Source organism: Streptomyces sp. NRRL F-5135 (assembly GCF_000719775.1).
Lineage (GTDB): Bacteria > Actinomycetota > Actinomycetes > Streptomycetales > Streptomycetaceae > Streptomyces > Streptomyces hebeiensis.
The window spans coordinates 57,672-115,342 of the sequence record NZ_JOHR01000030.1; the positions used below are offsets into that span (position 1 = coordinate 57,672).

The 57,671-nt window shown below is 74.1% G+C and carries 41 protein-coding genes, 2 pseudogenes and 1 riboswitch (1 of these 44 only partly in view); of the genes and pseudogenes, 27 read left to right on the top strand and 16 right to left on the bottom strand.

The genetic code is table 11. From position 1 onward, the window contains the following. A protein-coding gene (locus IG02_RS0133930) for an MFS transporter (RefSeq protein WP_051766103.1) crosses the window boundary here: on the bottom strand, positions 1-1,088 show its 5' portion. 76 nt of this gene lie to the left of the window's left edge; 1,088 of the gene's 1,164 nt are visible here — the first part of the coding sequence; it begins with the start codon at positions 1,086-1,088; its stop codon lies beyond the left edge, outside the window. 276 nt (positions 1,089-1,364) lie between these two features. On the opposite strand from IG02_RS0133930, the gene IG02_RS0133935 reads away from it, so the two are divergent. From IG02_RS0133935 to IG02_RS0133985, 11 genes and pseudogenes are all read left to right on the top strand, one after another. Then, positions 1,365-2,543 (top strand): ROK family transcriptional regulator, encoded by a 1,179-nt coding sequence (locus tag IG02_RS0133935; protein WP_030756987.1) that lies wholly within the window; start codon positions 1,365-1,367, stop codon positions 2,541-2,543. Positions 2,544-2,757: 214 nt separating this feature from the next. Next, positions 2,758-2,888, top strand: a riboswitch (FMN riboswitch). A gap of 186 nt (positions 2,889-3,074) precedes the next feature. Next, positions 3,075-4,121: pseudogene (gene ribD, locus IG02_RS0133940) on the top strand (bifunctional diaminohydroxyphosphoribosylaminopyrimidine deaminase/5-amino-6-(5-phosphoribosylamino)uracil reductase RibD); the annotation flags it as partial. Between the two features lie 219 nt (positions 4,122-4,340). Next, positions 4,341-4,949, top strand: coding sequence for a riboflavin synthase (locus IG02_RS0133945; protein WP_030756993.1), 609 nt, complete (start codon positions 4,341-4,343; stop codon positions 4,947-4,949). Next, positions 4,946-5,596, top strand: coding sequence for a nicotinamide mononucleotide transporter family protein (locus tag IG02_RS0133950; RefSeq protein ID WP_030756995.1), 651 nt, complete (start codon positions 4,946-4,948; stop codon positions 5,594-5,596). Before IG02_RS0133945 ends, IG02_RS0133950 begins: the two co-directional genes overlap by 4 nt. Continuing rightward, a complete protein-coding gene (locus IG02_RS0133955; RefSeq protein WP_030756998.1) occupies positions 5,593-6,903 on the top strand; it encodes a bifunctional 3,4-dihydroxy-2-butanone-4-phosphate synthase/GTP cyclohydrolase II in 1,311 nt (436 codons plus the stop codon). The genes IG02_RS0133950 and IG02_RS0133955 overlap by 4 nt, the downstream gene beginning before the upstream one ends. Before the next feature lie 85 nt (positions 6,904-6,988). Continuing rightward, positions 6,989-7,462, top strand: coding sequence for a 6,7-dimethyl-8-ribityllumazine synthase (gene ribH, locus IG02_RS0133960; protein ID WP_030757001.1), 474 nt, complete (start codon positions 6,989-6,991; stop codon positions 7,460-7,462). Positions 7,463-7,558: 96 nt separating this feature from the next. Next, positions 7,559-7,831, top strand: coding sequence for a phosphoribosyl-ATP diphosphatase (locus tag IG02_RS0133965; RefSeq protein ID WP_030757004.1), 273 nt, complete (start codon positions 7,559-7,561; stop codon positions 7,829-7,831). Positions 7,832-7,929: 98 nt separating this feature from the next. Then, on the top strand, positions 7,930-8,778 hold the full coding sequence (gene hisG / locus IG02_RS0133970) for an ATP phosphoribosyltransferase (RefSeq protein WP_030757007.1): 849 nt from the start codon (positions 7,930-7,932) through the stop codon (positions 8,776-8,778). A 145-nt stretch (positions 8,779-8,923) separates the two neighbouring features. Continuing rightward, a pseudogene (locus IG02_RS0133975) lies at positions 8,924-9,385 on the top strand (PH domain-containing protein); the annotation flags it as partial. Between the two features lie 444 nt (positions 9,386-9,829). After that, complete coding sequence (locus tag IG02_RS0133980; protein WP_078855047.1) at positions 9,830-11,326, top strand: hemolysin family protein; 1,497 nt, start codon at positions 9,830-9,832, stop codon at positions 11,324-11,326. After that, positions 11,323-12,426: a hemolysin family protein gene (locus IG02_RS0133985; protein ID WP_051766094.1), complete on the top strand. Its 1,104-nt coding sequence runs from the start codon at positions 11,323-11,325 to the stop codon at positions 12,424-12,426. Before IG02_RS0133980 ends, IG02_RS0133985 begins: the two co-directional genes overlap by 4 nt. A 234-nt stretch (positions 12,427-12,660) precedes the next feature. Here IG02_RS0133985 and IG02_RS0133990 read toward each other — a convergent pair whose 3' ends face one another. Together IG02_RS0133990 and IG02_RS0133995 are read right to left on the bottom strand one after the other, a co-directional pair. Continuing rightward, complete coding sequence (locus IG02_RS0133990; RefSeq protein WP_199814133.1) at positions 12,661-14,655, bottom strand: AAA family ATPase; 1,995 nt, start codon at positions 14,653-14,655, stop codon at positions 12,661-12,663. Positions 14,656-15,041: 386 nt separating this feature from the next. Next, on the bottom strand, positions 15,042-15,644 hold the full coding sequence (locus IG02_RS0133995) for a uridine kinase family protein (RefSeq protein WP_030757024.1): 603 nt from the start codon (positions 15,642-15,644) through the stop codon (positions 15,042-15,044). 186 nt (positions 15,645-15,830) lie between these two features. On the opposite strand from IG02_RS0133995, the gene IG02_RS0134000 reads away from it, so the two are divergent. Together IG02_RS0134000 and IG02_RS0134005 are read left to right on the top strand one after the other, a co-directional pair. Then, on the top strand, positions 15,831-17,237 hold the full coding sequence (locus IG02_RS0134000) for a peptidase C39 family protein (RefSeq protein ID WP_030757027.1): 1,407 nt from the start codon (positions 15,831-15,833) through the stop codon (positions 17,235-17,237). A 173-nt stretch (positions 17,238-17,410) separates the two neighbouring features. Continuing rightward, positions 17,411-18,226 carry a TetR/AcrR family transcriptional regulator gene (locus IG02_RS0134005; RefSeq protein ID WP_078855048.1) on the top strand — a complete coding sequence of 272 codons (816 nt, stop codon included), beginning with the start codon at positions 17,411-17,413 and terminating at the stop codon, positions 18,224-18,226. A 70-nt stretch (positions 18,227-18,296) separates the two neighbouring features. On the opposite strand, the gene IG02_RS0134010 is transcribed toward IG02_RS0134005, so the two are convergent. Continuing rightward, positions 18,297-19,568: a glycoside hydrolase family 18 protein gene (locus IG02_RS0134010; RefSeq protein ID WP_030757033.1), complete on the bottom strand. Its 1,272-nt coding sequence runs from the start codon at positions 19,566-19,568 to the stop codon at positions 18,297-18,299. A gap of 546 nt (positions 19,569-20,114) precedes the next feature. Between IG02_RS0134010 and IG02_RS0134015 the strand changes: the two genes are divergently transcribed. Then, entirely contained in the window at positions 20,115-21,287 is a 1,173-nt protein-coding gene (locus IG02_RS0134015) for an acyl-CoA dehydrogenase family protein (RefSeq protein WP_030757037.1), read from the top strand. Positions 21,288-21,389: 102 nt separating this feature from the next. Here the strand turns inward: IG02_RS0134015 and IG02_RS0134020 are convergent, their stop codons facing one another. After that, a complete protein-coding gene (locus tag IG02_RS0134020) occupies positions 21,390-21,833 on the bottom strand; it encodes a hypothetical protein (protein WP_051766096.1) in 444 nt (147 codons plus the stop codon). Between the two features lie 203 nt (positions 21,834-22,036). Between IG02_RS0134020 and IG02_RS0134025 the strand changes: the two genes are divergently transcribed. The 4 genes from IG02_RS0134025 to fxsA all read left to right on the top strand — a co-directional run bounded on the left by IG02_RS0134025 (position 22,037) and on the right by fxsA (position 26,424). Further along, positions 22,037-22,477 (top strand): Lrp/AsnC family transcriptional regulator, encoded by a 441-nt coding sequence (locus IG02_RS0134025; RefSeq protein ID WP_030757042.1) that lies wholly within the window; start codon positions 22,037-22,039, stop codon positions 22,475-22,477. A gap of 224 nt (positions 22,478-22,701) precedes the next feature. After that, complete coding sequence (locus IG02_RS0134030) at positions 22,702-24,324, top strand: amidohydrolase (protein WP_030757043.1); 1,623 nt, start codon at positions 22,702-22,704, stop codon at positions 24,322-24,324. Positions 24,325-24,920: 596 nt separating this feature from the next. After that, a complete protein-coding gene (locus IG02_RS0134035) occupies positions 24,921-25,697 on the top strand; it encodes a polyprenol monophosphomannose synthase (protein ID WP_030757044.1) in 777 nt (258 codons plus the stop codon). 106 nt (positions 25,698-25,803) lie between these two features. Further along, entirely contained in the window at positions 25,804-26,424 is a 621-nt protein-coding gene (fxsA, locus tag IG02_RS0134040) for an FxsA family membrane protein (protein ID WP_030757045.1), read from the top strand. Between the two features lie 116 nt (positions 26,425-26,540). Here fxsA and IG02_RS0134045 read toward each other — a convergent pair whose 3' ends face one another. The 4 genes from IG02_RS0134045 to IG02_RS0134060 form a co-directional block, all read right to left on the bottom strand. Continuing rightward, positions 26,541-26,915, bottom strand: coding sequence for an RNA polymerase-binding protein RbpA (locus IG02_RS0134045; protein WP_030757047.1), 375 nt, complete (start codon positions 26,913-26,915; stop codon positions 26,541-26,543). 254 nt (positions 26,916-27,169) lie between these two features. After that, entirely contained in the window at positions 27,170-28,516 is a 1,347-nt protein-coding gene (locus IG02_RS0134050) for an MFS transporter (protein ID WP_030757050.1), read from the bottom strand. Positions 28,517-28,658: 142 nt separating this feature from the next. Continuing rightward, complete coding sequence (locus tag IG02_RS0134055) at positions 28,659-29,426, bottom strand: glycerophosphodiester phosphodiesterase family protein (RefSeq protein ID WP_234315010.1); 768 nt, start codon at positions 29,424-29,426, stop codon at positions 28,659-28,661. Then, the gene (locus tag IG02_RS0134060; protein WP_051766098.1) at positions 29,423-30,100 is read right to left on the bottom strand and encodes a YczE/YyaS/YitT family protein; all 678 of its coding nucleotides are present in this window, start codon (positions 30,098-30,100) and stop codon (positions 29,423-29,425) included. Before IG02_RS0134060 ends, IG02_RS0134055 begins: the two co-directional genes overlap by 4 nt. 101 nt (positions 30,101-30,201) lie before the next feature. On the opposite strand from IG02_RS0134060, the gene IG02_RS0134065 reads away from it, so the two are divergent. Beyond that, positions 30,202-31,704, top strand: a complete 1,503-nt coding sequence (locus IG02_RS0134065) for a PLP-dependent aminotransferase family protein (protein ID WP_030757060.1) — start codon at positions 30,202-30,204, stop codon at positions 31,702-31,704. Positions 31,705-31,711: 7 nt separating this feature from the next. Here the strand turns inward: IG02_RS0134065 and IG02_RS0134070 are convergent, their stop codons facing one another. Together IG02_RS0134070 and IG02_RS0134075 are read right to left on the bottom strand one after the other, a co-directional pair. Next, on the bottom strand, positions 31,712-33,307 hold the full coding sequence (locus IG02_RS0134070) for a hypothetical protein (RefSeq protein ID WP_063756887.1): 1,596 nt from the start codon (positions 33,305-33,307) through the stop codon (positions 31,712-31,714). Positions 33,308-33,381: 74 nt separating this feature from the next. Next, positions 33,382-33,576 (bottom strand): hypothetical protein, encoded by a 195-nt coding sequence (locus tag IG02_RS0134075; RefSeq protein WP_030757066.1) that lies wholly within the window; start codon positions 33,574-33,576, stop codon positions 33,382-33,384. 214 nt (positions 33,577-33,790) lie between these two features. Between IG02_RS0134075 and IG02_RS0134080 the strand changes: the two genes are divergently transcribed. From IG02_RS0134080 to IG02_RS0134100, 5 genes are all read left to right on the top strand, one after another. Then, positions 33,791-34,183, top strand: a complete 393-nt coding sequence (locus tag IG02_RS0134080; RefSeq protein WP_030757069.1) for an ankyrin repeat domain-containing protein — start codon at positions 33,791-33,793, stop codon at positions 34,181-34,183. A 618-nt stretch (positions 34,184-34,801) separates the two neighbouring features. Further along, positions 34,802-36,223, top strand: a complete 1,422-nt coding sequence (locus IG02_RS0134085) for a hypothetical protein (protein ID WP_030757073.1) — start codon at positions 34,802-34,804, stop codon at positions 36,221-36,223. A 275-nt stretch (positions 36,224-36,498) separates the two neighbouring features. After that, complete coding sequence (locus tag IG02_RS0134090; RefSeq protein WP_030757076.1) at positions 36,499-37,617, top strand: glycosyltransferase family 4 protein; 1,119 nt, start codon at positions 36,499-36,501, stop codon at positions 37,615-37,617. Continuing rightward, positions 37,614-38,780 carry a glycosyltransferase gene (locus tag IG02_RS0134095; protein ID WP_037805068.1) on the top strand — a complete coding sequence of 389 codons (1,167 nt, stop codon included), beginning with the start codon at positions 37,614-37,616 and terminating at the stop codon, positions 38,778-38,780. Before IG02_RS0134090 ends, IG02_RS0134095 begins: the two co-directional genes overlap by 4 nt. A 402-nt stretch (positions 38,781-39,182) precedes the next feature. Next, the gene (locus tag IG02_RS0134100; RefSeq protein WP_030757082.1) at positions 39,183-42,830 is read left to right on the top strand and encodes a hydantoinase B/oxoprolinase family protein; all 3,648 of its coding nucleotides are present in this window, start codon (positions 39,183-39,185) and stop codon (positions 42,828-42,830) included. A gap of 82 nt (positions 42,831-42,912) precedes the next feature. Here the strand turns inward: IG02_RS0134100 and IG02_RS0134105 are convergent, their stop codons facing one another. The 4 genes from IG02_RS0134105 to IG02_RS0134120 all read right to left on the bottom strand — a co-directional run bounded on the left by IG02_RS0134105 (position 42,913) and on the right by IG02_RS0134120 (position 48,700). Next, a complete protein-coding gene (locus tag IG02_RS0134105) occupies positions 42,913-44,391 on the bottom strand; it encodes an ABC transporter substrate-binding protein (protein WP_030757084.1) in 1,479 nt (492 codons plus the stop codon). 7 nt (positions 44,392-44,398) lie between these two features. Next, positions 44,399-46,378 carry a hypothetical protein gene (locus tag IG02_RS0134110; RefSeq protein WP_030757087.1) on the bottom strand — a complete coding sequence of 660 codons (1,980 nt, stop codon included), beginning with the start codon at positions 46,376-46,378 and terminating at the stop codon, positions 44,399-44,401. Between the two features lie 286 nt (positions 46,379-46,664). Then, positions 46,665-48,125: an alkaline phosphatase D family protein gene (locus IG02_RS0134115; RefSeq protein WP_078855049.1), complete on the bottom strand. Its 1,461-nt coding sequence runs from the start codon at positions 48,123-48,125 to the stop codon at positions 46,665-46,667. Further along, the gene (locus IG02_RS0134120) at positions 48,122-48,700 is read right to left on the bottom strand and encodes a hypothetical protein (protein ID WP_030757092.1); all 579 of its coding nucleotides are present in this window, start codon (positions 48,698-48,700) and stop codon (positions 48,122-48,124) included. Before IG02_RS0134120 ends, IG02_RS0134115 begins: the two co-directional genes overlap by 4 nt. A gap of 226 nt (positions 48,701-48,926) precedes the next feature. On the opposite strand from IG02_RS0134120, the gene IG02_RS0134125 reads away from it, so the two are divergent. From IG02_RS0134125 to IG02_RS0134135, 3 genes are all read left to right on the top strand, one after another. Further along, positions 48,927-50,471: a hypothetical protein gene (locus IG02_RS0134125; RefSeq protein WP_030757095.1), complete on the top strand. Its 1,545-nt coding sequence runs from the start codon at positions 48,927-48,929 to the stop codon at positions 50,469-50,471. A 136-nt stretch (positions 50,472-50,607) separates the two neighbouring features. Next, positions 50,608-51,600 carry a hypothetical protein gene (locus IG02_RS0134130; protein ID WP_030757098.1) on the top strand — a complete coding sequence of 331 codons (993 nt, stop codon included), beginning with the start codon at positions 50,608-50,610 and terminating at the stop codon, positions 51,598-51,600. A gap of 156 nt (positions 51,601-51,756) precedes the next feature. Further along, positions 51,757-56,511 carry a hypothetical protein gene (locus IG02_RS0134135; protein WP_030757101.1) on the top strand — a complete coding sequence of 1,585 codons (4,755 nt, stop codon included), beginning with the start codon at positions 51,757-51,759 and terminating at the stop codon, positions 56,509-56,511. Positions 56,512-56,749: 238 nt separating this feature from the next. Here the strand turns inward: IG02_RS0134135 and IG02_RS0134140 are convergent, their stop codons facing one another. Further along, on the bottom strand, positions 56,750-57,250 hold the full coding sequence (locus IG02_RS0134140) for a hypothetical protein (RefSeq protein WP_420707819.1): 501 nt from the start codon (positions 57,248-57,250) through the stop codon (positions 56,750-56,752). Between the last annotated feature and the right edge of the window lie 421 nt (positions 57,251-57,671).

Below are 57,671 nucleotides of genomic sequence, written 5' to 3' on the forward strand. Positions count from 1 at the left end.
ACCCCGGCACCCACCATCAGCCCGCAGGCCAGCAGGGTCACCAGCCCGAAGGAGACCACCAGCGACGTCGCGTTCGCGACCGCGCCGATCGCCGAGGGCGCGATCAGGCCCGAGGTGTACGTGATGGTGGCGACGCCCGCGATGGCCTGGCTCGGATTCGGGCCCGCCCGGCCCGCCGCGGCGAACGCGAGCGGGACGACCACGGCCACCCCGAGCCCGATGAACCCGAAGCCCCCCAAGGCGACCGCGGGATGCGGCGCCGCGACCACCATCGCCCCGCCCGCCGTCGCCAGTGCCCCGCCCACGCGTACGGTGCGTACGGCGCCGAACCGGTCGACGACCCGGTCGCCCACGAGCCGCGCCACCGCCATGGTCAGCGCGAACGCCGTGGTCGAGGCCGCCGCGAGCCCGGCCGAGGTGTCCAGCACGTCCCGCAGGTAGACCGCCGACCAGTCCAGGCTCGCGCCCTCCGCGAAGACCGCGCAGAAGCCGACCGCGCCGATGAGCACCGCGGACTTCGGCGGCAGCGCGAACCGGGGCGGCGGTTCCTCGTCCCGCGCGCCGCGCACCTCCGGGACCGCCTGGCAGGCGGCCAGCCCGGCCGCCGTGAGCACGGCGGCCGCGAGCGCGTGGTGCAGGCGCGCGTCGCTGCCCAGGTGCGCGGCGAGCGTGCCGGCCGCGGAGCCGATCAGCGCGCCCGCGCTCCACATGCCGTGCAGGCCGGACATGATCGATTTGGCGAGCCGGTTCTCGACCTCCACCCCGATGGCGTTCATCACCACGTCCGACAGGCCCGAGGAAGCGCCGTACAGGAAGAGCGCCGCGCACAGCAGCACCAGATCGGGGGCGAGCGACGGCAGCGTCAGCGCGAGGGTCCACAGGGCGAGCAGGACACGCAGCGCCGTGCGCGCCCCGAAGCGGTGGCTGATCGCCCCGGCCAGCGGCATCGCCACCGAGGCCCCCAGCGCGGGGAAGGCGAGCGCCAGTCCGAGTTGCCCCGCACTGACGCCGGTGTGGTCCTGGATCCAGGGGATGCGGGTGGCGAAGCTGCCGGTCACCGAGCCGTGCACACAGAAAACGAGGGCGATCGCGACCCGGGCGCGCCCCCACCGCCGCTTGCCGTGGACCCCTCCGGCGGACCCGGCGGCCTTTCCGCCACGTCCATCGGGTCCACCGGGCTTTCCGGCGGACTCCCCAGCGACCTCTTCAGCCGGCATCGGCCCCGACCTTCCCCGAGAGACTGCCCCTACCGGCGGACACCCCGCCGGTGCCACCGCTGCCGCAGCCGTCAGCGGCGGCAGTAAACTATCAGGAACCCTTCCTGATAAATAGACGCCGCTCGGCCCTTCTGGAAGGATCCCGGCATGGCCGCATCCCCGAGCACCGCCCGGGCCATCAACGACCGGCTGGCCCTGCGCCTGCTCCGGGAAGGCCCGTTGACGGCAGGACAGCTGACCTCGCTCACCGGGCTCTCCCGCCCCACCGTCGCCGATCTGGTGGACCGGCTCCAGGGCTCGGGGCTGGTCAGGGTGGTGGGCGAGGCGGGGGGCCGGCGCCGGGGCCCCAACGCCCGGCTGTACGGGATCGTCGCCGACCGCGCGCACCTCGCCGCCCTCGACGTACGGACGGACGGCGTCGCCGTCGTCGTGGCCGACCTGCTGGGCGCCACCCTGGCCGAGGCCGCCTCTCCCGTCGGCGGCGACACCGCCACCGAGACGGCCGTGGAGCGGGTCGCGACCCTGCTGGAACGGACGGTCCGCGAAGCCGGCGCGAGCCGGCTGCACAGTGTGGGCATCGGCGCGCCCGGGCTGGTCGACCCGGTCACCGGCGAGCTGCGCGACACCTCGGGCCTGCCCGCCTGGCACCGCCGGCTCGTCGGGGCGCTCCAGGAGCGGCTGGCGGCGGCCGTCCTGGTGGAGAACGAGACCAATCTGGCCGCGCTCGCGGAGGCCCGGCTGGGAGCGGCGCACGGCCCGGACACGTTCGTCCTGCTCTGGCTCGGCCACGGCGTGGGGGCGGCCCTCGTGCTCGACGGGAAGCTGCGCCGAGGGGCCTCGGGCGGCGCGGGCGAGATCGGCTTCCTGCCCGTCCCCGGCACCTCGCGACTGCCCTCGGCGGTCGCCTGCGACGGCGGCTTTCACTCGCTGGCGGGCTCGGGGGCGGTGAGCGCGCTCGCGGAGCGGTACGGGGTCACGGCGGTGCCGGTGGCGGCCGAGCCGCCGTCCGCCGCGCTCGTCCGGGCGGCCGTCGCGGGGCGGGGGGCGGCCCCCGGCGAGTTCCTCGACGCCCTGGCCGACCGGCTGGTGCTCGGCGCGGCGGCGGTGAGCGCGGTGCTCGACCCCGGCCGGATCGTCCTGGGCGGTGAGATGGGCCAGGCGGGCGGGGCGGCCCTGGCGTCCCGTACCGAGACCCGGCTCGCCGCGCTGTCGCCGCTGCGCACGGAGGTCAGGGCGAGCGCGCTGGGCGGCGCGGCGGTCCTGCGGGGCGCGCTGCTGACGGCCCGTGAGGCGGCGCAGGACGCGCTGTTCGCCGGGGACGTGTGAGCGGCTTCACCACGGAGGGCCGATCCGGCCGCGGCGGCGGGGGACCACGGGGGCCGGGCCCCGCGCGTCGCCCGATCGGCCCCGAAGTCCGCTCCGGGCGCCGCCCCGCGGTGGGCCCGGCGCGGCCCCGGATCCCGCCGTTCTGTGAGACAGGACACATCCCTCCCACGGATGGCCGACGATCAGCCGTGGCAGACTGGTCCCGTACCAGAAGCAGCGCACTCCGGGGTCGGTGTAATTCCGAACCGGCGGTTACAGTCCGCGACCCGCCCGCATCCAGTGGGCGGTTGACCAGGTGAAATTCCTGGACCGACGGTGAAAGTCCGGATGGGAGGCAGTGCGCGGCGGGCCGTTGGCAGGTGCGTCGCCGTCGATGGTCGTCCTCGGACGATCCACGTCGTCGGTCCCGGCGTCCCGGCGTATGCGTTCCCGCTGATTCTGTCGTCATCGACAGGCCCCGGAGTCCGTGCCCGAAGAGGCAGGAGGACCCGGGTGGCCACCGAAGCGGACACCGTGACCGACGCCGACGCGATGCGTCGGGCCGTCGTGCTGGCCGCTCGCGGCCTGGGCCGTACGAGCCCCAACCCCGTCGTCGGATGCGTCGTCCTCGACAGCGCGGGACGGCCGGCCGGAGAGGGGTACCACCGGCGGGCCGGCGGGCCGCACGCCGAGATCCACGCCCTGCGGGCGGCGGGGGAACGGGCCCGTGGCGGCACCGCGTACGTCACCCTGGAACCCTGTGACCACACCGGCCGCACCGGCCCCTGCTCCCGCGCGCTCCTCGACGCGGGTGTGGCCCGGGTCGTCTACGCGGTCGCCGACCCGGACCCCCGGGCGGGCGGCGGCGCCCGCACCCTGCGCGCGGCCGGGGTCGCGGTGGAGCGGGGACTGCTCGCCGAGGAGGCCGAGGCCGGCAACGTCGCCTGGCTCACCTCCGTACGCCTGCGCCGCCCGCATGTGACCTGGAAGTACGCGGCCACCCTCGACGGCCGCTCGGCCGCCGCCGACGCCACCAGCCGCTGGATCACCTCCGCCGAGTCGCGCGCCGATGTGCACCGGCTGCGCGCCGAGGCCGACGCGGTCGTGGTCGGTGCCGGCACCGCCCGCGCCGACGACCCCCATCTCGCCGTACGGGGCGTCCCGGACGCCGCCCAGCCGCTGCGCGTCGTCGTGGACACCGAGGGCACCGCCGTGCGGCCCGGGGCCCGGATCCTGGACGGCGCATCGGCCACGCTCGTCGCGGTCGCCGAGGACGCCGATCTCCGGGCCGCCGGTCATCTGCCCGAGGTGGTACGACTGCCCCGCGCCGCCCGCGGTCTCGACGTGCCGGCCCTGCTGGCCGTCCTGGACGCGCGCGGCGTGCGCTCCGTGCTCCTCGAAGGAGGGCCGGCCCTGGCCGGCTCCTTCGTCGCGGCGGGAGCGGTCGACCGGGTCATCGGCTACCTGGCCCCCGTCCTGCTCGGCGCCGGCCCGGCGGCGCTCGCCGACGCGGGAATCGCCACCCTCGCCGACGCGTTGCGGCTCCGTATGACGGAGACCGTACGGATCGGCACCGACGTGAGGATCACCGCCGTGCCGGAGATCGCTGCCACGCGGCCCGCCACCCGGGAGTCCGCCGTCACGGCGTCCGGTGCCACGGAGCCCGCCACCCGGGAGTCCGCCGTCACCGAGCCTCTCGTCACCGAGCCCGCCGCCCTGCCCGAGTCCGCCGCCACGGAGTCCCCTGTCCCCGGCCAGGCCGCCGAGGCCGCCGCCGTCCGCGTTCCCGCCGACGGCCCCGCCACGAAGGAGCGTTGAGTGTTCACCGGAATCGTCGAAGAACTGGGTGAGGTCGCCGCCGTCGAGAACCTCGGCGACTCCTCCCGCTTCCGGCTGCGCGGCCCCCTCGTCACCGAGAACGCCAAGCACGGCGACTCCATCGCCGTCAACGGCGTCTGTCTGACGGTCGTCGACCTCGCGGACGGCGAGTTCACCGCCGACGTGATGGCCGAGACGCTGAACCGCTCCAGCCTCGGCGCGCTCGTGCCCGGCTCCCGGGTCAACCTGGAGCGGCCCACGGCCGTCGGCGGCCGGCTCGGCGGCCATATCGTCCAGGGCCACGTCGACGGCACCGGCACCATCGTCGGGCGCGAGCCGTCCGAGCACTGGGAGGTCGTCACCGTCTCCCTCCCCGCCGGGCTGAGCCGTTACGTCGTGGAGAAGGGCTCGATCACCGTCGACGGCGTCAGCCTCACGGTCGTCGAGGCCGGAGCCGAGCACTTCACCATCAGCCTCATCCCCACCACGCTCGCGCTGACCACCCTCGGCCTCAAGGGGCCGGGCGACCCGGTCAACCTGGAAGTCGACGTCATCGCGAAGTACGTCGAGCGGATGCTCGGCGACCGAGCCGGGGAGTCCTCCCGATGAGCGTCCTGTCCTGGCTGAACGGCGAGGCCTTCACGGCCGTCGGTCAGCACATCCTGTGGTCCGACATGATCGGCAACGTCATCGGCCTGGCGGCCCTGGCGCTCGGCTGGCGGCGCTCCATCCTGACCTGGCCCGCCCAGTTGCTGTCCGGGGCCATCCTGGTCGGCGCGTACGCCTCCGCCCAGCTCAGCGGGGGCGTCGGCAAGCAACTGCTCGTCATCGGCGTGGCCCTGTGGGGCTGGCGGCAGTGGCAGCGCGGCAGGCAGCAGGCCCAGGACGGCTCGATCGCCGTCCGCTTCGCGAGCGGGCGCGAGCGGGTGGTGCTGCTGGCCGGCACGGCCGTGGGCACCCTCGCCGTCGGCGGGCTGTTCGTCGCCGTCCCCGAACTGTCCTGGAACCCCTGGCCCGACGCGTACATCTTCGTCGGCACGCTCGCCGCGATGGTCGCCCAGGCCCGTGGGCTGGTCGAGTTCTGGTTCGCCTGGCTGCTGGTCGACATCGTCGGCGTACCGCTCGCCTTCAGCAGCGGACTGGCCTTCTCGGGCCTGGTGTACGTGGTCTACCTCGCCCTCGTCCTGTGGGGGATGCGCGACTGGTGGCTCCGGTCCCGCGCCGCCGCGGTGCCCCTGGAAGGAGCAGCAGCATGACGTCCCGACCGTCGCCCGCCCCGGCCTCCCACGCGGAGTATTCCGCCGGCACCGCGGGGGAACTCTCCCTCGACCCCGTGGAGCAGGCCGTACGCGACATCGCGGCGGGCCGCCCGGTCGTCGTCGTGGACGACGAGGACCGCGAGAACGAGGGCGACCTCGTCGTGGCCGCCGAGAAGGTGACCCCCGAGATCGTCGCTTTCATGATGAGCGAGTGCCGCGGCCTGATCTGCGCCCCCATGGAAGGCGCCGAGCTGGACCGGCTCGACCTGCCGCAGATGGTCGGCCGCAACACCGAGTCCCTGCGGACCGCCTTCACGGTCTCCGTCGACGCGGGCCCCGCCCACGGCGTCACCACCGGGATCTCCGCCGCCGACCGGGCCACCACGCTCCGGCTGCTCGCCTCGGGGGCGGCCGAGGCGAGCGACCTCGTCAGGCCCGGCCACGTCTTCCCGCTGCGCGCCAGGTCCGGCGGGGTGCTCGCGCGGAACGGGCACACCGAGGCCGCCGTCGACCTGGCCAGGCTCGCCGGGCTGCGCCCGGCCGGCGCGATCGTGGAGATCGCCGGCGAGGACGGCGTGATGCTGCGCCTGCCCGAACTGGTCCCGTTCGCCCGCAAGCACGGCCTGTCGATCATCTCCATCGAGGATCTGATCGCCTACCGCCGCGGCGCGGAGCCGACCGTGCGCCGCGAGGCCGAGGTCCGGCTGCCGACGGCCCACGGCGCGTTCACCGCCTACGGCTACCGCTCCACGGTCGACGGGGTCGAGCACGTCGCCCTCGTCCACGGGGACCTCGGCGACGGCGAGGACGTGCTGGTCCGCGTCCACTCCGAATGCCTCACCGGCGACATCTTCGCCTCCCAGCGCTGCGACTGCGGCCCGCAGCTGGAGGAGTCCATGCGGCGCGTCGCCGCCGCCGGGCGCGGAGTGGTGGTCTACCTGCGCGGCCACGAGGGCCGCGGCATCGGCCTGCTGTCCAAGCTGCGCGCGTACGAGCTCCAGGAACGCGGCCACGACACCCTCGACGCCAACCTCGAACTCGGGCTGCCCGCGGACGCCCGTGACTACGCGGCGGGCGCGCGGATCCTCAGCGACCTCGGGGTGCGCAGCCTGCGCCTGCTGACCAACAACCCCGACAAGACGGCCGCCCTCCTCCGGCACGGCCTGCGGGTCACCGGACGCGAGCCGATGCCCGTGCAGGCGGGCGAGCACAACCTCCGGTACCTGCGCACCAAGCGTGACCGGATGGGCCATGACCTGCCGTGGCTGGACACCGCCGAGGTGTCCGTCTGCGGCAACCAGTGACCCGGTCCGGCCGAACCGGTACCGGACGCCAAGAGCACCGCGCGAGCACCGCCGGGTACGGCGGAGAGAGTGGATGAGGTACGACGTGAGCGGCAAGGGCGCACCCGAGCTGACCGTACGGAACTGCGGAGACCTCCGGGTCGCCGTCATCGCGGCCCAGTGGCACGAGAAGATCATGGACGGACTCGTCGACGGCGCCCTGCGCGCCCTGGGCGATCTCGGCATCGACGACCCCGCCCTGGTGCGCGTGCCGGGCAGTTTCGAACTGCCGGTCGCCGCCCGGGCCCTCGCCGCGCGCGGCTACGACGCCGTCGTCGCCCTCGGCGTCGTCATCCGCGGCGGCACCCCGCACTTCGACTATGTGTGCCAGGGCGTCACCCAGGGCCTCACCCAGGTCTCCGTCGACACCGGCGTGCCCATCGGCTTCGGCGTGCTGACCTGCGACACCGAGGAGCAGGCCCTGGACCGCGCGGGCCTGCCGGGCTCGCACGAGGACAAGGGCCACGAGGCGGTCACCGCCGCCGTCGCCACCGTGGCAGCGCTGCGGGCCGTCGCCTGATCCGGGCGCTGCCGCGTGCCCCGCGCCGGCCCCCGGAGCCGGCGCGCGGGCCCTGGCGCAGGGGGCCTCGGCGAGCCGCGTAAAGTAGGCGACACCATGTCCAAGAAGACGTTCGAGGAGCTCTTCACCGAGCTCCAGCAGAAGGCCGCCGACGGCGATCCCGCCACGTCCCGCACCGCCGAACTGGTGGGCAAGGGCGTACACACCATCGGCAAGAAGGTCGTCGAAGAGGCGGCCGAGGTGTGGATGGCCGCCGAGTACGAGGGCAAGGACGCCACGGCCGAGGAGATCTCGCAGCTCCTCTACCACGTCCAGGTGATGATGGTCGCGCGCGGGATCTCCCTCGACGACGTGTACGCCCATCTCTGACGTACGCCCCGCCGTCCCCGGCCGCGCCACCGCACCCCACGCACCCGACGTACTCGTACACCCGCCCTCACCTGTCTCCGTACAAAGGAATGCCTTTCATGCTGCGCATCGCCGTTCCCAACAAGGGTTCACTGTCCGGCCCCGCGTCGGCGATGCTCCATGAGGCCGGCTACCAGCAGCGCAAGGAGTCCAAGGAACTCGTCCTGGTCGACCCGGAGAACGAGGTCGAGTTCTTCTACCTGCGCCCCCGTGACATCGCCATCTACGTGAGCTCCGGCAAGCTCGACATCGGCATCACCGGCCGCGACCTGCTGCGGGACTCCGGCGCCGACGCCGAGGAGATCCTGCCGCTCGGCTTCGCCCGCTCGACCTTCCGCTACGCCACCAAGCCCGGCACGGCCGGCGGCGTCGAGGACTTCGGCGGGATGACCGTCGCCACTTCGTACGAGGGGATCGTCGCGCAGCACCTCGCCGACCATGGCATCGACGCGTCCGTCGTCCACCTCGACGGGGCGGTCGAGACGGCCATCCAGCTCGGCGTGGCGCAGGTCATCGCCGATGTCGTGGAGACCGGCACGTCGTTGCGCAACGCGGGGCTGGAGGTGGTGGGCGAGCCCATCATGACGTCCGAGGCCGTCGTCGTCCGCCGGACCGGCGCGGACGCGGACGAGCCCAAGGTCCGTCAGTTCCTGCGCCGCCTCCAGGGCGTGCTCGTCGCGCGTACGTACGTGATGATGGACTACGACTGCCGCGCCGAGCACCTGGAGCGCGCCGTCGCCCTCACCCCGGGACTGGAGTCACCGACCGTGTCCCCGCTGCACGACAAGGGCTGGGTCGCCGTGCGCGCGATGGTCCCCGCCAAGGAGGCGCAGCGGATCATGGACGACCTCTACGATCTGGGGGCCCGGGCGATCCTGACCACCGCGATCCACGCCTGTCGACTCTGACCCGACGAGAACCGGCCACGGCCACCGGGCACGGTCCCGCCCGTCGTGCCGGCCGTCCCACGTCACCTCCGCCGCCCCCGATGTTCCGCCGTCCCGACCCGACTCCCGCACCCGCCGATCGCGGCATCAGCACGGAAGAGAAGTCATGTCTGCCCCCGCGCCCCAGCCGGCTCCCGCGCCCGCGCTTCCGGTCACCTTCCGGCCGGTCCGTACCCGGATCGTGCTGCTGACCGTCGGAGTGGTCATGTTCGCGGTCATAACGGCGGTCGCGTTGCTGCTGGAGAAGCTGAATCCGGGGGAGCGGCTGAGCTTCATCCTGACCGCCGCGCTCTTCCTCGGCGTCCTGGCGCTGCTCAGCCGGCCCAAGGTGGTCGCGGACGAGGCGGGGGTGACCGTGGTGAACATCACGCGCAGCCGCCGGCTCGACTGGGCGGAGATCCTGCGGGTCAATCTGCGGCCCGGCGATCCCTGGGTCTTCCTCGACCTCAGTGACGGCAGCAGTCTGCCGGCCCTCGGCATCCAGCCGGGGATCGGCAAGGCGCGGGCGATCCGGGACGCCAGGGCCCTGCGGGCGCTGACGGAGTCGCGGGGGTCGGGCACGGAGTCATCGGGCACCGAGTCATCCGCCCCGGAACCCTCGGACTCCCCGGGCTCTCCGGATACGCCGGGCTCCCCGGGCGCCTCCGGCGCCTGACCGCGTCACCGGACCGGCCCCGTCCCGTACCCCGTCCGGCCCCGGCCCCGGTCCGGTCCTCGTGGCTCGCCGGCGCCCGTCGGCGGGCGGGTGACCGGGCCCGGGCTCCCGGGCACCCCGCGTGGCCGGGCCCCGTACCCCGCCGTCCGCTCCCGCGAGGAGACGGACCACGGCACTGCCCGACGGGGCCTGTCTTGTTTACTCTGGTGTGCGGGAGGCGCCGAGTGCGCCCCCTCCCGCACATGACGGCCGGCTCACCGGCCCGCGGGAACCCCTGCGACCCGAGGAGTGACTCCCTCCAGCAATGGACGGATCGTCCGGTAGTACCTGCGCCGCCCCCTCCGAGGAGGCGGCGGCATGACCATCCCCCTCCTGCTGCTCGTGGCAGCTTTCCTTCTGATCCTCGCCAACGGCTTCTTCGTGGCCGCCGAGTTCGGCCTCGTCACCGTCGACCGGCCCGACGCCGAGCGCGCCGCGGCGTCCGGTGACCGGCGCGCCCGGACCGTCGTGGCCTCCCTGCGGGAGCTGTCCTTCCAGCTCTCCGGCACCCAACTGGGCATCACGATCACCTCGCTCGTCGTCGGCATGCTCGCCGAACCGGCCCTCGCGCGGCTGCTGGACGGGCCGCTTTCGGCCACCGGCCTGCCCGACGGTGCCGTCTCCGGCATCGCCGTCGTGATCGGCATGCTGCTCGCCTCGGCGATCCAGATGGTGATCGGCGAACTCGTACCGAAGAACTGGGCGGTCTCGAAGCCGCTCCAGGTCGCCCGGTTCGTGGCCGGCCCGCAGCATCTCTTCTCCACCGTCTTCCGCCCGGTGATCACCCTGCTCAACGCCGTCGCCAACCGGCTGGTGCGGCTGCTGGGCGTCGAGCCGACCGAGGAACTCGCCTCGGCCCGCACCCCCGGCGAGCTCGTCTCCCTGGCCCGGCACTCGGCGCGGGCCGGCGCGCTCGAACAGGACACGGCCGACCTGTTCGTCCGGACCCTCTCCCTCGGCCGGCTCACGGCGCAGCACGTGATGACCCCCCGGGTGAAGGTGAGCGCCCTCCAGACCGGAGCGACCGCGGCGGACGTCCTGAACCTGACCCGGGCCACCGGTCTGTCGCGCTTCCCGGTCTACCGGGACCGCATCGACGAGATCGTGGGCATGGTGCACCTCAAGGACGCGCTCGCGGTGCCGGTGGCGGAGCGGCTGCGCACCCCGGCCGGCCGGATCGCGGTTCCGGCGCTGCTGGTCCCCGAGACGCTGCCCGTACAGCAGCTGCTGGGGCGGCTGCGCAGCGAGCAGCCCATAGCCGTCGTGGTGGACGAGTACGGCGGCACGGCCGGGGTCGTGACCCTGGAGGACATCGTCGAGGAACTGGTCGGCGAGGTCCGTGACGAGCACGACGCGGAGGCCGACGGCCGGCCGGAACTGGCTCCCGGCGCGCCCGAGGACGGCCGGCCCGCCTGGGAGGCCGACGGCAGCTGCCGGGTCCTCACGCTGCGCCGGATCGGCCTGGCGGCGCCCGAGGGGCCGTACGAGACACTGGCGGGCCTGGTGGCCGACCTCCTCGGCCGTATCCCGGCCCCCGGCGACCGGGCCGAACTGCCCGGCTGGCGGCTGTACGTACGCCAGGTGGACCGCTACCGGGCGGAACGGGTCCGGCTGGTACGGACCGGTGACGTCCCGGTGGAGACCGTGGGGCGTACACCGGACCGGACCTCGGACCGGACCTCGGACCGGACCGCGGAGTGGACACCGGGGCAGACCTCGGAACAGGCGTCGGAGGGCGGCAGGCCCGGCGTGCCGCCGGGTTCACGGCACGCCGCGCCGGCCGAGTCCCTCCCGGTGGCGGAGGGCGCCCGATGAGCGCCCTCCAACTCGCCTTCGCTCTCCTGCTCGTGCTCGCCAACGGCTTCTTCGTCGGAGCCGAGTTCGCCCTCGTCTCCGTACGGCGCAGCCAGATCGAGCCGCACGCCGCCCTCGGTTCCGCACGCGCCAGACAGGCCCTGTACGGGCTGGAGAACCTGCCGCAGATGATGGCCGCCGCGCAGTTCGGCATCACCATCTGCTCGCTGACGCTCGGCGCCGTCGCCGAGCCCACGGTGGCGCGGCTGCTGGAACCGGTCTTCCACGCGGTGCACGTGCCCGAGGGGCTGATCCATCCGCTCGGCTATGTCATAGCCCTCGCGGTGGTGGTCTTCCTGCACCTGGTCATCGGGGAGATGGTCCCGAAGAACCTCGCCATGGCGGCGCCGGAGAAGACCGCGCTGTGGCTCAGCCCCGGCCTGGTCGGTTTCGCCCGGCTGTGCCGCCCGGTGACCGTCGGCCTCGGTGCCTGTGCCCGGGTGGTGCTGCGCGTCTTCCGGGTCGAGCCCAAGGACGAGGTGGAGGCGGTCTTCACCAGCGATCAGCTCAACCGGCTGGTCGAGGATTCCGGCCAGGCCGGGCTGCTGGAGCCGGAGGCGCAGGAGCGGCTGGAGGACGCGCTGGAGCTGGGCAGCCGCCCGGTCACCGACGTCCTGCTCACCCGCGCGTCCCTGGTGACGGTGGAGCCGACGGTCTCCCCGCGGGAGATCGAGGAGCTGACGGTACGCACCGGCTACTCGCGTTTCCCGGTGTGCGCGGAGGGCGGCGGGGCCTTCATGGGTTACCTGCACGTGAAGGACGTGCTGGACCTGGAGGCCGCCGAACGGGCCGTGCCGCAGCACGTGTGGCGGCCGATGGCGACGCTGCGGGCCGAACTCCCGCTGGACGACGCCCTGACCGTGATGCGCCGCGCGGCGACGCATCTGGCCCAGGTCGCGGACGCGTCGGGCCGGGTGCTCGGGCTGGTGGCGCTGGAGGACGTGCTGGAGATGCTGGTCGGTGAGGTCCGCGACCCGTCGCACCGCCTGACCGCCGCCCGGACGCCCCTGGTGGGCGAACAGCGCCGGCAGGACCGGTCGACCCAGGTCCTGGCCGGCTGAGCCGCCGCCCCGGGGGCCGGGCCGTCCCGGCCCCCGGGGCTCACTCCGGTTTCGGGGCCCGGCCCGTCTTCGGGGCCCGCCTCGTCTTCCGGGGGCCCGCCCTCGCTTCCGGGGGCCGGGACGGCTTGTCGTCGACGTCGCCGACCGCGACGAACTCGGCACCCGGCCTGGGACGTCTCACACCCGGCCCAGGGCCCCGGACCGCGTTCCGGCGGGCCGGTCGGCGCACCCCGCTCAGACCTCCGGCGGGGGGTCCGTCCGGCGTCCCCGGTCCGCCGGGCCCCGGCCCGACAGCACCTCGCCGTACGCCTGCATCAGGTCCGGCAGGCGCAGGGTCGCCAGGTCGTCGCGGGTCGGGACGCCTCGGTAGCCGGACAGGCGCAGGTCCCGGTACGCGCAGCTCTTCTCGTACAGCGTGCGGACGAAGCGGCCGTTGCCCAGCTCGTCGATCCAGCCCTGCTCCACCACGTGCCCGCTGATCGAGCGCAGTTCGTCCGCCGACTCCTCGTCCCAGACGTCCCCGTTCTCCGCCGCCAGGACACCGCCGATGGCCGTCAGTTCCGGCGGCCGGTAGCTCGGGAAGTCCACCCGGCTGGTGAAACGGGACGACAGGCCCGGGTTGGTGGCGAGCAGGCGGTCCATGCCCTCCGGGTATCCGGCCAGGATGACCACCAGGTGGTCGCGGTTGTCCTCGGCGCGTTTCAGCAGCACCTGGAGCGCCTCGTCGCCGTACGCGTCGCCCTTGCTGTAGCCGGAGTTGGACAGGCTGTACGCCTCGTCCACGAACAGCACCCCGCCGATCGCCGAGTCGATCAGCTCGTTCGCCTTCACCGCCGTCTGGCCGAGGAACTCGCCCACCAGGTCCGCCCGTTGGGCCTCCACCAGGTGATCGCCGTGCAGCAGGCCGAGCGCGTAGAAGATCCGGCCGAGAATCCGCGCGACCGTGGTCTTCCCGGTGCCCGACGGACCGGAGAAGACAAAGTGACGTTTCGGCGGCTGGACGGGCAGTCCTTCCCCGGCCCGCAGCCGCGCCATGTTCAGCTGTGCGGAGATCGCCTTGACCTGGCGCTTCACCGGCTCCAGGCCGACCATCCGCTCCAGCTCCGCCAGCGCCTCGGCGAGCAGCTCCGGATCCGTCGGGCCGTCCGGGAAGCGCGGGCCCAGGAGCGGCACCGGGACCCCCTGCTGCGGGGGTACGGGCGGTGGGGCCTTCTCCCGCACGTCCCGTACCTCCCGCCCGTCCCGCAGCTCCCGCGGATCGCGCGCGTCCCGCCCGGGCGCCGGCGGGTCCGGCACCACCGGCGCCGCGCCGCCGCCGAGCGGTGGCCCGCCCTCACCGCCCAGTAGAACATCGGACCCCGGGGGCCCCTCCAGATCGCCCTGCGCGTCCACCGCGTCCATCATGTCCTGGCCGAAGCCCCCCAGCGTCACCGATGCCAGGCCGGGATCGTCGGGGCCCTCGTAGCCGTCCGAGTCCGTGATCGCGGCGAGCCGGGCCGCCGTGTCCATGAAGGCGGGATCGAGCCGGTGCACCGCCCGGTACAGCGGCAGTGCCGCCGCGCTGCGCCCCGTCCCCTCGTGTGCCCGCGCCAGCCAGTAGCGCAGCTCCTTGCGCTGCGGCTGCTCGCTGCGGCAGCGCATCAGCGCGGTGGACAGCAGGGGCAGCGCCTGCCCGTACATCTCCAGCCGGACCCGCGCCATCCCGCCGAACAGTCCCGCCTCGATCCCCAGCAGCGGATCGTCGGCGAGCGGGTCCGTGTGGCGCACCAACTGCTCCCAGTCCTTGACCAGATAGGCGCGGCAGGCGTGCAGGAAGCGCACCTGCGGGTCGGCGTCCACGGGGGGCAGCCCCGCCAGCGCCCGGTCCAGCTCCGGCACGTGCCGGCCGTCCAGCCAGTGCGAGGCGTGCGCGAGCAGCAGGTCGCGCCCGCTCTCCAGCAACGGCTGGACCCACCAGCCCAGCCAGTACCAGGAGTTGAGCGTGCGCCGGTGACGGGAGCGCTGCTCGCCGAAGCGGTCCCGGTGGCGGTACATGTGCAGCAGGGCGGAGGTGGTGTCGACGCGCAGCGCGTGCAGCCCCAGCCAGCCGTCGGCCATTCCCGCGTCGAGCCGGACCGCGGTCCTGAACTCCTCCTCCGCCTGGGGGTAGGCCCCCATGGTGTAGGCGTCCACGCCGCGCACCCAGGCGAGGTCGGCGGGGGCTCCGGTGCCCTGCGTGCCGATTTCCATCAGGTCCCCCACAAACCGTGCCCCCGTGACGTCCCGCCGGGCGGGCGCCCACGGGCAGCGCGCTGAACCACCTTTTCGCGGACGGGAATTGACCGCACCCAGAGGCATCGTACCTGCGCGGAGCGTGTGCGAATAAGGGCACCGCAGGTAGTCGTGGCGGTGACCCAGGGTGAGCGTGTCAGGGGGGTCCGAGGTGCGGGTGGGGCGAAAAAGGCAGAACGAAGCCCCCGATCACGGGGGAACAACCGGGGGCTTCGCGTCCGCGGCGGCTCCGAAAAGCCGCACATTGAGAACGTAAGACCTGTCCCGCCCCGTGGTCAAGCCGAGTTGGCCACTCTCCCGGGTTGATTTCCGACTGGTCGGTATGGGGCACGCCCGCTGTCACGTTACGTGATGGCTTGGTCCGTACTTGCTGTTGTCAGGGGCCCCGGAAGAACCTCGTATCCCTCCCGGCGCTCCCGTATCAGCGCATCGGCGTACGGCAGGGACGGGTCCGTTGCGAAATGGCGCGTCTCCGCCGGTGTCCAGCCGTCCCAGAAGGCCGCCTGACCGGGGCCGTCACGCCGGCGCCCCCGCGCCCACGACTCCTCGGCGCCGCGGTCCATCCACAGCAGCCGGGCGAGACGGGGCCGCAGCGCCCGCCGTCCGGCGCCCACCCCCTCGATGACGACCAGGGGCGCCGGAGGCAGGGTCCGGGTCGCGCGGAAGCGGCGCAGCGTCCAGTCGTACGGCGTGTAGCGCGCGGTCGCGCCGCGCGCGAGCGGTTCGAGGACCTGCGCCGACAGCCGTCCGGTCCAGGCGAACAACTCTTCGTGCGTCGCGATGTCGTCCAGTCGCAGCACCGGCGCGCCGTCCAGCTCGGCCGCCAGCCGGGCCGCGAAGGTGGTCTTGCCCGAGCCCGCGTGACCGTCCACGCCGATCAGCCGGACCGGGCCGCAGGAGGGCGGCAGGGCGCGCAGTGCCGCGGCCGTCGCCGTCAGATCGTCCATGCGGTCCACGGTACGGGGCGCCGCCCGCAGGTCACGCCACTGGTCGAGACCAATATTGGTCCCCCGGCGCGCCGCCGATCTCTGGCCGCGGCCCCGAGCGAACCGGGATAGTGGCGACTGTCGGGCAGACGCTTCCCTTTCGCCGTTCCCTCCCGCTGTTTCCTTCGCCGTCGACCGGAGGTCCCCATGGCCAGTCCCACCTCGCGCAGAACCGTGCTCACCGCCGCGCTCGCGGTCGTCGCGGGCGCCGGCGCCGCCAACGCCGTTCCGGCGTACGCCGCCCCGTCCGCGGCCCGGCGGACGGCCGCTCCCCAGCGCCCCGCGGGGGCGGTTCCCGGCGGCGCGGAACGTGCCGCGCGCCCGGTGGACAACGCCTTCTGGGCCTCGTACTCCGACTGGCGCGCGGGCACGGCCAAGGGCACCCGGGCCGTCTCAGGCCCCCGCCCCGCGCTGGTGATCGGCACCCCGGCGGGCCGTACCGACTACACCGATCCGCACACCAGGAAGACGACCACCTGGGAGTACGCCACCTGGACCTCTCCCACGCACCGCTCCACGGTCCCCGCGACCGAGCTGATCGCCTCCTGGAACGCGCGGACCCCGGCCGGCACCTGGCTCCAGGCCGAACTGCGCGGCCGGTACTCCGACGGCACCGACACCCCCTGGTACGTCATGGGCCGCTGGACCTCCGGGGACGGTGACGGCGACATCCGGCGCACCTCCGTCGACGACCAGAGCGACGGGCGCAGCTCGGTGTGGACCGACACCCTCGCCGTGGACGACGCGGCGAGCGGGCTGCGCGTCACCTCCTACCGGCTGCGGCTCACGCTCTACCGCACCCCCGGCAGCGGGCTCACGCCCACGGTCCACCGGATCGGGGCCATGGCGTCGGACATCCCGGACCGGTTCACCGTCCCGGAGTCCGTCCCCGGCCTCGCCCACGAGCTGACCGTGCCGCGTTACTCGCAGGAGATCCACATCGGGCAGTACCCGCAGTACGACAACGGCGGGGAGGCGTGGTGCAGCCCCACCTCGTCCCAGATGATCATCGAGTACTGGGGACGCCGGCCCACCGCCGCCGATCTCGCCTGGGTCGATCCGGGCTACGCGGACCCGCAGGTCTGCCACGCGGCCCGGTTCACCTACGACCACCAGTACGGGGGCTGCGGCAACTGGCCCTTCAACGCCGCGTACGCCGCCACCTACCGGGACCTGAGCGCCGCCGTCACCCGGCTCGTCTCGCTGACCGAGGTGGAGACGCTCGTCGCCGCCGGCATCCCCGTGATCACCTCCCAGTCCTTCCTCAAGGAGGAGCTGACGGGCGCCGGTTACGGGACGGCGGGACACCTGATGACCGTGATCGGCTTCACCGCCGCGGGCGACGTGATCGCCAACGACCCCGCCTCGCCCGACAACCCGGCCGTGCGCCGGGTCTACCGGCGGCGCGAATGGGAGAACATCTGGCTGCGCACCAAGCGCTACAACTCCTCCGGCAAGGTGGCGTCCGGGACGGGCGGGGTCGCGTACGTGTACTGGCCCGCGTCGCCCGGCGCGGCCCAGCGGCGCGCCCTGCGGGCGGTGGGGCTGCTCTGATTCCCCGGCGCCGGCCGCGGTGCCGCGGTCCCGTGGCGCCGCGGCCGGTCCCGGGGTGGCGTCGTACGGCCGTTCAGGGCCCTTGGACGCCGCGCACGCTTCTGTGATCTTCGGTGATCTCTCTGCCATACTGCGTGGATCTTTGGCGGCTCCGTGAGACCCAGGACACGAATGTGAATGGCAGCCAGCAGCGCGGCGCTTCCCCACGATCTCAGGTGCGCCGTTCCGAACTCATCGCGACCGGGCGCAAGTTGTTCGCCAACACCTCGTACGACGCGCTGTCCATGGACGACATCGCCCGGCACGCCGGCGTGGCCAAGGGGCTCATCTACTACTACTTCAAGAACAAGCGCGGCTACTACCTGGCCATCGTCGAGGACTCCGTCGCCGAACTGGTCACCCTCGCCGCGGCCGGCGGATCCGAGCTGCCCCGTACGGAACGGGTCCGGCGCACGGTCGAGGCGTATCTGCGCTTCGCCCAGCACAACGAGGCCGCGTACCGCACGATCATCACGGGTGGCGTCGGCTTCGACACCCAGGTGCAGGAGATCCGCGACGCCGTCCGCACGGGGCTGGTCTCCACCATCGCCGAAGGCGCGTACGGGCACACCGACATCCCGCCGATCGCCCGGCTCGCCCTGCTCGGCTGGCTGAGCGGGGTCGAGTGGCTGACGCTGGAGTGGCTGGGGTACCAGGAGCTGACCCTGGAGATCCCGCGCGACCTGATGGTGCGGATGCTGCGCCACACGCTCAACACGATCGAGGAGTTCGCGCCCGAGTGCCCGGCCCCGCCGACGGACCCGGCCTTCCGCCCGTACACCGGGCGCGAGCCGGGCGAGGGACCGGGCGAAAGGCCGCTGCCGGGCGGTGCCGGGGGCACCTTACGCACGGATCCCGCCGCTCATACGCGCCCGGATCCCTCCACCGGCCCGGACCCGTCGTACGAGGTGCCGCGCCCTCGTGGTGACGCCGGGGACGGAGGCCGTTGAGACACCCCGTCCCCGACGAGCCGATCCGCCCGGGCCGCCGGCCCCGGCAGCGGCCGACCTGCCGGCCGGATCAGCCGATCGAACGGATCAGTTCACCGTCCCCGGTGTCCCCGCTCAGCTCCCAGAAGAAGGTGCCGCCCAGGCCCTGCCGCTCCTTGTACGCCATCTTCCCGGCGATGGTGGCGGGCGTGTCGTAGCTCCACCACTGGCCGTCGCAGAACGCGTACGCGGTGCCCGCGACCGTCCCGTTCGCCGGGCAGCGGTCCTTGAGGACCTTGTAGTCCTCGATGCCCGCCTCGTACGTCCCCGGCGCGGCACCCGTCGCGCTGCCGCCCGGCTCCGCCCGGGTCACCCCGCTCCAGCCGCGCCCGTAGAAGCCGATCCCGAGCAGCAGCTTGTCCGACGGGATGCCGAGACCCTTGAGCTTGCTGATCGCCGCGTCGGAGCTGAAGCCCTGCGTGGGTATGCCGTCGTAGGAGGTGAGCGGCGAGTGCGGGGCGGTCGGTCCCTGCGCGTTGAAGGCGCCGAAGAAGTCGTACGTCATCGGGTTGTACCAGTCGAAGTACTTCGCGGCGCCCGCGTAGTCCGCCGCGTCGATCTTCCCGCCGTCCGAGCCGTCGGCGGTGATGGCGGCCGTGACCAGGGCGTCCTCGCCGAACTCGGTCCGCAGCGCCGAGGCGAGGTTCCGGAACGCGTCGGGCCCGCTGGTGTCGCAGGTCAGCCCGCAGGCGTTCGGGTACTCCCAGTCGATGTCGATGCCGTCGAACACATCAGCCCAGCGCGGGTCCTCGACCAGGTCGTGGCAGGACTTGGCGAACGTGGCGGGATCCTTGGCCGCCTCGCCGAACCCGCCCGACCAGGACCAGCCGCCGAACGACCAGAGGATCTTCAGGTCCGGGTGGCGCTCCTTGAGCTTGCGCAGCTGGTTGAAGTTGCCCTTCAGCGGCTGGTCCCAGGCGTCGGCGGTGCCGTCCACGCTCTGGTCGGCGGTGTACGCCTTCTCGTAGTCGGCGAAGGAGTCGCCGACCGCGCAGTTTCCGCCGGTCACATTGCCGAACGCGTAGTTGATGTGCGTGAGCTTGTCGGCGGAACCGGAGGTCTCGATGTCCTTGACGTGGTAATCGCGGTCGTAGACACCCCAGTTGGTGAAGTATCCGACCACCTTGTCGCCCGCCGCGGTGGGGGACGCGGAGGCGGTGGCCCTGTCCGCGCCGGCGGAGGCGGCCGGTTCGCCGGCCGACGCGCCGCCTGCCCCGGAGAGCAGCGCGACGCCGAGGGCGGCGGTACACGCGGCGGCGGTCAGTGCCCGGAGCCGGGCACGGGGACGGTGGAGCCTGAGCATGGGCTCTCCTCGTGGGGGGAGGAAGGAACGAGTGGGGGGAGGGAACGGAGTGGGGGAAGGAACGGAGTGGGAGCCGACGCGGCGTCGGGCCGGTCGGCGTGACATGAACGCGAAAGATGTCGAGGGCGACGTTAGAAGGACTAGACCAGTGAGGTCAATGGTTCGGCGCCCGGACCATGGACCATGGACCGCGCGCCGAGGACGGCGGGACCGCGGCCGGCCGGTTCCGTACGGCCCTTTACGGCCCGGTACGCCCGGTGCGCGGGCCCCGCGGCCCCACGGCCCACGGGACCGGCGAACCTCTGCCAACCGGTGACGAGAGCTCGCCGATCGGGCATACTCAACGCGCCACAGTCGTTGATCGTCCGCTTCCGTGACCCGGAAGGCGGCCACCGGCCGGGCAGAACTGCCGTCCGGGCCCCGCCCGGGCGGGGATCCGGACGGCGGTGCCGCACACCCCTGCGGGGCCGCCGTGGTGCCTTCCGGCACGGCTGCCGGCCGTGCCGGCGGGAACCGTAGCGCCCAACAGGGAGGAGAGCCGCCGCCATGTCCGACCGCACCCCGCGCCCGGTGGAACGCCAGCTGCCCACCGAGGAGGCCGAGGACCTCCTCGCGCTCGTCCGCGACATAGCCCAACGGGAGATCCGTCCCACGGCGGCCGAGGAGGAGGACGCCGGCCGTTTCCCGCGCGAGCTGTTCACCCTCCTGTCCACCTCCGGCCTGCTCGGCCTGCCCTACGGCTCCGAGTACGGCGGCGGGGAGCAGCCGTACGAGGTCTACCTCCAGGTCCTCGAGGAACTCGCCGCCGCCCGGCTCACCGTCGGCCTCGGTGTCAGCGTCCACACGCTCGCCTGCCACGCCCTCGCCGGGTACGGCACGAAGGAACAGGCCGCCGACCACCTGCCCGCCATGCTCGGCGGCGGTCTGCTCGGCGCCTACTGCCTCTCCGAGCCGGCCTCCGGCTCGGACGCCGCCTCCCTGCGCACCAAGGCGGAACGGGACGGCGACGACTGGCTGATCACCGGCACCAAGGCGTGGATCACCCACGGCGGCGTCGCGGACTTCCTGACCGTCCTGGCCCGCACGGGCGCGGAGGGCGCGCGGGGCATCACGGCGTTCCTCGTCCCGGGCGACGCCCCGGGGCTGACCGCGGCGCCCCCGGAGCGGAAGATGGGCATGAAGGGCTCTCCCACGGCCCAACTCCACTTCGACGGCGTACGGGTGCCCGACAGCCGCCGCATCGGGGAGGAGGGCCAGGGCTTCGCCGTCGCGCTGTCCGCCCTCGACTCGGGCCGTCTCGGCATCGCCGCCTGCGCGGTCGGGGTGGCCGGGGCCGCGCTGGACGAGGCCGTCTCGTACGCCAGGGAGCGGCGGCAGTTCGGCCGGCCGGTCGCGGACTTCCAGGGCCTGCGCTTCCTGCTCGCCGACATGGCCACGCAGATCGAGGCGGGCCGCGCGCTCTACCTCGCCGCCGCACGGCTGCGCGACGCGGGGCGGCCCTTCTCCGAGCAGGCCGCCATGGCGAAGCTGTTCTGCACGGACATGGCGATGCGGGTGACCGTCGACGCCGTGCAGGTGCTCGGAGGGTACGGCTACACGATGGACTTCCCGGTGGAGCGGTACATGCGCGAGGCGAAGGTGCTCCAGATAGTGGAAGGCACCAACCAGATCCAGCGGTTGGTCATCGCCCGCCACCTGGCGGGCCCGGAATCACGCTGAACCACACCCGCCCGGCGCGTTCCTGACGGCACGACAGCCTTTGTCCGCTGTCCGTTCAGCGTCCGCGCCGGGTACCGGGAGACGCGCGAACCGCCGCCCGGATCAGGCGGCCTGCCGCTGTACGTCCTGCCGCCGCACGGGCTGCCGCCGCACGTCCTGCCGTTGTACGGCCTGGAGCTTGAACGGGCGCGAACCCGGCCCGCCGACGTGCGAGAAGGGCTGCGTCCGCCAGTTCAGGCCCTGGGGGAGCGTCAGCAGGAACGCGGTGTCCTGCTCCTGCGCCTCGAACGACTGGTCGGCCGCGCGTGCGTCCGCCGCGGAGCGGCCCGTGCCGGCGCAGACCGACAGCACGAACGGATTCCACGGCGTGGGGCACAGCGCGTGCTCCGGCAGGACGTCCTCGCCCGCCGGCAGCGCGATGGGCCGCGCGCAGTCCGGGCAGATCACCCGGTACATCTCGAACGTGTCATAGGAGTCGAACTCGTCGGGGTCCACCGGTTCGACGAGTTCCGGCTCGGTGTGTCCGGCGCGCTTCAGACTCTGCATGGAGACATTCCCCCTCGGATGGGCCGACCAGGCATGTGTGGTCTCGACCACAGCAAGCAATGCCCGTCGCGCGAGCCAGGTAACCGTGAGGTCACGGCCGACCGGCCGGTAACCTTGTGGTCTTCGTCACATGCGCCTTCTTCCCTCCGTCCGGAGCGCGGCCGGCTGTGCCGGATGAGCCGCGGGGCCATAGGTTGATCCGTATGGAGGAGCTGGATCGTCGGATCGTTGAACTGCTCGTCAAGGACGGCAGGACGAGCTACACCGACCTGGGCAAGGCCACGGGCCTGTCCACGTCGGCGGTGCATCAGCGCGTACGCCGCCTGGAGCAGCGGGGAGTCATCCGCGGCTACGCCGCGGTGGTCGACCCGGAGGCGGTCGGCCTGCCGCTGACCGCGTTCATCTCCGTCAAACCGTTCGACCCCAGTGCCCCCGACGACATCGCGGACCGGCTCGCGGAGATCGCGGAGATCGAGGCGTGCCACAGCGTGGCGGGCGACGAGAACTACATCCTCAAGGTGCGGGTGGGCACGCCGCTGGCGCTGGAGAACCTGCTGACGCGGATCCGGTCGCTGGCGGGGGTGTCGACGAGGACCACGGTGGTCCTGTCGACGCCGTACGAGAGCCGCCCGCCGTCGTTCTGACGCGATGAGCCCCGGAGCGCGCGGCCTCGCCCGCGCCTCCGCTCCCGCCCGCGCCTCCGCTCCCGACCGCTCTCGTCCCCCTGCGCGCGCCCGGCCCGTGCTCGCCCCGGCCCCGTGCGCCCCCGCCGGGACCCTGGCTCGGCGGCGGGCCCGGGAAGCGGGGAACGGGCCCGCCGAGGGGCCCCCGGCCTCCGCGGCCGCGTCCCACGCGGGAAACTGGCCCCATGACCCACCCCAACCGCACCGTGCTCCTGCGCGGCGGCGACGTGCACAGTCCCGCCGACCCCTTCGCCACCGCCATGGTCGTCGAGCGAGGACACATCGCCTGGGTCGGCTCCGAAGGCGCGGCCGATTCCTTCTCCTCCGGCGTCGACGAGGTCGTCGACCTGGAGGGCGCTCTCGTCACTCCCGCCTTCACCGACGCCCACGTGCACCTCACCACCACCGGCCTCGCCCTCACCGGCCTCGACCTGTCCGGCGCCGCGAGCCTGCCGGAGGCCCTCGCGCTCGTCCGGGCGCACCGCGTCGCCCGCCCCCGGGACCCGGTCCTGCTCGGACACGGCTGGGACGCCGGCCGCTGGCCCGAGGGGCGGCCGCCCTCCCGCGCCGAACTGGACGAGGCCGCCGGCGGGCGACCGCTCTATCTGCCGCGCGTCGACGTCCACTCCGCCGTGGTGACCACCGCCCTGCTCGACCTGGTCCCGGGTGTCACCGCCCTGACCGGCTACCACCCCGACGCGCCGCTCACCGGCGCCGCGCACCACGCCGTGCGCGCGGCGGCGTACGGCGCCGTCGGAGCGCCCCGCCGGGCCGAGGCGCAGCGCGCGGCCCGGCAGCACGCGGCGGCGCTCGGGATCGGCACGCTGCACGAGTGCGGCGGTCCCGACATCTCCGACGAGGAGGACTTCGTCGCGCTGCTGAAGCTGGCGCGGGAGGAGCCGGGGCCGCGCGTCCTCGGCTACTGGGCCGAGCCGGTGAGCGACGAGAAGGGTGCTCTGCGCGTCCGTGAGCTGGGCGCGACGGGCGCCGCGGGTGATCTCTTCGTGGACGGTTCGCTGGGCTCGCACACGGCGGCTCTGCGCGATCCCTACGCCGACGCCCCCCACTCCGGCACCCTCCATCTGGACGCGGCGGCGGTCGCGGCGCATGTGGCGGCCTGCACGGAGGCCGGACTCCAGGCCGGCTTCCACGCCATCGGGGACGCCGCGACCGACACGGTCGTCGCGGGCGTCCGCGCCGCCGCCGAGCGGCTGGGCCCGGCGCGGATCAGGGCCGCCCGGCACCGGGTGGAGCACGCCGAGATGCTCACCCCCGAGACCGTCGCCGCCTTCGCGGAGCTGGGGCTCACCGCCTCCGTCCAGCCCGCCTTCGACGCGGCCTGGGGCGGCGAGGACGGCATGTACGCGCGCCGGCTCGGCGCCGAGCGGGCCCGTACGCTCAATCCGTACGCCGCGCTCCTGCGCGCCGGTGTCCCGCTGGCCTTCGGTTCCGACAGTCCGGTCACGCCGCTCGACCCCTGGGGCACGGTCCGTGCCGCCGCCTTCCACCGCACGCCCGGGCACCGGGTGTCCGTGCGCGCCGCGTTCACGGCGCACACCCGGGGCGGCTGGCGGGCCGTCGGCCGCGACGACGCGGGCACCCTCGTGCCGGGCGCCCCGGCCGACTACGTGGTGTGGCGCACCGAGGAACTGGTGGTCCAGGCGCCCGACGACCGGGTGGCGCGCTGGTCCACGGACCCCCGCTCGGGCACGCCCGGTCTGCCGGATCTCACGCCCGGCCGGCCGCTGCCCGTGGCGCTGCGGACCGTGGTCGGAGGACAAACGGTGTTCGTGCGACCGAACGAGTGACGTACGGACATTTCGTACCGCCGACCGATGGCTCCCGGGCTCCGTCCCGACCTGCGGATCTTCCCCACTGACCTGCTGATTTGGGGAAACGTCGCAGATCAAACGGCTGTTGACAGTGAGCCGCCACCGGCGGGTAGGTTCGGCCGGGTCCACCACAGGACGTCCGTCCGGCAACCTCCGCGCAGTCCTCGAACGCCGCTGGGTCATGGGGCGGTGTGCCGCACCGGCGCACCGCCGCTGGGAGCCAGGTCCAGCGCCCGCGTCGCGGGGGCGAGGGCAGGTGTCAGCCGGCCGGCGGGTGCGACCCGGGCCGGGCCCCGGCGTTCAGTAGACAACGGCTTCCGGTCGACCCGCAGCCAGCGGGTCCCGGGCCGGCCCGAAGGACGCCGGGTCCCGTTCCGCAGCCGGTGCCGGCACGGGGCCCGTTCCGCGCGGGCCAAGATTTGGCCACGGCCGCGTCCAGGATCTCCCCTTCCGTGCCCCCATCTCCGGACATGGCCGCCCGTGCCGCCGTCACCAGCGGTGACCACGACAGGCGAGGTCCCGGGCGTGCTCGCTATGGTGGGACAACGGCGTACGGCTATTAAGGGGCAGTAGTGAACGACGGCGGTCAGCGGCGGTACGGTCCGCTCGGTACGGCCCTGGTGATCATCCCGACCTTCAACGAGGCCGAGAACCTCAGGGCGATCGTCTCCCGGGTGCGTGCCGCCGTGCCGGAGGCCGACATCCTGGTCGCCGACGACAACAGCCCCGACGGCACAGGCAAGATCGCCGACGAACTGGCCGAAGCGGACGACCAGGTCAGGGTGTTGCACCGCAAGGGCAAGGAAGGGCTCGGCGCGGCCTATCTCGCGGGTTTCCGCTGGGGCATCGAGCACGGCTACGGCGTGCTGGTCGAGATGGACGCCGACGGCTCCCACCAGCCGGAGGAACTGCCCCGGCTGCTGACGGCCCTCAAGGGCGCCGACCTCGTCCTCGGCTCGCGCTGGGTGCCGGGCGGGCGCGTCGTCAACTGGCCCAGGACACGGGAGTTGATCTCGCGCGGCGGCAGCACCTACTCCCGGGCCCTGCTCGGTGTGCCGATCCGTGACGTCACCGGCGGTTACCGGGCCTTCCGCGCGGAGACCCTGGAGAAGCTGGGCCTGGACGCCGTCGCCTCACAGGGGTACTGCTTCCAGGTCGACCTCGCCCGGCGCGCGGTCGAGGCCGGCTGCCACGTGGTCGAGGTGCCCATCACCTTCGTCGAGCGGGAGCTGGGCGATTCCAAGATGAGCCGGGACATCCTCGTCGAGGCGCTGTGGCGGGTCACGGCGTGGGGCGTCGAGGCCCGGGCGAACCGACTCCTCGGCCGCAAACCCGCGGGCCCGTCCTGACCGGTCGGCCCGGCGCCGGTCGCACCCGGCGCCGACAGGGCCCGTCCGGTCGGTCCCGCGGACGGGGCCTACGCCGTTCTGACAGCGCACCAGGCACACTTGGACCATGACGACCGAGCAATCGCCCCGGACCTCCCCGCCGCGCAGCCGCGCCCGTACCTGGATCCCGCTGGGCATCGCGGCCTGGCTGGTGCTGGAGATCTGGCTGCTGATCGTCGTGGGGGACCGTGCGGGCGGCCTGGCCGTTCTCGCGCTCCTCGTGGGCGCCGGGGTGCTGGGCGCGGCGGTCGTCAAACGGGCCGGACGCCGGGCCTTCCGCAATCTGACCGAGACCCTGCAACGCGAGCAGCGCCGCCAGAGCCGTCCGGAGGAGGTCTCCGCTCCGGCGGCCGACGCGGAGGGCAGCCGGAGCAAGGGCAACGGTTTCCTGATGCTCGGCGGCCTGCTGATCATGGTTCCGGGGCTGATCACCGACCTGTTGGGCCTCCTGCTGCTGATACCGCCGGTCAGGACCGCGCTCGGCCGGTACGCGGAGAAGTCGCTGGAGCGCCGGATGAGCCGGGTGGCGCCGCCCGGCAGCCTCGGTGACACCTTCCAGCAGGCCCGGATGCGCCGGCCGGACGGGAAGGTCGTCCAGGGTGAGGTCATCCGCCATGACGAGCCCGAGGGCTCCCGTCCCGAGGACGAGCGAGGCGGACAGGGCCCGCGTCCGCCGCTGACTCCCTGACGTGCTGCCATCGGCGTACGACACGGCCGCGGGCCGCGACACCGATCGTGTCGCGGCCCGCGGCTGTGCTGTGACGCTTGTCTCGCTTGTCGCTCTTCCTTGCGCGGTCCTGCCGGTCAGGCGGACTTCCGGCTGTCCCGCGGATGCACGGCGATGTTCATGGCACCGGAGCGCAGGACCGCCAGCCTCTCGGCCAGCACCTCCTCCAACTCCTCGCGGGTGCGCCGCTCCATGAGCATGTCCCAGTGTGTACGCGCCGGCTTGCCCTTCTTCTCCTCGGGGCCTTCCCCGTCCACCAGGAGTGCCTGGGCGCCACACGCCTTGCACTCCCACTCCGGCGGAATTTCCGCCTCTACCGAGAACGGCATCTCGAATCGATGACCGTTCTGGCATGCGTACTCCACCGCCTGGCGCGGGGCCAGATCGATGCCGCGGTCCGTCTCGTAGCTGGTAACCACAAGTCGCGTGCCGCGGAGAGCTCGCTCACTCATGAATCGTGCCTCCCGGGCTTGTCGCCCACAGGACAGGTGTCGCTGTCGTCGTCATCCGGTCAACGTCCGGTCGGCGGTAAAGATTCCCGTTCCGGGTCATGCGTCGCCCGTCGTGCCGCCCTTGTTGTACCCACCGGCGCCCGGTTTGTCACATCTAACAGGAGATGTCACCCAGTGTTTTCATCTCCATACGTCGCAGTAACGGTCCGCCTGGCAGGCCAAACGCGTACACTACCGCCCTTCGCCTGCCGCGTCTAAATCCGGTCCGGCACCGGATTCCCCGCGGCCGCGACCGCCGCCCTGACCGGGACGCGCACCAGCAGGCCGAGTCCCAGGGCGAAGAAGACCACCAGGGAGATGATGGCATCCCGGTAGCTGCCGGTGAGCTGATAGGCCAGACCGAACACCAGCGGGCCCAGCCAGCTCAGCCCCCGGTCGCTCATCTCGTACGCCGAGAAGTACTCCGCCTCCTTGCCCCGGGGTACCAGGTGGGAGAACAGCGAGCGCGACAGGGCCTGGCTGCCGCCGAGCACCATCCCGATCGCGGCCGCCAGCACGAAGAACGCGGCCGGGCTGTGCGCGGGCAGGAAGTAACCCGCCGCCAGGATCAGCGTCCAGACGACCAGGGAGCCCTCGATCGTCCGCTTGGCGCCGTACCGCGCGGCGAGCCGGCCCATCCCGAGCGCGCCCGCCACCGCCAGGATCTGCACCAGCAGCACGGCGACGATCAGTGTCGTCTGGTCCAGGCCCAGTTCCTCGGAACCGTAGATCGACGCCTGCGAGATCACCGTCTGCACCCCGTCGTTGTAGACGAGGTAGGCCAGCAGGAAGGCCAGCGTCAGGGGATGGCGGCGCATGTCCCGCAGGGTGTTCACCAGTTGGCGCCAGCCGGTGCCCACCGCGCCCTCGCCGGCGCGCGGCGCCCGGCGGTCGCGCAGCCGTCGCAGCGGTACGACCGTGAAGGCGCCCCACCAGACGCCGGCCGACGCCAGGCAGATCCGTACCGCCGTCGACTCGCTCACCCCGAACGTGTCATGTCCGGTGTACAGCACCAGATTCACGACCAGGACCAGCGCGCCCGAGGTGTAGCCGAAGGCCCAGCCGCGGGACGAGACGCGGTCGCGTTCCCCGGGGGTGGCGATCTGCGGCAGGAACGCGTTGTAGAGCACCATCGAGACCGACAGCGACGCGTTCGCCACGATCAGCAGCAGCGCCCCCAGCAGATAGCGGTCGCCGTCCAGGAAGAACATGCCCGCCGTGGCCGCCGCCCCCAGGTACGCGGCGGCCGCCAGCAGTGGCTTCTTCCGTCCCGTACGGTCCGCCGCCGCGCCCACCAGCGGCATCGTCACCACCGCGAGGATCACGGACACGGACACCGCGTACGCGAAGAGCGAGCCCGCGCGCACGGGAACGCCCAGCGGATGGACGAAGCCGTCCGCGTCGGCGGCGGCGCGGGCCACCGAGGTCAGATACGGGCCGAGGAAGACCGTGAGCACGCTCGTCGAATAGACGGAGCACGCGAAGTCGTAGAAGTACCAGCCGCGTTGTTCGCGCCTGCGGGCCGCCGCCTCGTCGGCGCGGTCCGTGGTCCCGGCAGTCACCCGAGCGGTCTCGCTTTCCCCCGTGCCCCGTCGGCCGGGGCGTCCTCGTCGGTCACGGCCCCCTCGGTCCCGGGGCCCTCCGTCGGCCGTGCCGTCCGGCGTCGGTGCCGGTCCGGCCCCGCGGCGCGCGGACCGCACCGCGTCAGCGCCACAGGCCCCGCGCGGTGAACACCGCGCGCAGCGTGTCCAGTTGATCGGTCATGATGCCATCCACGCCGAGATCCAGCAGCGCTGCCATCCCGTCCGCCTCGTTGACCGTCCAGACGTGGACCTTCAGGCCGCGCGCGTGCGCCGTCCGCACGAAGCGCTCGTCCACCACCGGGACGCCGTTCTGGGCGCGGGGCACCTGCACGCACACGGCGCCGCGGCGCACCGGCGCCGGGATCCCGTAGCCGCGCAGCCTGAGGCCCAGCACCCCCCGTACGCCGTAGGACGTGGCCAGCCGCGGGCCCGCGAGGCGGGCGGCGGCCGCCGCCCGCCGCTCCGAGAAGGAGCCCACGCACACCCGGTCCCAGCAGCCGGTCCGGCGGATCAGCCCGACCAGCGGGACCAGCGCGGGGGCGGCCTTGACGTCCACGTTCCAGCGCGCCTCGGGGAACTCCTCCAGCAGCTCCTCGAAGAGCGGCAGCGGCTCCCGGCCCGCCACCCTGGCCCGGCGCACCTGAGACCACGGCAGATCCGCGATCCGGCCCCGGGTGTCGGTCACGCGGTCCAGGGTCGCGTCGTGGAAGGCGACCAGCCGGCCGTCGGCGGTGGCGTGGACATCGGTCTCGAAGTAGCGGTAGCCGAGAGCGGCCGCGCGGCGGAACGCGGCGGCCGTGTTCTCCAGGCCGTCGGACGCCCCGCCGCGGTGCGCGAACGGGATCGGGCCGGGGTGGTCCAGATAGGGATGCTGGGTCAGGGCGCTCACCGCCGCAGTATGGCCCCTCCGGGTGACCCGGCGGCGTCCGGCGTCCGGCCGTCGGCCGCCGCCGGGATGGCGAACACGCGCAGGAAGAGCTGGGCGAGCGGCCCGATGGCGAGGGCGTAGGCCACCGTGCCGACGCCCACCGAGCCGCCGAGGACGAATCCCGTCGCGACGACGGCGGCCTCGATCCCGGTCCTGATCAGGCGGACCGAGCGGCCGGTCAGCCGGTGCAGCCCGGTCATCAGGCCGTCACGCGGGCCCGGCCCGAAGCGGGCCGCTATGTACAGGCCGGTGGCCATGCCGTTGAGCCCGACGCCGGCGGCCAGCAGGACGGTCCTGACGGCGAGGGTCCGGCCGTCGGGGACCAGCGCCAGTGTGGCGTCGATCGCGAGCCCGACCACGAACACGTTGGACACCGTGCCCAGCCCCGGGCGTTCCCTCATCGGGATCCACAGCAGCAGCACGAGCGCGCCCACGGCGATCGCGACGACCCCCATGCTCAGCCCGGTCAGCTCCGCCAGCCCCTGGTGCAGCACGCCCCAGGGCTCCAGCCCGAGGCCGGCGCGGACCAGCAGCGCCGAGCTCGCCCCGTACAGCACCAGCCCGGCGTAGAGCTGACCGAGCCGGCGGGGCAGACGCCGTCCGCGCAGCCGGGAGGTGAGAGTCGTGGGGGCCATGCCGTTGCCTCCTGGGTGGGATAGTGGACTGGTACGAGCCACCCTGTGGCGGGTGGTGGACGGGCAACCACGTCCAATTTGGGGAAGGTGGACTGATTTCCATGACGCAGTGGACTTCGGCCGTCGGGGCGGCGCAGCTCGCCCGGCAGCTCCTGGCCCAGCGGCCCCGCCCCGCCGCCGGTCCCGGAGCCCGCAGACCACCCGCCTACCGGACCCTGGCCGACGGTATCCGGCTGCTCGTCCTGGAGGGCCGGGTGCCGGTCGCCGCCCGGCTGCCGGCGGAGCGCGAGCTGGCCGCGGCCCTCGGCGTGAGCCGTACGACGGTGGCCGCCGCGTACGAGGCGCTGCGCGGCGAGGGCTTCCTCCAGTCCCGCCGGGGCGCCGGCAGCTGGACGGCCGTACCGGCCGGCAACCCACTGCCCGCGCGCGGCCTGGAACCCCTGCCGCCGGAGTCCCTGGGCTCGGTGATCGACCTCGGCACCGCCTCCCTGCCCGCCCCCGAGCCCTGGCTGAGCCGGGCCGTCCAGGGAGCGCTGGAGGAGCTGCCGCCCTACGCGCACACGCACGGGGACTATCCGGCGGGGCTGCCCGCCCTGCGGCGGACGCTCGCCGAGAGGTACACCGCGCGCGGCGTGCCGACCATGCCCGAGCAGATCATGGTCACCACCGGCGCGATGGGCGCCATCGACGCGATCTGTCATCTCTTCGCCGGGCGTGGGGAGCGGATCGCGGTCGAGTCGCCCAGTTACGCCAACATCCTCCAGCTGATGCGGGAGGCGGGCGCCCGGCTGGTGCCGGTCGCGATGGCGGAGGGGCTGGCGGGCTGGGACTCGGCGCGCTGGCGCCAGGTCCTGCGGGACGCGGCGCCCCGGCTCGCCTATGTCGTCGCCGACTTCCACAACCCGACCGGCGCGCTGGCCGACGAGGACCAGCGGCGCCGGCTGGTGGACGCGGCACGCTCGGCCGGCACGGTGCTCGTGGCCGACGAGACCATGTCCGAGCTGCGGCTGGACGACGACGTCGTGATGCCCCGGCCGGTCTGCGCCTTCGATTCCGGAGGCAGCACGGTCATCACCGTCGGCTCGGCCAGCAAGGCGTTCTGGGCGGGGCTGCGGGTCGGCTGGGTGCGCGCCGCGCCCGACGTGATCCGCTCCCTGGTGGCGGCGCGCGCCTACGCCGACCTCGGCACGCCCGTGCTCGAACAGCTGGCGCTGCACTGGCTGATGCGCACCGGTGGCTGGGAGGAGGCGGTCGCCATGCGCCGGGCGCAGGCGCGCGACAACAGGGACGCGCTGGTCGCGGCGGTGCGCGAGCGGCTGCCCGACTGGGAGTTCGCGGTGCCCCACGGCGGGCTGACGCTGTGGGTGCGCACCGGCGGGCTGTCCGGGTCCCGGCTGGCCGAGGTGGGCGAGCGGGTGGGCGTACGGGTGCCGTCGGGACCGCGTTTCGGGGTCGACGGCGCGTTCGAGGGGTACGTACGGCTGCCGTTCACCGTCGGCGGCCCGGTCGCCGACGAGGCGGCGGTCCGGCTGGCGGCCGCCGCGCGCCTGGTGGAGACGGGGGCGAGCACGGGCACGGACGCGCCGCGCACCTTCGTCGCCTGACGGAGCGTCAGGCGACCGGGGCCGAGCCCGTCGCCCGGTCGGTCTCCTGCTCGGGGACCCGCTCCTGCCCCGCGTCCGCCGCCGGCCCGTCGAAGCCGGGCCGGCGGTCCGGCAGCAGGTCCAGCACGGCCCGGCGGCGCGCCTCGGCCGCCTCGTCGTCGTACGGGTCGACGGTCGCCGGGACCTGGAGCCTGAGCACCGGCCCCGCCCCGAGCCGTGCGTAGCCCCGGCCCGGCGGCATCTCGTACGGGGGAGTGGTGTGCGGTGGCGCCCCCAGCACCTCGGCCATCCGCACGGGCGGGGCCTGCCCGAGGACGACCCGGGCGCGGGTGTGCGCGTGTACCGTCTCGTGCAGCGCGTCCAGCGCGTCGAGGTGTTCGGCCACCACCACCGTGACCCGCGCGGACCTGCCGTGGCGCAGCGGCACCTGGAGCAGTTCCTGTGGATCCGGCCGCCCCTCGGCAGCGGCCGCCTGGCCGAGGACGGCCGGCCGGTCCAGCAGGATCCACAGCGGCCTGCGGGTGTCCTCCGGCGCGGGCAGGCCCGCCTGCCGGGCCCGGCCCGCGGTGATCAGGCGCCGCTCGGTCTCGTTCGCGGCCCACTCCAGACCGGCCAGCGCGCCCTCCGGTCCGCACTCCACGGCCAGGACGCCGCGCCGCCCGGTCAGGCAGGCGTACTCCCCGCTCCCGCCGCCGTCCACGACCAGTACGTCGCCGTGGCGCACGGCCTGCAGAGCGATCGAGCGGAGCAGGCTCGTCGTGCCGCTGCCGGGCCGGCCCGTCGCCAGCAGATGCGGCTCGGTCGAGCGCCCCCCGGTCCGCCAGAGGACCGGCGTCAGGTCCTGGGCGGCGCCGTCGATCAGCACGGGCACGGTACGGCGCCCGGCGCCGGCGTCACCGAAACCCAGCACGATCTCCTGGGGCACGGTGACGAAGGGCTGGGCGGCGGGGGCGGTGGACAGGGCGGGCAGCACGGTCATCCCCAGTTCGCCCGCCTCCTCGTCCCAGGTGAAGAGGTACTCGCGGCCGCGCCCGCACTTGGCGTACAGCAGCTGTTCGACCCGGCCGCGCTCGTCCGGATCGCTGTCGGGGAAGTACGCGGGGTACGTCATCCGCAGCCGGGTGGGCCGTCCCTCGGCGTCGAACGCGTAGTCGCTGAACGCGGCGGTCCAGTCGCCGCCGTGCGAGAAGAGCGGATTCGGGTCGTCCGGCACCGCGACGTAGGGCACCAGCGCCTCGTACAGCGATCGCAGCCGCTTCGTCTCCGCCTCCTCCGGCCCGGTCCGCTCGGGGGCCCGCTCCCGGCCCTGCCAGCCGGCCACGGCCATCAGCGAGATCAGGCCCAGCGTGGGCCCGTACGGCGTGAACGCGACGAACATCAGGCAGCACGCCGCCGCGAAGACCATCGGCCCGCGCCGGTCCTTGGGCGTGGCGGCCCACTTCCGGTGCGCCGCGGCACTGAGAAGCCGCAGCCCGCGGGCCACGGTGAGCAGCGGGTGGAGTACGTCCGCGACGGTGGCGGCGGCCGTACGGGCCAGCCGGCGGGCCCGCGCGATCCGGCCGCCGCCACTGGTCGGGACGCGAAGGAGGGGGCGCCGGGCCACGGCTGTCTCCTGACGGTGCTGACGGACGGGGGAGAAGGGCGGAGGGGCAGTAGGACGGAAAGGGAAGGAGACGGTCAGAACTTGATGCCGCCCAGAAGGCTCGCGAGGCTCGCGCTCCCGGCCGTGATGCTCGGTGCGATGGCCGTCCCCGCGAGATAGAAGCCGAAGAGCGCGCAGACCACCGCGTGGGACGCCTTGAGCCCGCCCTTGCGGAAGAAGAGGAAGACGACGATTCCGAGCAGTACGACACCGGACATGGAAAGGACCATGGGGATCTCCTGGCTGTAGTGCGGTCACCGTGCGTGCCCCCATGATCGCCAGAAGTATCTATGTGACAAAAGGTGTAAACGGGTGAAAGATCGTGAATCCCGGCGTGTACGCACGGGCAGTACCCTGTCGGTTCACTCGCACGGCGGCCGTGCCGTACGGGCCCGGATCGGCGCCGCAGAGATGTGACGCGAACACGAGAGGCGGTCCACCCCCATGAGCGACGCACCGGACCCCGAGGTGATCGAACTGGCCACGAAGGTCTTCGACCTGGCCAGGAGCGGCGAGGCCGAGACGCTCGCCGCGTACGTCGACGCCGGCGTCCCCGCCGACCTCGCCAACGACCGGGGCGACTCCCTCGTCATGCTCGCCGCGTACCACGGCCACGCCCCGGCCGTCGAGGCCCTGATCGCCCGCGGCGCCGACGCGGACCGCGCCAACGACCGGGGCCAGACCCCGCTCGCGGGCGCCGTCTTCAAGGGGGAGGAGGCGGTGATCCGCGCGCTCCTCGCCGGCGGGGCCGATCCGAACGGCGGCACCCCGTCCGCCGTGGATACCGCGCGGATGTTTGGGAAGACAGACCTGTTGAAGCTGTTCGGAGCCCAGTGAGCCGGGGTGCCGTCAGGGGCCCTTTCACTATGAGCGTCCGAGCAGGGCGCGTGGTCTGGTGCCGTGCATCGCAAGGCGCCGGAGAGTCCTGGTAGCGGAGCTACCTGGGCTTTTCGGCAACGCGGCGAGGTGCGGTGCCAGGCCGCGTGACCCGGACGGGCATAGTGAAAGGACCCCTAAATGTGGTCGCGGTGGCGAAATGGCTGGGTCATCATGACGTCGGGCCCGCAGGGGGCCCGACGAGAGGCAGGGAAGATGGTCTGCATCAGGCGAAGGACGACGGCCGGTCGAGCGTGCACTCGGGGCGGGGCCTAGGGCGGGTTTCGAAAGTCCCGCCTGGCTCGCGACGCCTGGCACGCACGCTCGCCGCGTTGTCGGAGTCGTCCAAGTACGTCCGGTACGAGGACGATCCTCCGCCTTGCGATCGCACGCACCAGACGCCGCGAGCCCCGCCCTGCGGGCGGACGGCGCTACTTTCGCGACACGCCCTAGGGCGTGCTGCGAAAGTCCCGCCTGGCCCCGTCGCGGCGGGCACACCTTGCCGGTCGCGGCACCAGCGCTCCGGCAGCGGCACCTACACCCCCGGTTGCGTCGACAGCTTGATGTGAGGCTTTTCCGATGTTCGATCCAGTCATAGCGCCGAGCGGCACACTCCTCGGCCTGTTGCAGAGGGGCCGCGGCGACGGCACGCTCCACGCGCTCGCCGCCCCCCGCGCGGAGGCCCTCGCCGCCCTCGACCACTGCGTGCTCAACGACCCCCGCCACGACTGGCAGGTCGAGAACCGCTCGCTCTACTACGCACGCCTGTACCTGGATCTCCACGGCGGGCTCGACGCGGTCGAGCACCACCTCTTCCGCGCCGAGGACCGGCTCGACACCGAGGAGGTCAGGACCGGGCTGTCGCTCGCCGTGCTCGGCCACCTGGCCTCCTACGGCCGGCGCGACGCGCTCGACCTGCTGCGCCGCTACGCCGAGACCGGCTCCAACTGGGCCTGGGCGCTCGACGAACTGGCGCTGCGCGACGACGACACCGGGCTGCGCGCCCTGGCCGGGCCGGTCCTCGGCCGCTTCCCCCGCACCCCCGAAGGAGACGCCGAGCTGGCCGCCGCCGTGCGCGACGCCTTCGAGCCCCGGCCCTGGCGGCTGTGGGCGGACGACCCGCGCGCCGAGATCGGCGCGCGGATCAGGGCAGCCGGCGAACAGGGCTCCTTCGACCGCTGGCAGCGACAGCTCCGGCCGAGCGGACCTCGCCCGGGCTGGAGCGTGGCCGCAGTCTTCGACTGGGCGCAGGAAGGGCTGGAGCGCGGCGGCGAACTGCATCTGCCGGCGGCCCGCTGCCTCACGGCGGTCGCCGGGCCCGGAGACCGCCCGACGATCCTCGAAGCCGCGCGCGGCGGCCCGGACGGGGCCCGCTGCGCGGCCCTTCACTATCTCGCCGAGGCCCGCGACCCGGACGTGCTCGACCTGATCGAAGCGGCAGCCTCCGACCCGTCCCGTACCGTCGCCGACGCGGCGGTGGCCGCGTTCGAGCGGATGTGCGGCGCGGACGCGGTCGACCGGGCGCGCGGCTGGATCCACCGGCCCGACGCCCTCGGGGCGTCCGCCGCGGGCGTGCTCGCCTGCCGGGGCGGTACGCGCGACACCGATCTCGTCCTCGGCGCGCTGCGTGAGACCGTCCGGGCCGAGGGGCCCGACGCCCGGCGGCTGTGGACGCTCGTCGACGGCGCGGGCCGGCTCGGCATCGTCTGCGCGGCGCCCGTGCTGCGCCACGTCTACCGCGAGACCGCCTCGTCCCAACTGCGCGGACGCGCGGCGAAGGCACTGGCCGCCACCGACCCCTCCTACGCCACCGGGTTCGCCGTCGAGTGCCTGTGGGACTGCGAGGAGACCACGCGGGAGATCGCGGCGCTGCACGCCGAGACGGGAGACGCCCGGGTGGCGGAGCGGCTGCGGCGGCTGGCCGCGGACCCGGCCGAGGAGGCCGAGGTGCAGACGGCCGTACGCAGCCGGATCGGCGGCGCGGACGCGGCGACGCGCTGACCCCGTCCGGGGCGGCGGGACCGGATTCGTCCAAGCGCCGGGCCCGGGGCGCGCGCGTCGGCCCGGACCCGGGCGTCGAGGCCCGCGGCCGCCCCGGCTCCCGTCCGGGCGGCGGCCGCGGGTTCCCACCGCCGGGCTCCGGGGCGTACCGCCGGGGCCGTGGCGGTCGGCCGGCGGTCCGTCCGCGTGGCGTCGCCACCAATGCTCACGGGACGTTTCCCACGCGGAAAGATCCTCGTTGGCGGGGACACGCTCGGTACGACGACAACACGCATATGCGTGTCGTCATCGTCACCGAGTCCTTCCCGCCCGACGTCAACGGCGTGGCCCACTGCGCCCTCCAGACCGCGCGGCACCTTGCCGCACGCGGTCACGATCCGCTCGTCATCGCGCCGGCCGTCGCCGGCGCCGCCGAGACCGACGCCCCGTGCCCGGTGGTCCGCGTACCGTCCCTGCCGCTGCCCGGCTACCCGCAGGTCCGGGTGGCCCTGCCCAGCCGGCGCGTGGCGGCCACCATCGCCGCGCACCGGGCCGACCTGGTCCACCTGGCCGGGCCCTTCGTCCTCGGCGTACGGGGGATGACGGCCGCGGCGCGGCTGCACGTCCCCGCCGTCGCCGTCTACCAGACCGATCTCGCCGGCTACGCCCGGACGTACGTCGGGGCGGGCGAGGCCGCGGCCTGGCGCCGGATCCGCGCCGTGCACTCCGCGGCCGACCGCACGCTCGCGCCCTCCGGCGCCGCCGTCCAGGACCTCGTCGAGCACGGGGTGCCGCGGGTGCGGCTGTGGCGGCGGGGTGTGGACACCGTACGGTTCCGGCCCGAGCTGCGCGACGAGGCGCTGCGCAGGCGGCTGGCGCCGGACGGGGAGCTGATCGTCGGGTACGTCGGCCGGCTGGCGCCCGAGAAGCAGGTCGAGCTGCTGGCCGGCGTGTGCGAGCTGCCCGGCGTGCGGGTCGTGATCGTCGGGGACGGCCCCAGTGAGGCATCGCTGCGCGGCGCGCTGCCCGGCGCCGTCTTCCTCGGCCGGCGGACCGGCGCGGAACTGGCGCGGACCTTCGCCTCCTTCGACGTGTTCGCGCACACCGGGCCGTACGAGACCTTCTGCCAGACCGTGCAGGAGGCCATGGCCGCCGGGGTGCCGGTGATCGCGCCCGCCGCCGGCGGCCCGCTGGACCTCGTGGACCACGGACGTACGGGCCTGCTGGTCACCCCGCACGACGCCGGCGCCGTCACGGCGGCGGTACGGGAGCTGGCCTGGGCCCCCGCGCTCCGCGCGGCCTACGGGCGCGCGGGCCGGGCCGCCGTCGAGGGCCGGACCTGGGAGACCGTGGGGGACCAGCTGCTCGGCCACTACGACGAGGTGCTCGGAGCGCGTACGGCGGTGGTCGCGTGAGCGGGCTGCGGATCGTACGGCTGGCGAACTTCGTCACCCCGTCCTCCGGTGGGCTGCGCACCGCGCTGCGGGAGCTGGGCCGCGGGTACCTGGCGGCCGGGCACCGGCCGGTGCTGATCGTGCCGGGTGAGCGGGCGACCGACGAGGACACCGCGCAGGGCCGGGTGATCACTCTGCCGGGGCCGGTGCTGCCGGGCACCGGCGGTTACCGGGTGCTGACGGCACGGCGGCGGCTGCGGGCCGTGCTCGAAGACCTCGGCACCGACCGGCTGGAGGTCTCCGACCGCACCACGCTGCGCTGGACGGGGGAGTGGGCCCGGCGCCACCGGGTGCCCTCCGTGATGGTCTCCCACGAGACCGCGGACGGGGTGCTGCGCACCTGGGGGGTGCCGGGGACGGCGGCGGAGCGCGCGGCCGACCGGCTGAACGCGCGCAGCGCGTGGGCGTACTCCCGGATCGTGTGCACGACGGAGTGGGCGGAGCGGGAGTTCCTGCGCATCGGCGCGCGCAACGTGGTGCGGGCGCCGCTCGGCGTGGACCTGGTCCGCTGCCGGCCGGACCGGCGGTCGGCGGGCCTGCGGGAGCGGTACGCGCGCGGCGCCGACGTCCTGCTGCTGCTCGGGTCACGGCTGTCGGTGGAGAAGCGGCCGGGAACCGCGCTCGACACGCTGGCGGAGCTGCGGGCGCGGGGCGTGCGGGCGGTGCTGGTCGTCGCCGGGGACGGGCCGCTGCGCGGTGGGCTGGTCCGGCGGGCCCGGGAGCGGGGGCTGCCCGCGCACTTCCTGGGACACGTGGGTGACCGCGCGGAGATGGCCGCCCTCCAGGCGTCCGCGGACATCTGCCTGGCGCCCGGCCCGGCCGAGACGTTCGGGCTGTCGGCGCTGGAGTCGCTCGCCTGCGGCACCCCGGTGGTCGCGAGCGCGTCGTCGGCGCTGCCGGAGGTGGTCGGCGACGCGGGGGTGGCGGCGACGGACACGGCGCACGCGTTCGCCGACGGCGTCGAGGACCTGCTGGCCCGCCCGGAGCGCGGGCGCCGCGCGGCCGCGCGCGACCGCGCGGAGCTGTTCGGCTGGGACAGGGCGGTGGCGGCGTTCCTGGCGGCCCACGACGTACCGCTGCCGAGGATCCCGGCTCCGCGCGGCCCGGGCGGAACGGCGGGATGACGTCCGGCGACCGGCCCCGGCCGGGCGGGACCGGGGCGCACGACGAGCGCGACGTGACGCGGGTACGGTCCCGGAAGGAACCGGAGCCGGGTCCGCCCGGGGCCCTTCCGTCGGCGACGCCGCCCGCGCGTCCACAGGCGCGGGCCGCGCCGCCCCAGTGCCCGAGTGGCCCTGCCGGATCCGCGGATCTCGCGGCGGCCGTCGGGCCGGGTGGCCTCGGGATGCCGACCGGGCCTGGGGCGTCTGCCGGGCCGTCGTGCCTGCGCGGCGCTGTCCCGCCCGCGGACCTCAAGGCGCCGACCGGTCCCGGGGCCCCGGCCGCGCCCTCGCGGCGGCGGGCCGGGCCGCCGCCTCCGCCGCCACGAAAGGCGCCCCCACCGCCCCCGCGACGAGAATGGGGGGATGACCGCACAGGCCGGACGCTGGGAGTTCTGGGTCGACCGGGGCGGCACCTTCACCGATGTCGTCGGCCGACGCCCGGACGGCCGGCTCGTCACCCGCAAACTGCTCTCCCACCACCCCGAGCGGTACCGGGACGCCGCCGTCGCCGGCATCCGGCTGCTGCTCGGCCTCGGCCCGCGCGAGGCGATCCCCGCCGACCGGATCGACATCGTCAAGATGGGCACGACCGTGGCCACCAACGCACTCCTCGAGCGGCGCGGCGAGCCGACCGTCCTGCTGATCACCGAGGGCTTCCGGGACGCCCTGCGCATCGCCTACCAGAACCGGCCCCGCCTCTTCGAGCGGCACATCGTGCTGCCCGAGGCCGTCTACGACCGTGTCATCGAGGTCCCCGAACGCGTCGACGCCCGGGGCGACACCGTACGGCCCCTCGACACGGACGCCCTCACCGAGGGGCTGCGCGCCGCCCACGCCGACGGGTTCCGCGCCGCCGCCGTCGTCCTCATGCACGGCTACCGCCACCCCGCACACGAGAAGGCCGTCGCCGACGCCGCCCGCGCCGCCGGCTTCACCCAGGTCAGCTGCTCGCACGAGGTCAGCCCGCTCATCAAGATCGTGCCGCGCGGCGACACCACCGTCGTGGACGCCTACCTCTCGCCGATCCTGCGCCGCTACGTGGACGAGATCGCCTCCGAACTGCGCTCCGTGCGCCTGATGTTCATGCAGTCCAACGGCGGCCTGCGGGAAGCCGCCCACTTCCGCGGCAAGGACGCCGTCCTGTCCGGACCGGCCGGCGGCGTCGTCGGCATGGCGCGCACGTCGCGGCAGGCCGGCCACGACCGAGTCATCGGCTTCGACATGGGCGGCACCTCCACCGACGTCTCGCACTACGCGGGCGAGTTCGAACGCGAACTGGGCACCCAGGTGGCCGGGGTGCGGATGCGCGCCCCCATGATGAGCATCCACACCGTCGCGGCGGGCGGCGGCTCGGTCCTCCACTTCGACGGACAGCGCTACCGCGTCGGCCCCGACTCCGCGGGCGCCGAGCCCGGCCCGGCCTGCTACCGGCGCGGCGGCCCCCTCACCGTCACCGACGCCAATGTGATGCTCGGCCGCATCCAGCCCGCCCACTTCCCGGCGGTGTTCGGCCCGGACGCGGACCAGCCACTGGACACCGACGTGGTGCGGGAGCGCTTCGCGGCCCGCGCCGAGGAGGTGCGCGCGGCGACGGGGACGCGCCGTACGCCCGAGGAGGTGGCCGCCGGTTACCTGGAGATCGCGGTCCTGAACATGGCCAACGCGGTGAAGAAGATCTCCGTGCAGCGCGGGCACGACATCACCCGCTACGCCCTCACCAGCTTCGGCGGGGCGGGCGGCCAGCACGCGTGCGCGGTCGCCGACGTCCTCGGGGTCGACACCGTCCTCGTGCCCCCGCTCGCCGGGGTGCTGTCCGCGTACGGCATCGGGCTCGCCGACGCCACCGCCATGCGGGAGCGGTCCGTGGAGGCCGAGCTGGACGACCGTACGGAGCGCCGGGTGCGCGAGCTGTGCGCGTCACTCGCCGAGCGGACCCGGGCCGAACTGCGCGCCGACCGGGTCCCGGACGACGCCGTCACCACCCACGCGCGGGTGCTGCTGCGCTACGCGGGTACGGACGCTAGCCTGCCGGTCGAGCTGGCGGACGCCGCCGCCATGACCGAGGCGTTCGCCGACCTCCACCGCACCCGGTACGGCTTCACGACGGACAAGCCCCTGGTCGTGGCGGCCGTCTCGGTCGAAGCCGTGGGTGCGGCGGGGCCGCACACCCCGTACGAGCCACCGCGCTCCGACGCGCCCGGCGGAGGCGGACCGTACGCCACCGTACGGATGTTCACGGACGGGTCGGTACGGGACGTCCCGCTGCACCGCCGCGACGACCTGCGCCCCTCCGACACCGTCACCGGTCCCGCCGTGATCGCCGAGTCCGACGCCACCACCGTGGTCGACCCCGGCTGGCGGGCGGTGGCGGCCGAGTCGGGGCATCTGGTGCTGACCCGGGTGACCCCACGGCCCGGGCGCGTCGCGGTCGGTACGGACGTCGACCCCGTTCTCCTGGAGGTCTTCAACAGCCTCTTCATGGCGATCGCCGAGCAGATGGGCGTCCGCCTGGAGAACACCGCGCACTCCGTCAACATCAAGGAACGGCTCGACTTCTCCTGCGCGCTGTTCGACGCCGACGGCAACCTGATCGCCAACGCGCCGCACATCCCCGTGCACCTCGGTTCGATGGGCGAGTCCATCAAGGAGGTGCTGCGCAGGCGGCGCGGCGCCGGAAGCCGCGAGGGCGAGGACGACGAGACCGGGCGCACGCTGCGGCCCGGCGATGTGTACGCCGTCAACGACCCGTACCACGGCGGCACCCATCTGCCCGATGTGACCGTCGTGACCCCGGTCTTCGACGAGCGGGGCGAGCGGCCGGCGTTCCTGGTGGCCTCGCGCGGCCATCACGCGGAGATCGGCGGCATCTCCCCGGGTTCCATGCCCGCCTTCAGTTCGACCGTGCACGAGGAGGGCGTCCTCTTCGACAACTGGCTGCTCGTCCGGGACGGCCGGTTCCGGGAGGCGGAGACGCGTCGGCTGCTCACCGGCGCGCGGTACCCCTCCCGCGACCCGGACACCAACCTCGCCGACCTGCGTGCCCAGATCGCCGCCAACGAGAAGGGCATCGCGGAACTGCGGAAGATGACCGGGCAGTTCGGCGTCGAGGCCGTCCAGGCGTACATGGGGCACGTGCGGCGCAACGCCGAGGAGTCGGTCCGCCGCATCGTCGCGGAACTGCGGGACGGCTCCTGCCGCTACGAGACCGACGGCGGCGCCGTCATCGCGCTCGCCCTGCGCGTGGACCGCGAGGCGCGCTCCGCCGTCCTGGACTTCGCCGGCACCTCGCCCCAGCTGCCCGGCAACTTCAACGCCCCGACGTCCGTGGTGATGGCCGCGGTGCTCTACGTCTTCCGGACGCTGGTGGCCGACGACATCCCGCTCAACAGCGGCTGTCTGGAGCCGCTGGAGGTCCGCGTGCCAGACGGTTCGATGCTCGCGCCCGCCTACCCGGCGGCCACGGTCGCCGGCAACGTGGAGACCTCCCAGGCCGTCACCGGGGCGCTGTACGCGGCGCTCGGCGTCCAGGCGGAGGGCTCGGGGACGATGAACAACCTCACGTTCGGCAACGACCGGGTGCAGTACTACGAGACCGTGGCGAGCGGTTCCGGCGCGGGCGACGGCTTCGACGGCGCGGACGCCGTCCAGACCCATATGACCAACTCGCGGCTCACCGACCCGGAGGTGCTGGAGTGGCGCTACCCGGTGCGGGTCGAATCCTTCTCCGTACGGGAGGGCAGCGGCGGCGCCGGCGGCTGGCGGGGCGGCGACGGCGTCGTACGGTGCCTGCGCTTCCTGGAGCCGATGACCGTGACGCTGCTGGGCGGCCACCGCAGGGTGCCCCCGTACGGAATGGCGGGCGGCGGGGCGGGCGCGCTCGGCGAGAACGAGATCCACCGGGCGGACGGCACGGTCGAGCCGCTGCGGGGCGTCGACACGGTGGAGGCCGGCCCGGACGACGTCCTGGTCGTCCGCACCCCGGGCGGCGGAGGATACGGGCCGCCGGGGTGACGGAGAAACCCTGGTCGGCCGGTCTTCGCGGGCCCGCGAAGACCGGCCGACCAGGACCTCCGCCCCGCTGTCCGGGCTCACGTCACCGGTCCCCGGTCGGCCCCGTCCGGCCCGCCACCACCTCCACCAGGTCCGCGCGGCCCCGGGAGTTGAGCCGGAGGATCGGGACCGCCTTGTCGCGCGGATTGCCGTTGTTCTGGAAGGAGAGGAAGCCGCTGGCGCCCGCCACCGGCTGGCCGTCCATCTGGTGGAACATCCGGCCCACCGCCCTCCCCGTCACATCCGGTCCGCCGGCGGCCAGTTCGATGCCGTGGGCGGCGGTGAGGACGGCGTCGTGAGCCATGATGTCCTGGCCGTCGTAGCGGTCGTCACCGGGGAACCACCGGTCCATCCGCCCGCCCTTCTGGAAATGGCTCGCCGACAGCTCGGACACCTTGTCAGGGGCGTCGCTCCACATGTCGCGGTGCGCGAGACCCGTGTAGAGGACGCGAACGGCCCGCTGGGAGGCGAGTTCGATCTGCTCCCGGTTGAGGTTCGAGGTGTCGTCGCCGGCGACCACCGTGAACGTCCGGTCCGTGCAGCTGCGGTTGGCCAGCGCGTCCAGGAAATGGGTGAGATGGCGGCCACGGCCCGCGAAGTAGATGACCTCCGGCTTCTTGTCGCAGATGTTCACGGGGATGTTGCGCAGCTCGGTCTTCCAGACCCCCGGTGCTCCCGAGGAGTCGAACGACATGCTCTCCGCGGCCAGTTCGCGCCGGTCGTCGGGGAACGCCTCGACGAACGCCTTGGCCAGGCTCTTCGCGTACAGGTTGCGGCCCGCCATGTCCTGGACGACGACCGCCCGGCGGAAGCCCGCCTTCTTCAGGTAGTTCGCGGCGGCGTACGCCTCGGCCACGTTGTCGGGCCCGACCCGCACGAAGCCGGGGATGTTCTGGATGGTGGTGTCGCTCATCGTGCTGGCGACCGTGGCGATCCCGTGCTCCGAGAGTTTCCTCAGCGCGGCCAGGTTGCGGTCGGTGCTGGGACCGAGTCCGGTCACGGCGACCAGCTTGTCGTCGGTCGTCGTGCGGTCGATCAGCTCGTCGACGGTGTGCTCCCATTCGGCGGAGCTGCTGCCCGTGTTGGCCACCAGCAGCCGGATCTTGGGGGAGGAGGACAGGTCCCCGCGGTTGTGCCGGTACTGCGCGAGGTAGGCGCCCTCCAGCTCGTGCCGCACCGAATCCTCCGAGTTGCTGTCGTCGTCGGTGAGGGTGAAGGAAGTCATGTACGCGACGCTCACATACGGTTCCTTCTTCTTCTCGGCCTCCGCGACGACCTGGTCGTTCTCCTTCCGGATCCGTTCCTCCACCAGCTCCAGGTGGTCGGCGAAGACCCACGAGCCGTCGGTGACCCCCACGCACTCGCCGCCGTCCCCCCGTTTCACGACGCCGTCCGCGCAGCGCGCCCTGACGTCCCCGATCCGGTCGACGGCGAGCGGGATCCCCACCGCGAGCACGGCGACGACGGCCACGGCCATCACGACGCGGCGGACGACGTGCAACGGCCATTCGAGTCTGCGCATCCGGCTCTCACCCCTCGCTCGTGGACGTCAGCGGATGGCGCCAGTGCCGATAGCGCTCCGCCTCGTTGAACAGGGCCACGACATCGTTCCTCCGCAGCCGCGACAGCTGGTTGAAACCGTCCGCGATCAGATCGGTCAGCCGCATCCCGGGGTCGGCGAGCGGATCGCTCCACACCCACCGGGCCGTGACCAGCTCCCGTATCACCGACTCCGCGCCGAGCCCCCGGTCGCCGGCGCCCGCGCCGAGTTCCGCCAGCAGCTCCAGCGGTCCGCCGGCGGAACCGAACCGGTTGGGCGCCGCCGTGATCGCGCCGAACTCGCTGATCCACTGGGCCGCGGGCACCACCGGGAAGCGATCGATCAGATAGCCCGTCACCTCGTCGATCCGGCCCCAGGCCAGCCGGTGGTACATCTCCTGGACCGGGCGTCCCTCGGTCCGGAAGTGCTCCGCGAGCAGTTCGTGCACCGTGTCCCAGTCGTCCGGGCGCCGCGCCAGCCGCCACAGCAGCAGCCGGCGCGGCCAGGGGTGCAGGGCCGGCGTCACGGTCTCGGGCCCGAGCAGCAGCCAGCGGGCGCGGATCTCCCCGAACAGGGTGTCCCCGGGGCTGAGCACGCGGACGCCGACGGACAGGTCACGAGCGGCGGCGCATTCGGCGAGCGTGCGCCGGCGCCCCTCGTCGAGCCCCTGGAGCAGGTGGTCCAGAGCGGCGTCGGCGAGGGTCGGCGCGCTCTCCCCCTCGCGCAGCGTCCGGTCGGGCAGGGTCCGCAGCCAGCGGTCCTGCTCCGGTCCGTCCGCCGGGGCGCCGGAGTACCGGAAGGTGTCGAGCACCTGGTGCACCGCGCGCGGCAGCCCGTGGGTCAGCCGGTGCACGAACGGCGCCAGCCGGGTGAACGGCGCGAGATCGGGGTGGTGGCGGAGCTCCAGCTCGATCCGGACGCGCACCTCGTCGAGGTTGAGGTCGCGCAGCCGCAGCGGGTACCACCAGGTGTCGTCGCTGTCGCGCGTCGGCCGGTGCTCGCTCCAGTCCGGCAGGGAGGCCCGGTCGGGGACGCGCGGCCGCCACGGCCACGCCTCGCCCGTGGTGGTGCCCCAGCGGGGCAGCCAGCGGTTCGAACTCGCGACCACGGTCAGCGGGTCACAGGGCAGATCGGCGACGACCGTGTCGTCGTGCCGGGCGCGGATCAGCAGGTCCACGAAGCGGCGGCCGTACTCCGTGTGGCAGTTGTCCAGCAGGAGCAGGTACGAGCGGGGCGTGAACGAGCGGGCCGTGTTGCGCCGCAGGTCCGCCAGGAACGCCGAGAACAGCACCCGGTCCAGCCGCTCCCCGTCGGCCGCGTCACCGCCGTGCCGCCACAGGTTCAGCTCGACCAGCGCCTCCCACGGGTCACTGCTCCTGATCAGCCGGTGCTCTCCGTACCAGGAGGCCCCGGCGGTGAACTTGACGCCGGGCATCCGCCGGCGCCCGATCCGCACGGCGTCCCGCAGCACGGCGACCGCCGCGGTGGAAGCGCCCTCGGGAGCCCCCACCGCGCCGGCGGCCACCTCGAAGAACGCGGCGAGATAGTCGCCGTGGCGGGCCTCCGCCTGCTCCTGGAACTCCTCCAGCTCGCGCCGGATGGTGCGCCTGCCCTGGGCCAGGCTGGTCATCCGCAGCTCGTGGTCGGAGGCCAGCAGCCCCAGCGTCAACCGCGGGAAGTGCGAGCGCCGGTACCGGGGGAGCTTGCGTTCCAGCTGCCGGGCGAGCAGCGCCAGGCCGTAACGCGGCAGGAGCGCGTGCTCCCCGGCGAAGTTGACATACGCGAACGGGTGCTCGGGCCCGAAACGCTCCATCAGCGTGCTGTGCACCTCGCTGGCGCCACTGCCCCGGGGCCCCAGCAGGATCGTCACCGGCCGTTCCGCCGTCGGCGGCTGCTCCAGGCACTCGTCGACGAGCGAGACGACCGCCCGGCGGCCCCGCAGGCCGATGCCCACCCCTGATTCCGTCATACGCCCCAGCTCCCCCGTAGCCTCGGCGACCCCCACGGACTTCCATGGGACGACACAGAAGAGTTTATCGCGGAGGTATGACAACCGACGCTGCTTTTGCGGCGGTTGGTGCGCCACGGAACGGAGGTGGCCCCCGCGGTCCCCGGACCGGCACGGTCCGGCCGCGGCGACGGTGCCGCGGCCTTCACGTGTGCCGGACGTCATGACGGACGGCGGCCTGTCCCGCTCCTAGGGCGTGTTTCGAAAGTCCCGCCTGGCTCGCGACGCCTGGCACGCACTCCCCCAGCTACCGCTGGGAGGTGCCCCCTGCTGCGTTGTCGGAGTCGTTGAAGCGCCGCGGCGTGACCTCGTAGACGTCGTAGCCGTAGCGGTTGCCCTCGAAGTACTTCAGGTGCGGGTTGGCCGCGCCCATGACCGGGCCGTTGGTCCGGTTCCAGTCCGCGGAGTAGGCGCCCGACGTGATCGAGTGCGCCGTGAACTCCGTACCGATGACCGGTGACGACGTGTCGTCGAAGTCCGGCCGGATGTCGTCCACGAAGGCGGAGTGCCAGTCGCCGGTGACGACGACGAGGTCCTCCAGGCCGCTGGTGTGGACGTGGTTCAGGACCTCCTCGCGCTCGGCGAGGAAGCCGTCCCACTGGTCGGTGAACATGTACGGGCCGCCCGGCCGGCCGCGCAGCTGGCTGAGCATGATCGAATTCGCCCAGACGTGCCAGGAATCGGGGGCGCCGTCGACATTCCGCTTCAGCCAGGACTTCTGCTCGGCTCCCAGGATGGTCCCGTCGGCGAGATTCTGTGCCGAGCGGTACGAGCGCAGATCGAGGATCGTCAGTTCCAGCAGGCCGCCCCAGCGGCGGGTCCGGTGGATCACGGGGTCGGGGAGGGACCGGGTACCGGCGTCGCGGTGCGGCATGTTCTCGTACCAGGCCTGGTACGCGGCCGCGCGGCGCTGCAGGAAGGGGGCGCCGCCGCCCGTACCGGAGTAGTCGTTGGCGACCTCGTGGTCGTCCCACGTCAGGAACCAGGGGTGGGCTGCGTGGGCGTCGCGCAGGGAGGCGTCGCCCTTGTAGAGGGCGTGGCGGCGGCGGTAGTCGGCGACCGTGAAGACCGCCGGGCCCTCGTGGTCGCGGACGACGTCGGCGGGGACGCCGCCGACCTGGCCGTGCTCGTAGATGTAGTCGCCGAGGTGGAGGACGAAGTCGACGTCCTCCCGGGCGATGCCGCGGTGGGCGGCGTAGAACCCGTCGTGGAACGCCTGGCAGTTGGCGGCGACGAAGCGTACGGAGGCGATGTCACCGACGGGCGCGGTCTTCGTCCGCCCGGTGCGGCTGGTTCTGCCGAGGGCCTTGAAGGCGTACCAGTAGCGGGTGCCGGACGACAGCCCGGAGACGGGCACGTGCACGCTGTGGCCGAGCGTCGCGGAGGCGGGGACGGTGCCGCGGGCGACGACGCGCCGCATCCGGGGATCGGCGGCGACGACCCACTCGACCTCCACGATCTCGGGCAGTCGTTGCTCGGCGGCGAGCGGCTCCGGCGCCAGGCGGGTCCACAGGACCACGCTGTGGGGCTGCGGATCCCCGGAGGCGACGCCGAGGGTGAACGGCGCGGGATCGTAGTCCGCGCCGAGCGCCTCGGCGGCCTCGCGGGCCTGGGCGGGCGAGAGCCCCGCGCTCAGCGGCCAGGCGAGGTTCAGCGCTCCGGCCGCGCCGGCGGCCTTGAGCAGATCACGTCGGTCGAGCCCGGTCATTTGTCTCCCCCGGTGGCGGTCAAGGTGAGCGATATCGCGTCGGCGTAGCCGTCGTTGGACGTCCCGCCGCCGCTGCGGGTGAGGACGAGCAGCACGCGCGCCGTACGCGCGCCGGGCGGAACCGCCGCCGACGCGGTGCGCTCCACGAGGGCGGTACGCGACTGGCGCTCGGCGGCGGTCACCGGGCCGAGCACGGAGAGGGCGAGCGGCGTGCCCCTGCCGTCCCTGAACTCCACGGAGAGGCGGGCTCCGTCCTCCTGTCCGGCGTATCCGCCGAGCCAGCCGGCGAGCGTGTACCGCACCCGGCCCGCGTCGACGTGCGCCCGCCCGGTCCTGCCCCGCGCGGGCAGGACGATGTCCTGGGCGAGGCTGGTGAGCGGGCTGTTCCCGCCGGAGAAGAACCGGCTGCCCCGGGCCGGCGGCCCCGGGTCGGCGGGGGTCGGGTAGCCGCCGCCGAGGCTGTACGCGATCAACGCGGGCGCCCCGTCCCGTACCTCCCACCCCGTCACTTTCCCCACCGGCTCCGCGGACCCGCCGGGCCCGCTCTCGGCATTGCCGTTCACCACGAGATTCACTCGCGCCTCCCCAGTCCGACTTCGGCATGCGCATATCAGCAGCCCAGAATGAACTGACGAGGACACTCGGGGGAACAGTGACTCCGGCGTGGGCCGGCGGCCACGGCCCCCGACGGGGCGGTCGGAGCACGCGGCCGGGCGCCGACCGGCCGGAAGCGGACGTTGATCCCGGGGCCGCTCTGCGCCGTTTCGACCGTTGTCAGTGCGAGGACATAACCTGTGCTGCGTGACTTCGCCTGCCTCGACGGACGCCGTTCCGCCCCAGCTCAGCGCGGGGCCGCGGCCCGCCCTGGGCCCGGCCGCCGACGAAGGGCTCGCGCGGCGGCTGCGCGCGCTCGCCTGCACCGCGCCGCTGCACGACCTGGACGCCCGCAAGGCCAACCTGGCGGGAGAGTACTCGGTCTACGCGATGGCCGAAGTCGCGCTCGCCGCCATCGATCTGGTCACGCTGAACATGGACTTCGACACGGGCGCCGACCACGAGCAGATCGTCTCCCGCCTGCTCCCGCGCGTCGCGGCCCAGGCGCCGGCCCGCCCGGCGGACGAGCACGAGCGCGTCGCCCGCTGGGTGCTGGAGAACCTGATCAACGTCGGCAGCGTGGACCGCGGGTTCCGCGCGGTCTACGGCACGTTCGGCCCGGACGGCGTGTACACCCGCAGGGACTACGACTTCAAGCTCGTCGAAGAGGTTCCCGGTCACGACGGCAGCGTCTACCTGCGGACCACCGACGAAGCGGTGAACGTGCTGGTGGGCGCCCTCGACACGGATGTCACCAGTGCCCAGATCGCCGCCGAGGTCAAGCTGGAGGTCCTGATCAGCCGGGGGCGCCTGGCCGACGCGCAGCTCGCCGCGGAGCAGGCCCGCTACCGGACCGTGCAGTACGCGGAGACGCTGCGCAGGACGCTGGAGGCGACCCGCCGCAACGTGCGCGCGGTGGACTGGCTCAACGCCGTACCGGACCTGATCGACGAGGCCCTGGCCCATGTGGCCGACCGCTACCGCCACGAGAACGCGATCCTGACCAACATCCGCAAGGCGCGCGACGAGGCCGAGACCGGCTCCGACCCGAAGACGGCCGAGCACAAGCGGCGAGCCGCCGAACTGGTCGACATCGTCAAGGACTGCATCCGACGCCACACGCAACTCCAGTCCCGGCTGCTGGAGGCGGGCCCGCTCTTCCGCGCCGAGCAGGACCGGCAGGCGTTCGCCCGGCCCGCCGCGCACACGGGACTGGACCTGTACGGGCAGCTGCTCGCCCCGCTGCTCCCGCTGCCCGTCGAGCGGGCGACGCGCGTGACGGACGCGTTCTTCGCCCGGGGCACGGGCCTGCGCACGCCCACGTCCGTACGGGTCGGGGACCTGGTCGACCTGCTGCTGACGCCCCCCGCGGAACGGGCACACCTCGGCGCCGAGATGCCGGAGCCGGACCTGATCGCGACGCCGGACGACAGCCGTTTCAGCGAGGAACAGCTGGCGAGCGCCAAGGAACTCCTCGACCTGGAGCACGACGCGCCGCGCCGCCTCTCCGGGCTGCTGGCGGAGGCCCGCCGCCGTGACCCCGACCTGCCGTACCTGGTAGCCCTGCTGGCCGTCCACGCGGCGAGCCCGCCCGTGGGCACGGCCTACCGGCAGGGCGAGGAGCGGCTGTTGTTCGCCGTGGACGACGGGACGCCGCTGGACGACCCGGAGTTCGGAGGCGCCGACCTGATCGTGGGGACGGCGCGCCTGGACGCGGCGGGGATGGCGGCGGACCGGACGGAGGCGGCGTGACGTGTGACACGCGACGACCGTCCGGCCGTGCCGCCCCGCATCCGCCCGGCCACCCGCCCGACCGACGCACCCGACCGACGCACCGCGCACCCCACGGCCCCGGCCGGAAGGTGAAACCCGCCAAGGAGCAACACCCGTGAGTGACCACCACGCAGAGCTCCACGACGCGTGGACCGGCCCGGCCGAGCGCGGCGAGACCGCGCCCCGGGAGGAGACCGTCGCCGCCGCCCTCGAGACCGCCGGCGGCGACGGCGTCGACGCGGCCGAGCCGGCCGCGAGCGGCGGCCCCGCCCCCGGCGCGGGCAGCGGCGTCACACCCGCCGACGCCGCGGACGCCGCGCGGCTCGTGTCGTTCGGGCTCCAGCCCAAGCTGCTCCCCGCACGCGACGCCGAGTACGCCGAGCTGCTGCGCCGCTACCGCGAGGACTCCTCCTTCGCGCGGCTCGCCGACGCGGTCGCCACCGGATTCGGCCTGGTGGTGCTGGAGGTCTCGCCCCGCGCCGGAATGGCCGTGACGGCGGGCGAGGACTCGGTCTTCGCGGTCCGCATGGGCGACTACGCCCGCCGTGCCGCCACGGACTCCGCCGACCGGTTCCTGCACGGTCTCGCCCATCTCGCCGTCGCGGCACTGGCGTTCCCGAGGCCGGAGGACCTCGCCGACGACGGATACATCGGCCGGATCACCGTCAACGGCGTCGACGCCTTCGTCCGGCAGGCATGCCGCAGGCTCGCGGAACGCGCCGAGGAGGAGGGAGCCAACACCGACCCGTCCACGGACGCCCCCGGCCTGGAAGCGGCCTGGCGGATCTACGCCCGGCGCAGTTCCACCGGCGCCACCAAGGACGCCCGCCGCCTCGCCGGTTCGACCACCGGAATCATCGCCAAGGCCGTCGCGTTCCTCGCCGACTCGGGCTTCCTCCAGCGCACCGGCGACGACGCCGGAGGCGCCTACCGCACGACCGCCCGCTACCAGCTCCAGGTCCGCGACATGGCCGGTCACGCGGCCCTGGCCGAGCTGCTGGAACTGGGCGTCGTCCCCGTCGGCGACGGCTCCGCCACGCTCGTGGCGCCGCCCGACGGGGACGACCTGGAGCTGACCGCCGACGCCGGCCTGCCCTTCCACGCATGACCGCCGACCCGAGCACCCCGGGCACCGCCCAGGACCGTCCGACCGCCGCCACCACCATGTGACCGACGTCCGACCGACCCACCCGGCCACGACCGCCGCCCACCGGCCACCGCCGCACCCACCGCCCACGTCCCCTCCCCACGAGAGTCCGCCGCCATGTACGAGCTGTCCCGGGTCCGCCTCTACTCCATCGGGCCCGCCGGTGCGCGCTACGCCGACACCGTGCTCGACCTGCGGGGCGTGGGCGCGCCCGTGCCGCGTCCCGCGCCCACCCAGGCGGAGTTCTTCGAGGAGGAGCCGACGGGCCCGCCGCGCCGCCCGGCCCCGGCCGGCGTGCTGTTCCTGGAGAACGGCGGCGGCAAGTCCGTGCTGCTCAAACTGATCTTCTCGGTGATGCTGCCGGGACACCGCAACACCCTCGGCGGCGCCAGCTCCGGTGTGCTGCGCAAGTTCCTGCTCGCGGACGACTGCGGCCATGTCGCCCTGGAGTGGCAGCACACCCTCACCGGCGAACTCGTCGTCGTCGGCAAGGCCAGCGAGTGGCGCGGCCGGCAGGTGTCCAACGACCCGAGGAAGTTCGCCGAGGCCTGGTACTCGTTCCGGCCGGGCCCCGGACTCGGCCTCGACTCCCTGCCGGTCGCCGAGTCCACCTCCGTACGGCCGCCCGTCGAGGGGGCCTCCGGAGCGCGCGGGCGCCGCCGGACGATGAAGGGCTTCCGGGACGCCCTCACGGAGGCGGGCAAGGTGTACCCGCACCTGGACGTCCACTGGGAAGAGATCCACGACCGCTGGAACGAGCACCTCGGAGACCTCGGACTCGACCCCGAACTCTTCCGCTACCAGCGCGAGATGAACGCGGACGAGGGCGAGGCGGCCGGCCTGTTCGCCGTCAAGAAGGACTCCGACTTCACGGACCTGCTGCTGCGCGCGGTCACCGACACCCGCGACACCGACGGACTCGCCGACCTCGTCTCCGGCTTCGGCAACAAGCTGGGCCGCCGGGCCGAGCTCAGCGCCGAGCGCGACTTCACCGCCGGGTCCGTCGACCTGCTCGGCCGGATCGTCGACGCCACCGGGACCCGCGCCCGCGCCCGGGACGTCCACACGGGCGCCGAGCGCCGCGCCCGTACGCTCGTGCGCCGCCTCGCGGCGCGGGCGGGCGCCGAACGCGAGCGGGTCGCCGACCTCGCCCAGCGGGTCACCGCCGCCGCGCACACGGTGACCTCGGCCGACCAGGCGCGCGGCCGCAGCTCACTGATCGCCGCCGAACTCGCCTACCGCCACGCGTCCCTGGCCCTGACGGCGGCCGAGAAGCGCGCCGCCGCCCAGCGCCGCGAGCTGACCGACGCCCGTACGCTGCACTCCGCCTGGCAGGCCGCCGAGGCCGTGCTGCGGCACCGGGCCGCCGCCGACCGCTCGGCCAGGGTGGCCGCCGCGATCCGGGAGGCCGAACGCGACGCCGCGCCCGCCCTCGCCGCGCGCGCCACCGCGGCGGCCGATCTCGTCCGGGCGCTGCAGGCCGCCGCCGAGGACGGCGAACGGCTGGCGAACGAGGAGGAGGAGCGCTCCGCCGCCCTCCAGGAGGCGGGCGAGGCCGCCCACCGCGACGCGACGTCCGCCGCCACCGAGGCGCAGCGCGCCCGCAGCGAGGCCGGACACCTGCGTCAGCGCCTGGCCGAGGTCGAGCAGGAGACCGCGGAGGCGGTCCGGGCGGGCTGGCTCGACGACAGCACGCCGGACGCCGATCCGGCCCGCGCCGCGCTCGCCGCGACCGACGCCGAGAAGGCCGCGGTCGCCGCCTGGGAAGCGGCACGGGAGGCCGCCCGCGGCGCCGCGGATCGGGCCAGGGAGAGCGCGTCGGCGGAGTCCCGCGCCGAACTGGCCGCCGCCAGGGCCGCCGACGCCGCCCAGGCGGCGGAGCGCCGTTACGACGCGGAGCGCCGCGCCGCCGAGTCCATCGCGCGCGACGAACGCCTCGCCGAGCTGATGGGCCTGCCCGCGGCCGTCGCCGCCGTCGGCCGCGTCCCCGCGCCCCGCGGGGCCGGCCCCACGGGCGCGGACTCCGCCGGTACCGGCGGCCCGCGGCAGGACCGGAGCCCGGGGAGCGGTGAGGGGCCCGCGGCCACGGCCGGGCCCGTCCCCCGAGCGGCGGAAGGCCCCCTCGGCGCCGAGGACCTGGACCGGTACGCCGACGACCTGCGCGAACTACTCGACGGGAACGTCGCATCCGCCGAACGGCAGCTTTTCGAGCTGCGCACCGCCGCGGCCGACGACGCCCGTATCCTCGGCGCGCTCGGTGACGGCGGTCTGCTGCCGCCCGGCCCCGACGTCCTCGCCACCGTCGAGTTCCTGGGCGAGCAGGGCATTCCGGCGCTGCCGGGCTGGCGCTACCTCGCCCAGTCCGTGGACCCCGCCGACCACGCCGCCGTACTGGCCGCCCGGCCCGAACTGGTCGACGGCGTCGTGATCACCGACCCCGACTCGCACGCCCGCGCGCGGGAAGCGCTCGCCGGGGCCGCGCTGCTGCCGCGCTCCACCGTCGCCGTGGGCACCGCCGCCGCGCTGCTGGCGCCCGTGCCGGGGCCCGGGGGCGGTGGCACGGACGACGGAGCGGTGTTCCTGGTCCCGCCGAATCCGGCCATGCACGACGAGCACGCCGCCGACGAGGAGCGGCGGGCGCTGCGCGCCCGCGCCGCCGCGCGCGACGAGGAGATCAGCCTCCTCGCCGCCCGGCTCACCGGCGACCGCTCGCTCGCCGCCCGGCTCGGATCGTGGCGCGCCGACTGCCCGCCCGGCATGCTCCGGGAGCTGTCGGAGGCGGCCAGGACCGCCGGGAAAGCCGCCGAGGCCGCCGAGGCCGCGCTCGCCGAGGCCCGTACCGCGCGCGCCGAGGCCGACGAGGCCGCCACCGAGACCGCCCGGGTCCGCGACGAGCGGCAGGAGGCGGCCCAGCGCGCCCGCCGGGCCGCGGACGCCCTGTCCGGCCTGGCCTTCCGGCTCCGCGAACGCTCCCAGTGGCAGACCAGGCTCCGCGAACTGGCCGACGACGCGGCGGAGTCGGAGGCCCGTGCGGCCGTCTGCCTGGAGCGCGCCCGGGCCGCCGACGAGGACCGCAGGGCCGCCCAGCGCGCGGGCGACGACGCCCGGCGCACCGCCCGCGCCCTGCGTGCCGAGCGTGCCGAGATCGCCGGCGCGCCGGAGAACGTTCCGGAGGCGGATCCGGACGCCCCGCGCGCCGCGCTGCCCGCCCTGCGCGAGGCGTACCGCGCCGCCTCCCAGCTGTACGAGAAGGTGGGCGTCGGCGCCGACCTGCGGGCCGAACAGGCCCGCGCGGAGAGCGACGAGAGCGCCGCGCTCGCCGAACTGGACCGGCTCACCAACAAGGTCCGCACCCGCGCCGCCCAGCTCCTCGAATCCCCCGACGGAGCCGACGGCCCGTCCCGGCAGGCCGCCGCCGCCCGTGCCGAGTCACTCGTGCAGATGCTGGAGTCCCGCGCCTCGGCCGCCAGCGAACAACTCGGCCGGTTCCGCGGCGAGGCGGAACGGCTGGCTCCGGAGGACGGCGACGCGCACACCGAGCTGCCCGAGGACCTGGTCCCCGCCGACGCCGACCAGGCGCAGACCCTGCTGCGTACCGCGACCAACGAGCTCGCCGAACGGACCGACGCGCTCGAATCCGCGCGCGCCGCCCACGCCGAGCTGCTCCACGCCCACCGCGCCGCCGAGGACGCGGCGAGCGGCTTCGACGAGACCGCCGCGCTCCTGCGCGACCTGCTGCGCGGCGCGGCATCGGAGGAGGCCCCGGGGCGGGGCGGCGACGAGGAGGCCCCGCAGGTGCCCGAGCCCTACCCCGGCACCCTGGAGGAGGCCCGCGGCGCCACCGCCGAGGCCCGCCGCTCCCTGCGCGGCTGCGCGTCCGACCTCTCCACCGCGGAGGCGGGCGTCCGCGAAGCGTGCGACGTGCTCGTACGGCACGCCAACTCCACGCGGTACGAGCAGGTGCGCACCCCGGCCCGGCAGCAGATCCGGGAACTGCCCGCGTCCGCGCTGCCCGAGCACGCCGCCGCCTGGGCCGAGGCGTTCGCCCCCCGGCTGCGTGTGCTCACCGACGAACTCGCCCAGCTGGAGCGCAACCGCGATTCCATCGTCGACCGGCTGCGCGGCCTGGTGGAGTCCGCGCTGACGACGCTCCGTTCGGCCCAGCGGCTCTCCCGGCTGCCGGAGGGGCTGGGCGAGTGGTCCGGACAGGAGTTCCTGCGGATCCGCTTCGAGGAGCCGGACCGCGCGACGCTCGCCGAGCGGCTCGGCGAGGTGATCGACGAGGCGACCAGCGCCGCCCTGAAGAAGAACTCCGACCTGCGCAGGGACGGAATGTCTCTGCTGCTGCGCGGCGTCCGGGCCGCGCTGCAGCCCAAGGGCGTGGCCGTCGAGATCCTCAAGCCCGACGCGGTGCTGCGCGCCGAACGCGTCCCCGTCGGACAGATGGGCGACGTCTTCTCGGGCGGCCAGCTCCTCACCGCCGCCATCGCGCTCTACTGCACGATGGCCGCCCTGCGCAGCAACGACCGCGGCCGCGACAAGCACCGGCACGCGGGCACGCTCTTCCTGGACAATCCGATCGGCCGCGCCAACGCCACGTACCTGCTGGAACTGCAACGCGCGGTGTCCGACGCCCTCGGCGTCCAGCTCCTGTACACCACGGGCCTGTTCGACACGACGGCGCTCGCCGAGTTCCCCCTCGTCATCCGCCTGCGCAACGACGCGGACCTGCGCGCCGGGCTGAAGTACATCAGCGTGGAGGAGCACCTGCGCCCCGGACTGCCCCAGCCGGACCCGGACGGGGAGACCGTCCACGGAGAGATCACCGCGACCCGGATGTACAAGCGGGCCCCGGAGCCGGCCACGGACTGAGCCGCGCCCCGGCGCCCGCACACCGCCCTCCGCACAGCGCCCGTCGCACCCCGTCCGTCGGCCCGGGCGCCCGCACCCCGCGTACCGGTCACCGCACCCCGCGTACCAGTCACCGCGCCCACCGCCCGGCGCGCGCAGGGGCCATGCGCCTCCCGGCGGGCACACCGGTCGCCGCGCGGACCGGCCCTCGCACACACGGCCTCCGGCGTGCACCGGCCCCGGCGTGCACCGGCCGCCGTCACGGAGTGACGGCACTCCGTATGCGCGCGGCGTCCCGCCGCTCCCGCCGCGCCGCCCGGCGGGCCCTGCGCCGCTCCCGGCGCAGCTCTCGTGCCGTACTGCTGGGGCTGGACACCACCCCGTGACGCTGGACCCACACCTGGCGGGTCACCCATACGTCCAGTACGCCCCAGGTCGCCAGCACCGTGGAGGCCACGCTGCTCAGCACCATGGGGAAAGCCAGCCAGGAACCCGCGAGCGTGCTCAGGAACGCGACCATGGCCTGAATCAGCGTCACCGCCATGAAGATCACCGCGCGGACCGCGGCCGTACGCACCGGGTCCGGCAGCCGGTAGCGCTTCGCCGGCTCCTCGACCCACAGGCTCCGGGGCACGCCCGCGAACCCGCTCTCCGACGCGGCACCGTGCCGCTCCTCCGTCTCCCTCAACGGTCCCTCCCCACCCTCATGTCCGCCTTCCGCGGTCATGCCCGTCGCCTCGGGCCCGGGCCCGTGCCACATGGTGCCCCGACGGGCACCGCGTGTCCGCCAGGCCCTGTCCTGGGGCACCTGGGAAGCAATTGCCCCGCCCCCGGCCGCCCCACGCCGGCCGGGAACCCGAACGTGTCATGCGAAACCACCCGCAGTGCCGCAACGTCCCCGGATCCCCGAACAATCCGCACACAGAAGGACGAATGGCAGGCCCGGAAGATTCCCATGTCATCATCAACCCCGCGATGAACCAAGCGATTTCGGCCATCCGGCGTGACCGGTCACATGGCGTCCAGCCAGGTCTCCCGCCTCCCGACGACGGGCGTCATCTCACCGTGTACCGGGACAACCCGTCACCAATGTGCCACCCGAAGGCCGAAAAACATCCGGATGTGTCTTCGAGTTGCCGGTGTGACAGTAGTAGGCTCGCGCCGTTTGCTGATGGAGCATC

What these genes read in the sequence shown, in the direction of transcription:
- IG02_RS0133935 (WP_030756987.1), top strand. Translation starts at nt 1,365, where the DNA reads ATGGCCGCATCCCCGAGCACCGCCCGGGCCATCAACGACCGGCTGGCC.
- IG02_RS0133950 (WP_030756995.1), top strand. Translation starts at nt 4,946, where the DNA reads ATGAGCGTCCTGTCCTGGCTGAACGGCGAGGCCTTCACGGCCGTCGGT.
- IG02_RS0133955 (WP_030756998.1), top strand. Translation starts at nt 5,593, where the DNA reads ATGACGTCCCGACCGTCGCCCGCCCCGGCCTCCCACGCGGAGTATTCC.
- IG02_RS0133965 (WP_030757004.1), top strand. Translation starts at nt 7,559, where the DNA reads ATGTCCAAGAAGACGTTCGAGGAGCTCTTCACCGAGCTCCAGCAGAAG.
- hisG (WP_030757007.1), top strand. Translation starts at nt 7,930, where the DNA reads ATGCTGCGCATCGCCGTTCCCAACAAGGGTTCACTGTCCGGCCCCGCG.
- IG02_RS0133980 (WP_078855047.1), top strand. Translation starts at nt 9,830, where the DNA reads ATGACCATCCCCCTCCTGCTGCTCGTGGCAGCTTTCCTTCTGATCCTC.
- IG02_RS0133985 (WP_051766094.1), top strand. Translation starts at nt 11,323, where the DNA reads ATGAGCGCCCTCCAACTCGCCTTCGCTCTCCTGCTCGTGCTCGCCAAC.
- IG02_RS0133990 (WP_199814133.1), bottom strand. Translation starts at nt 14,655, where the DNA reads ATGGAAATCGGCACGCAGGGCACCGGAGCCCCCGCCGACCTCGCCTGG.
- IG02_RS0133995 (WP_030757024.1), bottom strand. Translation starts at nt 15,644, where the DNA reads ATGGACGATCTGACGGCGACGGCCGCGGCACTGCGCGCCCTGCCGCCC.
- IG02_RS0134000 (WP_030757027.1), top strand. Translation starts at nt 15,831, where the DNA reads ATGGCCAGTCCCACCTCGCGCAGAACCGTGCTCACCGCCGCGCTCGCG.
- IG02_RS0134010 (WP_030757033.1), bottom strand. Translation starts at nt 19,568, where the DNA reads ATGCTCAGGCTCCACCGTCCCCGTGCCCGGCTCCGGGCACTGACCGCC.
- IG02_RS0134015 (WP_030757037.1), top strand. Translation starts at nt 20,115, where the DNA reads ATGTCCGACCGCACCCCGCGCCCGGTGGAACGCCAGCTGCCCACCGAG.
- IG02_RS0134020 (WP_051766096.1), bottom strand. Translation starts at nt 21,833, where the DNA reads ATGCAGAGTCTGAAGCGCGCCGGACACACCGAGCCGGAACTCGTCGAA.
- IG02_RS0134025 (WP_030757042.1), top strand. Translation starts at nt 22,037, where the DNA reads ATGGAGGAGCTGGATCGTCGGATCGTTGAACTGCTCGTCAAGGACGGC.
- IG02_RS0134030 (WP_030757043.1), top strand. Translation starts at nt 22,702, where the DNA reads ATGACCCACCCCAACCGCACCGTGCTCCTGCGCGGCGGCGACGTGCAC.
- fxsA (WP_030757045.1), top strand. Translation starts at nt 25,804, where the DNA reads ATGACGACCGAGCAATCGCCCCGGACCTCCCCGCCGCGCAGCCGCGCC.
- IG02_RS0134045 (WP_030757047.1), bottom strand. Translation starts at nt 26,915, where the DNA reads ATGAGTGAGCGAGCTCTCCGCGGCACGCGACTTGTGGTTACCAGCTAC.
- IG02_RS0134060 (WP_051766098.1), bottom strand. Translation starts at nt 30,100, where the DNA reads ATGGCCCCCACGACTCTCACCTCCCGGCTGCGCGGACGGCGTCTGCCC.
- IG02_RS0134065 (WP_030757060.1), top strand. Translation starts at nt 30,202, where the DNA reads ATGACGCAGTGGACTTCGGCCGTCGGGGCGGCGCAGCTCGCCCGGCAG.
- IG02_RS0134075 (WP_030757066.1), bottom strand. Translation starts at nt 33,576, where the DNA reads ATGGTCCTTTCCATGTCCGGTGTCGTACTGCTCGGAATCGTCGTCTTC.
- IG02_RS0134080 (WP_030757069.1), top strand. Translation starts at nt 33,791, where the DNA reads ATGAGCGACGCACCGGACCCCGAGGTGATCGAACTGGCCACGAAGGTC.
- IG02_RS0134085 (WP_030757073.1), top strand. Translation starts at nt 34,802, where the DNA reads ATGTTCGATCCAGTCATAGCGCCGAGCGGCACACTCCTCGGCCTGTTG.
- IG02_RS0134090 (WP_030757076.1), top strand. Translation starts at nt 36,499, where the DNA reads ATGCGTGTCGTCATCGTCACCGAGTCCTTCCCGCCCGACGTCAACGGC.
- IG02_RS0134100 (WP_030757082.1), top strand. Translation starts at nt 39,183, where the DNA reads ATGACCGCACAGGCCGGACGCTGGGAGTTCTGGGTCGACCGGGGCGGC.
- IG02_RS0134105 (WP_030757084.1), bottom strand. Translation starts at nt 44,391, where the DNA reads ATGCGCAGACTCGAATGGCCGTTGCACGTCGTCCGCCGCGTCGTGATG.
- IG02_RS0134110 (WP_030757087.1), bottom strand. Translation starts at nt 46,378, where the DNA reads ATGACGGAATCAGGGGTGGGCATCGGCCTGCGGGGCCGCCGGGCGGTC.
- IG02_RS0134115 (WP_078855049.1), bottom strand. Translation starts at nt 48,125, where the DNA reads ATGACCGGGCTCGACCGACGTGATCTGCTCAAGGCCGCCGGCGCGGCC.
- IG02_RS0134135 (WP_030757101.1), top strand. Translation starts at nt 51,757, where the DNA reads ATGTACGAGCTGTCCCGGGTCCGCCTCTACTCCATCGGGCCCGCCGGT.
- IG02_RS0134140 (WP_420707819.1), bottom strand. Translation starts at nt 57,250, where the DNA reads ATGTGGCACGGGCCCGGGCCCGAGGCGACGGGCATGACCGCGGAAGGC.